The sequence below is a fragment of the Pseudonocardia sp. ICBG1293 genome (assembly GCF_020131355.1).
Lineage (GTDB): Bacteria > Actinomycetota > Actinomycetes > Mycobacteriales > Pseudonocardiaceae > Pseudonocardia.
Genome location: NZ_JAHLEL010000007.1, coordinates 1 through 56795 on the forward strand (window position 1 = coordinate 1; position 56795 = coordinate 56795).

The window sequence follows — 56795 nt, forward strand, 5'->3', positions numbered from 1 at the left end:
CGTCGCACCAGGAAGGCCGCCGTGGTGAGTGATTCCCGGGTCCGTCCCCCCTCTCGACCAGAGCGGGGACCCGCGAGTCTCACCCGCCCACCCACACCGGGCTCTCCGAGGAGCCGGGGGTGCTGGAGCAGGCCACCGCGCTGGACTCCGCGCAGCGCGCCGGGCAGGCCTCCGCCGCTGCGGCCGTCGCCGCCGAGGCCGACGACCATCCCGACGGCCCGGAGGGCGGGGACGGCGCACCGCCGGACCTCACCGCCGCCGCGTTCTTCGACTGCGACAACACGATGATGGTCGGCGCGTCGATCTTCCACTTCGCCCGCGGCCTGGCCGCGCGCAAGTTCTTCACCACCTCCGACATGGCCGGTTTCGCCTGGCAGCAGATCAAGTTCCGGGTGGGCGGCGCGGGAGGACAAGGGCGGCATCGCCGGGCACCGTGACACCGCGCTGTCGTTCGTCGCGGGCCGTCCGGTCGACGAGGTCGTCGCGCTCGGCGAGGAGATCTACGACGAGCTGATGTCGGACCGGATCTGGGCCGGCACCCGCGCCCTGGCCCAGATGCACCTCGACGCCGGCCAGCGGGTCTGGCTGGTCACCGCGACGCCGATCGAGCTGGCACGCATCATCGCCCGCCGGCTCGGGCTGACCGGGGCGCTGGGGACCGTCGCGGAGTCCGTCGACGGGCTCTACACCGGGCGGCTGGTCGGCGAGATCCTGCACGGCCCCGCGAAGGCGCACGCGGTGCGTGCGCTGGCCGCCGCCGAGGGGTTGGACCTGCGCCGCTGCACCGCCTACTCGGACTCGGTGAACGACGTCCCGATGCTCTCGGCCGTCGGCACCGCGGTCGCGGTGAACCCGGACTCCGAGCTGCGCGACGTCGCGAAGGCCCGCAACTGGCAGATCCGCGACTTCCGGACCGGCCGCAAGGCCGCCCGGATCGGGGTGCCGTCGGTGCTCGGGGCGGGCGCCGTCGCCGGTGCGGTGGCGGCCGGGATGGCCTACCGCAAGCGCTGACCGGTGCCGGCGTCCGCCGGCGGCGGCCCGGCGGACCCGGTGCGTGACCTGCTCTCCCGCGCCCACCACGCGGGCGGGCCGTCCCGGTCAGCCCAGGAACACGTTGCGCCGCTGGGACAGCAGCCAGTACAGCGTGTGCTGGATGGTCTCGCGGACCTGGTCGGTCAGGTTGAACACAAGCATCGGGTCGTCGGCGTCGGCCGGGGTGTGGTCGTCGGTCCGGATCGGCTCACCGAACTCGATGTACCACTTCGACGGCAGCGGGATCAGCCCCGCCGGGCCGAGCAGCGGGAAGGTCGGGGTGACCGGGAAGTACGGCGCCCCGAACAGCCGCGCCAGTGGCGCCAGGTCGCCGATCTTCGGGTAGATCTCCTCGGCGCCGACGATCGAGCACGGGATGATCGGCACCCCGGTGCGCAGGGCGGCCGAGACGAACCCGCCACGGCCGAAGCGCTGCAGCTTGTAGCGGTCCCGGAACGGCTTGCCGATGCCCTTGAAGCCCTCGGGGAACACGCCGACGAGCTCGCCGGAGGTCATCAGCCGCTCGGCATCGGGATTGCAGGCCAGGGTCGCGCCCGCCTTGCGGGCCAGCGAGCCGGAGACCGGCATGGTGAACATGAGGTCGGCGCCGAGCAGCCGCAGGTGCCGGTGCGAGGGGTGGTCGTCGTGCACGGCGACGGTCGTCATCACCGCGTCCAGCGGCAGCGTGCCGGAGTGGTTGGCGACGATCAGCGCGCCACCGGTCTCCGGGATGTGGTGGGTGCCGATGGTCTCGACCCGGAACCAGCGCTTGTAGAGCGGGCGCAGCGCGGGCAGCACCATCGCGTCGGTGAGCTCGCGGTCGAAGCCGAACTCGTCGACCGGGTAGTCGCCCGCGAGACGGCGACGCAGGAACTCCAGGACCTGCTCCAGCGCGGCCTCCCAGGCCGGCCCCTCGGCGTCGTCGGGTTCGGGTGCCGCGGCGACCGGCGCCGGACGCGGCTCGTCGGTCCTGGCGGGCCGGGCGGGCCCCCGGTTGCCCCGGATCGGGATCACCCGTGCCTCGGCCATGCCGTTCCCCTCCGTCGTCACCACCGCGGCCGCCCGACCGTGGTCGCTCGTGTGCCCGCACGCCGTCGTCCCGCCCCGTCACCGCAGCGACCGGGCCAGACCGAGACGCCCCGTTCCAGCGAGGCGATCCGCTCCGGGCCGAGCACCGGGGCCAGCGCCTTGCCCCGGACGAAGTCGTCGAACGCCTGCGTGGTCGTCCACCGCGGCACGAAGCCGAACTCGTCGATCAACCGGGTGAGGTCCACGACCCGGCCGAAGTTGAGGAAGCGCATCTGTTCCGGGGAGAAGTCGACGACCCGCGCGCCCCGCAGCACCCGGCTGACCGGGCCGACCGCACCGCTCGGGACCGGGACGGCGATCTTGCCGGCGCGCCGGATGGCCTGCGACAGCATCAGCACCCCGTGCGCGGCGACGTTGAACACACCCGGCAGCTCGTGGGTCGCGGCCCGCTCGAGCACGGCGAGGCCGTCCTCCTCGTGCAACAGCTGGATCCGCGCGTCGTAGCCCAGCACGGTGGGGACGACCGGCAGCGCGAAGTAGCGCGACAGCACGGTGTCCATCCGCGGGCCGATGAAGTTGGCGAACCGCAGCACCGTGGTCGTGACGTCCGGGCGGCGACGGCTGAACCCGCGCAGATAGCCCTCGATCTCCGCGGCGTCCTTGGCGTAGCCACCCGACGGCAGGTCCTTGGCCCCGGTGGCCTCGTCGAACACGGCCGGGTCGCGGGAGCTGGAGCCGTAGACCGCCGTCGTCGACTTGAGCACGACCCGACGCACACTCGTCGCCTTCTGGCACGCGGCGAGGAGCTGCATCGTGCCGATAACGTTCATCTCCTTCATCGTCGCCCGCCCGCCCGCGGAGGCGGGGCTGGCCGAGAGCGACGCGTGCACGACGGTGTCGACGCCCCCCGAGGAGATGACCTTCGCGATGAGCGGGTTGCGGATGTCGGCGCGCACGAACTCGGCGCGACCCATCCGCTTCAGCAGGTCCCGGGGCGGGGGGACGGTGTCCACGCCCAGCACCCGGTCGATGGCCGGGTCGGCCGCCAGCCGGGCCGCGAGGTGCCCGCCGAGGAAGCCGCTGACCCCGGTGACCAGCACGACGTTCGGGGTCGGCCGGTCCATGGGCGCTCCGTTCACCGGGTGCTGACGTCGGGACGTGCCGATCGTAGTCCGGCCCCGCCACACCGGGTGGGCACGCGGACACGTGAGGTGCGCGACGCGCCCTCCCGGGACGCGCGGCGCCACAACGACACCCGGCCGCGCACCCGCTCGGAGCGGGGGCGCGGCCGGTGCGCGAGTCACTTGCCGAGCTTGCGGCGCTGCACCCGGGTCTTGCGCAGCAGCTTGCGGTGCTTCTTCTTCTTCGACATCCGCTTGCGGCGCTTCTTGATGACCGAGCCCATGTGGGTGCTCCTCCTGTGTCGACGCAGATCGTCAGCGACCGCTCCACCGGGTGACCTCGGAGTGGGCCGCCCGCACGATCCGTGCACGCTGGCACGAGGCGCGGGCCGGGCGACGCCCGCCGGAGCGGGACGACGACGCGATGCGACCGGTGGGGGTCGGCAGCCGGTTCACCATTCTACCCGGGTGTACGGGCCGTCACCCCACGGGGGATCAGCCCGCGTCGAAGTAGGCGTTGCGCAGGTAGTCCTCGACCGCGCGCTGGGGCACGCGGAACGAGCGGCCGACCCGCGCCGCGGGCAGCTCACCGGAGTGGACGAGCCGGTACACCGTCATCTTCGAGACCCGCATCATCGACGCGACCTCGGCCACCGTCAGGAACTGGACCTGGGACGACCGCAGGGGCTCGGGACGTTCCGCCGCCATGGGGCACCGCCTTCCTCCCCCGAGACGGGTTCCCCGGTTCGCCCGGTGGTGGGGGATGCAGATGCATTCTAGCGGGGCTGATGTGACGATCGGTCCGCCGGAGGGGGGCCCGATCGTGCCACGGCGCGGCGCGTCCGGGTGACTTTGCGTCACACGATGCGCTGAACGAGGTACGACGGCCGGATCAGGCGCGACCGAGCGCGACCGATCGGTCGTGCGCGGCGGTGACCGCGTCGGCCAGGGCCGCGCGCAGGCCGTGCCGCTCCAGCTCGCGCAGTCCGGCGGCGGTGGTGCCGGCGGGCGAGGTGACGTTCTCCCGCAGCAGCGCGGGGTGCTCGCCGGTCTCGCGCAGCATCCGGGCCGCGCCGAGCGCGGTCTGCACGGTCAGCTCGGTCGCGTCCGGGCGGGTCAGGCCGAGGCCGACCCCTGCCTCGATCATCGCCTCGGCGACGAGGAAGAAGTACGCGGGCCCGGAGCCGGAGAGCGCGGTCGCGGCGTCCTGCTTCGCCTCGTCCAGGCGCAGCACCGCACCGACGGTGGACAGCAGCGCCTCGGTCTCGTCGAGGTGCGCGGCCGTCGCGTGCGCGCCCGGGGAGATCGCGCACATCGCCGCGCCGAGCAGCATCGGGGTGTTCGGCATGACCCGCACGACCGGCGTGCCCCCGGGCAGGGCGCCCTCGAACAGCGAGGTCGGCAGGCCCGCGCACAGCGACACGACGAGCGCGCCCGGCTCCAGCACCCCGGCGACCTCGCCGAGCAGCGTGACGACGTCCTGCGGCTTGACCGCGACGACGACCGTCCCGGCCCCGCGCACCGCCTCGGCGACCGGGGCCGCGGTGACGCCCAGCGAGGCGCTCAGCTCCTGGGCCCGGGCCGGGTACCGCTCCGCGACCACCAGGTCCTCGGCGTCCCGCCCGGCCGCCAGCAGCCCGCCGAGCAGTGCCTCGCCGATCCGTCCCCCACCCAGTACCGCGATCCTCGTCATGGGGCCAGGGTAGGAACCCCTCAGCGGGCCAGCGGGGCCAGGGCGAGCTGGCGGGCCTGGCAGACCGTGCGTCCCCGCGCGTCGACGACGGTCACGTCCTCGTCGAACTGGCCGCTCGACACCGCGCGGGACCGGGACTCGACCCGCAGCCAGCCCGGGGCGGGCCGGGCCCGCAGCAGGGCGGTGAGCTGCACCGTCGGCGCCCAGCCGAACGCCCCGCCCAGGTTGAACACGCTCGGGGGCAGGATGTCGCCGGACAGCAGCGCGAACAGCGCGTCCGGCTCCTCACCGCGCGGGCGGGCCCAGCCCGCCATCTCCGGCGGGCCGGTCTCGCCGCGCAGGAACGGCAGCGCGCCGCGCGGGTAGCGCAGCTCGCAGGCGGCGGCGAGCCCGCGCGCCCCGCCCTCGGCCGACGCCGGGTCGAGTGCGTCCGGGTCGGGTTCGGCGGCGAGCGCGGAGCCGTCGTCCAGGCGCGGGGCATCGGACGGCAGCACGCCCGCGGTGATCGTGGAGTGCAGCATGAGCCTGCCCTCCTGGTGCAGCCGCACCGCGACCGAGGACACCGTCCGACCGATCTTGAGCGGATCGGTCGTGATCTCGACCGGGCCCAGGTCGGGGGCGCGCAGGAAGTCCGCGGAACGCCAGCGGATCGGGCGCGGGTGCGTCGTCGGCGGCGAGCCGGGCCAGCCCGGCCTTGGCCATGAGCACCATCAGCAGACCGCCGAAGGCCTTGTCCCCGATCGCCCAGGTCCCGTCGAGCCGGGCGCGGAACCGGCCGTCCCCGAGGTCGGACAGGACGTGCGAGTCGGCGAAGGGCCGGGCCGTCGTGCTGCTCATACGGGCATGTTACCCACGGGTAGGGATGGCCGCGGACATCGTCGGTGTGAGGTGCAGCCGGGCGAACAGCAGCGACTCGGCGAGCAGCCCGGTGCGCTCCTGCCGGGTCCGGCAGCGCCGGGTCGACACCTCCAGCACGACCGTGCCGCCGGTCGCGGCGAACCGGGAGTCGGCCAGGCGCTGGCACACCTCGGCACACGGCTGCGCGCCGCGCCCGGGGACGAGGTGCTCGTCGCGTGGGGCGCCGGAGCCGTCGGTGAGGTGCAGGTGGGTCAGCCGGTCCCCCATCCGCTCGGCGAGGTCGAGCGCGTCGACGCCGGCGGCGGCGGTGTGCGACAGGTCCAGGGTATAGGCGCCGAACCCGATCTCCGTCGGGTCGTGGCCCAGCGCGTAGGGCACGGTGCTGATCGCGCCGCGGGTCACCGGGAACATGTTCTCCACCGGCAGCGTCACGTCGTGGACCTCGTGGGCCCGGGCGACCTCGTCGGCGAAGACGCCCGCGTAGCGGCGCTGCCAGCGGAAGGGCGGGTGCACCACCACGGTCCGGGCGCCCAGCCGGGCGGCCACCTCCACGGTGCGGCGCAGCCGGTGCACCGGGTCGGCGCCCCAGACCCGCTGGGTGACCGCGAGGCAGGGCGCGTGCACCGCGAGGATCGGCACCCCGTGGCGGTGGGCGAGCCGCTCCACCGCGCGCGGGTCCTGGCTGACCGGGTCGGTCCAGATCATGAGCTCGACGCCGTCGTAGCCCAGCTCACCGGCGATCTCGAACCCGGCGGCGACGCCCTCGGGGTAGACCGAGGCCGTGGACAGCGCGACGGGCGCCACCCGGGCACGGGCGACGGCGGACGGGCGCGACGGCGTCACGAATCGTGATGTCGTCGGACCGTCGCTCATCGTTACCGGTCCAACAACACCAGCAGAGCCGGGGACACGGTCAGCAGCAGACCGACCAGCGACCACACCGAACAGCGTGGTCTTCAGGTCGTCCTGACGCAGCAGGGCCCGCACACCGAGCACGAGGCCGATGGTGATGGCGACGGCGGTGAAGATCGCGACGATCGGCAGCGACGTCCACAGGAAGCGGAACAGCACCCAGATCGCCGCACCGGCGACGGCACCACCGATCCACTGGGCGATGACGACGGCCCAGGCCTGGCCGGTCCCGGCCCCACCGGCCGACGCGTCGTCGTCCAGGCCCGCGGGCGGCTGCGCACCGCTGTCGGCGACGGCCGCGCGGCGCCCGAAGCGACGGCGCGGGGCGTCGTCCTCCTCGACCGCGCCCGCGGCGAGCTCGCCGTGGTCCTCGTAGTCCTCGTAGTCCGGGTGGTCCTCGTGGTCGTCCTGCGGGTGCTCCGGGGCGAGCACGCCGGTCCGTCCGCCGTCGGGTGAACCGGGCCCGTGGTCCTGGCGCGGACCGGCACCGTGGCCGCGGTCCCGGTCGTCGTGGCCGGAGTCGCCGTAACCCCGGTCGTCGTAGCCCCGGTCGCCATAGCCGCGGTCGTCGTAGCCGCCGTCGTCGTAACCCCGGTCGTCGTAGCCACGGTCGTCGTAGCCCTGCCCGTCGCCGTGGTCCGGCCGGTCGGCGTAGCCCTGCCGGGCGTGGCCACGGTCGTCGTAGTCGTCGACGAACGGGTCGTAGGCGCCGGTCGGCGGCCCGGCGTCCGCCGGTCCCCGGACGCCCGGACGGTCCGTCCCGGTCGTCGTCGAGCGGCGGGGCGCCGAACTGGGTGGGCGGGCCGCCGTCGTCGTCCGCCGCGGGGGCCGGACGGCGGGCACCGAGCCGGCTGGTGGGGATCTCGTCGGGGCGGTCGTCGGCGGCACCGGGCGGGGGCCCGTAGGGCCCTGCCGGACGCGGCACGTCGCCGCGGGGGCCCCAGTCCTGGGTGGCGGGCCGTCGTCGTGGGGGCGGCCGTTCGGCGGGCGCACGGGCGCCGGCGCGACCGGTCCGGGGCCGGCGTTCCACGGGCCGGGGGGCGGGCCCTGGGGGCTGCGGGGCGGCGCGCCGTTCGGGGGCCGCCGAAGGCGGTGGCACCGTGCGGCGCGCCGCCGTCCGGGCCGCTGCCGTGCGGGCGGCCGCCGTTCGCGGGGCCGCCCTGGGGGGCGCGGCCGTTCGGAGCGTTGCCGTTCGGAGCGTTGCCGTTCGGGACGAACGGCTCCGGTGCCCGCTCCGACGGGTCGGGGCGGCGGGCCGGCGGGAACGAGGGGTGCTCGGCGGGAGGCGGCCCGTCGCCACCGCGCGGGGCGAACCCGCCCGCGCCCTCGGGCGGGCGGACACGGTCTGCGGCCGCCGGGCGGCGCGGCGGGGCCGCCACGTCGGTCCGGACCGGTGCCGCGGACGACGGGGCGCCGGAGCCCTCGTCGTCCTCCGCGGCGCGACGACGGCGGCGTCGTCCGGGCTGCTGGCCGCCGTTGGCGGCCAGGAGCTCCGCGACCGTCCGCTGGCGAGGCTCTCCGCTGTCCACACTCATCACGACCACCGTGCCCTGTGCGTTGTCAAGGGTCCAAGCCCGCCCGGGGATGTCTGCGCCGAGCGGTCGTCCCCGTTCGTCCCATCGAGCATGTCGAAGCGCCGGAGGATCACTCCCTCGCGCAGCGCCCACGGACAGATCTCGAGCTCGGTCACGCCGAGGCCGTCCATCGCGGCCTGTGCCACGACCGCCCCGGCGACGAGCTGGTGCGCCCGGCTGGCGCTCACGCCGTCGAGCTCGGCGAGGTCGGGGCCCGACATCCGGGTGATGAACGCCGACAGCTGGCGCAGGCCCTGCGCGGTGAGCGTGCGGCGGGCACCCGGCCCGGCGCTGGACGGGGCGGCACCGGCGAGCCGGGCCAGCGTCCGGAAGGTCTTGGAGGTGCCGACGGCCCGGTCCGGCCGGCCCGCGGCACGCAGCCGCCCCGCGACCGGGGCGATCTCGTCGCGGACCCGCTCGGTGAGCGCGGCGACCTCCGCGCGGGACGGAGGGTCGGAGGTGAACGCCTCGCGGGTCAGCCGGCCCGCGCCCAGCGGCACCGACGCGGCGACGTCGGGGGTCTCGTCGCGGCCCACCGCCAGCTCCAGCGAGCCGCCGCCGATGTCGAGCACCAGCAGCCGGCCGGCCGACCAGCCGCACCAGCGGCGGACGGCGAGGAAGGTCCAGCGGGCCTCGTCCTCGCCGGGGAGCACCTCCAGCGCCACCCCGGTCTCGCGCTGCACCCGGGCCAGCACCTCGGCGGAGTTCGTCGCGTCGCGCAGCGCGGACGTGGCGAACGCGAGGAGGTCGTCGCAGCCGGCGGCCCGGCCGTGTCGCGGGCCCGGTGCACGCTCTCCAGCAGGGCCTTCACCCCGTCGCGGCCCAGCGCACCCTTGCGGTCCAGGTGCTCGGCCAGGCGCAGCTGGTCCTTCTCCGACGACATCGGCCTCGGGTGGGCGCCCCGGTGGGCGTCCACCACCAGCAGGTGAACGGTGTTGGACCCCACGTCGAGGACTGCCAGGCGCACCCGGTCAGGTTACCGAGCCGTTATCGACGGCCGGGCAACCCCTTGCTCAGACGTCGAACTTGTAGCCGAGCCCGCGCACGGTGACCAGGTGCTTGGGCGTCGAGGGGTCCCCCTCGACCTTGGACCGCAGCCGCTTGACGTGCACGTCGAGCGTCTTGGTGTCGCCGACGTAGTCCGCTCCCCACACCCGGTCGATCAGCTGGGCGCGGGTGAGCACCCGCCCGACGTTGCGCAGCAGGTACTCCCAGCAGGTCGAACTCCTTGAGCGGGAGCGCGACCTCGTCGCCGTTCACCGACACGACGTGTCGTTCGACGTCCATCCGCACCGGGCCCGCCTCCAGGACACCGGTGCCGCTCTCGGTCTCGCCGCCGGCCTCCCCACCGCGGCGCAGCACCGCGCGGACCCTGGCGATGAGCTCGCGCGCCGAGTAGGGCTTGGTGACGTAGTCGTCGGCACCGAGCTCCAGCCCGACGACCTTGTCGATCTCGCTGTCGCGGGCGGTCACCATGATCACCGGCACCGCGGAGGCGGGACGCAGGCCGCAGAGTGCGCTTGCAGACGTCGGTGCCGCTGCAGCCGGGCAGCATCAGGTCCAGCAGCACGATGTCGGCGCCGTTGCGGTCGAACTCGCTCAGCGCGTCGTTGCCGTTGGCCGCGACGGCCGTGGTGAACCCCTCCTTGCGCAGCATGAACGCGAGCGGGTCGGCGAAGGACTCCTCGTCCTCGACGATCAGCACCCTGGTCATCTCATCCTCCGGTTCCGGCGGTCTGGGGGGAGCTGCCGGCGGCAGCCGCACCGTGCGGGGCGCCCGCCGATGCCCATCCGGGCGGGCAGACGCATGGTGAAGGTCGATCCGGTGCCGGGACGGCTCCACAGCCGCACCTCGCCACCGTGGTTGGCGCAGACGTGCTTGACGATCGCCAGGCCGAGACCGGTGCCGCCGGTGGCCCGCGAACGGGCCGGGTCGACCCGGAAGAAGCGCTCGAAGACGCGCTGCTGGTGCTCGGGGGCGATGCCGATCCCCCGGTCGGTGACCGCGATCTCGACCGAGCCGTCGACCGCCCGGCGGCTCACCGACACCGACGAGTCCGCCGCGGAGTAGGCGATCGCGTTCTCCAGCAGGTTCGTCAGGGCAGTGACGAGCAGCGTGCGGTCGCCGTCGACGACCAGACCCGACGTCTCGTCGGCGGTGATCTCGACGGCGTGCGACTCGGCGGAGGTGCGGCTGCGGGCCAGCGCCTCGGACACCACCTCGTCGACGTCGACCGCGGCGAGCGCCGGCAACCGTTCGGCGCCGGTGAGCCGGGACAGCGCGATCAGCTCCGAGACCAGGTTCCCCATCCGGGTGGCCTCGCGCAGCAGCTTGTCGCCGAACCGCCGGACCTCGCGGACGGCGTCCGGGTCGGGGTCGGCGCCGTCGGACGGCTCCAGGCCGTCGAGGCTGTCGAGCAGGGCCTCGGCGAGCAGCGCGACCGCACCGACCGGGGTCTTGAGCTCGTGGGAGACGTTCGCGACGAAGTCCCGCCGGGTCGCCTCCAGCCGGGGCCACCTCGGAGGTGTCGACGGCCTCGACCAGCGCGAACCCGTCGCCGAGGGAACGGATCCGGGCCTGCACCGCGACCGGGCCGCGGGGTGTGCGGTCCAGGCGGCGAGAGGTCGACGGTGTAGTCACCCGAGGCCAGGCGCCGGTCCCCGCCCCCTGGGCCGCCGCCGGCAGGCGGCCAGTGCGCGCGGGTCGAGCCGTTCGCCGCTGACGGCACCGAGGCCGACGGCCCGCGGGTTGTACAACAGCACCTCGCCCCCGGCCCCGACGACGGCGAGCCCGGAGCTCGACTGGCGGAACGTGCGGTGCAGCAGCTCGCCGAGGGTGGGTCCGTCGGCGGCCACGGGATCCGCCGGGGGGCGGCCGGTGCCGGGGCTGGGTCGGCCGTGCGACGGCCGTCGCGCCAGTGCCGCCCCGGCGGTGAGACCGAGGAGCAGGGCGAGGGCCGAGATCAGCCACGCGAGCGTGGTCACGGGTGCATGGTAGGCAGCCGGGGGTACCTGCTGACCAGCGCCGGACACCGGATGGTGACGCCCGCGACCCCTTCGCGCGACACTGTTCCGACCCCGTTCACCGTGGGTTCAACGAACCCCGTCCGGACCCCTCGTGTGCACGAACGGGCCCCTCGCACGAAAGGTTCGTACGAGGGGCCCGTTCGTGCGGACCGGGGCGTGCCGAGCGCAGGGGCGTGCCGGGCGCAGGGGCGTGCCGAGTGCGGGGGCGTGCGTGGACCGGGTGCCGGGCCGAGTGCGTGCCGGGAGAGGGGTGGGCGCGGTCAGCGACCCTGGTTCGCGACCCCGGCGATGGCCTCCTGCGCCGCGGTGGGGTCGAGGTAGCGCCCGCCCGGGTTCGTCGGCGCCAGGTCGTCGTCGAGGTCGTAGACGAGCGGGATGCCGGTGGGGATGTTGAGGCCGGCGATGTCGGCGTCGGAGATCCCGTCGAGGTACTTCACCAGCGCACGCAGCGAGTTGCCGTGCGCGGCCAGCAGCACGACCTTCCCGTCGCGCAGGTCCGGCACCACGGCCTCGGTCCAGTACGGCAGGAACCGGTCGACGACGTCGGCCAGGCACTCGGTCAGCGGGGCGTCGACACCGGCGTAGCGCGGGTCGGCGTCCTGGGAGAACTCCGAGCCCTTCTCGATGGGCGGCGGCGGGGTGTCGTAGGAGCGGCGCCAGAGCATGAACTGCTCCTCGCCGTACTGCTCCAGGGTCTGCTTCTTGTCCTTGCCCTGCAGCGCGCCGTAGTGCCGCTCGTTGAGGCGCCAGTCGCGCTTGACCGGGATCCAGTGCCGGTCGGCGGCGTCGAGGGCGATGTTCGCGGTGGAGATCGCCCGGCGCAGCAGCGAGGTGTGCACGACGTCCGGGGCGACGCCCGCCTCGGCCAGCAGCTCGCCGCCCCGGCGGGCCTCCGCCTCGCCCTGGGTGGAGAGCGGGACGTCCACCCAGCCGGTGAACAGGTTCTTCGCGTTCCAGTCGCTCTGACCGTGACGCAGCAGTACGAGGGTCGGCATGGCGGACAGCCTGCCACCTACCCGCGGGAAAGGTCGGTGAGCACGGCCCCGAACGTGTCGACCAGCACGTCGATCTCGTCGCGGGTGACGACCAGCGGCGGGGACAGCCGCACGGTGACGCCGTGGGTCTCCTTCGCCAGCACCCCGCGCCGGGCCAGCGCGACGCACACGTCGCGGCCGGTGCCGATCCGCGGGTCGACGTCGACGCCGAACCACAGCCCCACCCCGCGCACGGCGGTGACCCCGGTCAGTTCGCGCAGCCGCGTACCCAGGTGCGCACCGAGCTCGCGGGCCCGGGCCTGGAACTCCCCCGTCGCCAGCAGCGCGCACACCGCGGACCCGACGGCGGCGGCGAGCGGGTTGCCACCGAAGGTGGAGCCGTGCTCACCGGGGCGCAGCACCCCGAGCACGTCGCGCCGCCCGACGACGGCGCTGACCGGCACGATCCCACCGCCGAGCGCCTTGCCCAGGGTGTAGAGATCGGCGCGCACCCCGGACAGGTCGGTGCACAGCGTCGCCCCGGCGCGACCGAGCCCGGACTGGATCTCGTCGCAGACCAGCAGCACGCCACGCCGGGCGGTGAGCTCGCGGACCGCGCGCAGGTAGCCGGGCGGTGGCACGAGGACCCCGGCCTCGCCCTGCACCGGTTCGAGCAGTACCGCGACGGTGTCGTCGGTGAGCGCGGCGGCCAGGGCGTCGGCGTCGCCGTAGGGGACGCGGTCGAAGCCGGGGGTGAACGGGCCGAAGTCGTCGCGGGCCACCGGGTCGTCGGAGAAGGAGACGACCGTCGTCGTGCGGCCGTGGAAGTTCCCCCCGGCGACCACGATCCGCGCCGCCCCCGGCGCCACGCCCTTCACCCGGTAGCCCCAGGCGCGGGCGAGCTTCACCGCGGACTCGACGGCCTCCGCGCCGGTGTTCATCGGCAGCACGGCCTCGGTGCCGGTCAGCGTGGCGAGATCACGCTGGAACGCGGGCAGCCGGTCGTTGTGGAACGCCCGTGCGGTGAGCGTGAGCCTGTCGAGCTGGGCGTGCGCGGCCGCGGTGAGCGCCGGGTGCCGGTGCCCGAAGTTGAGCGCGGAGTAGCCGGCGAGCGCGTCGAGGTAGCGGCCGCCGTCGACGTCGGTGACCCAGGCGCCGTCGCCGCGGGACAGCACCACCGGCAGCGGTGCGTAGTTCGCCGCGCCGAACGCCTCGGCGAGCGCGATCTGCGGGTCGGTGCCCGGGACCACGGCGGTCACGACCGCAGCTCCAGCGTGGCGCACTTGATCCCGCCACCACCGCGGCGCAGCTCGGAGGTGTCGACGCCGACGGTGCCGAAGCCGCGCTCGGCGAGGTCGGCGGCGAACTTCTCCGCCTGCGGTGCGTGGACGACGGTGCGCCCGTCGGAGAAGCAGTTCAGGCCCAGCACCGACGCGTCGTCGTCGGACACGATCACCGCGTCCGGGAAGCGGAAGCGCAGCACCTCCTGGGAGGCGTCGTCGAACGCGGACGGCAGGTAGGCGACCGCGCCCGGCCCGCCCGCCGGGTCGAGCACCGCGAACGCCGTGTCGAGGTGGTAGTAGCGCGGGTCGACCAGCTGCAGGGACACGACCTCGCGGCCGAACACCTGCGCGGCCTCGGCGTGCGCGCGGGGGTCGGTGCGGAACCCGGTGCCCGCGTAGACGGTGTCGCCGACGAGCAGCAGGTCGCCCTCGCCCTCGTTGACGTGGAGGGCCTCGTGCACGGCGAGCCCGGCGGCGCGGAACCACGCGCCGTAGGCGGGCCCCTCGGCGGCACGCTCGGTGTGGCGGAACCGGGCGGTCAGCGCCGTCCCGTCGATCACGGTGCCGCCGTTGGCGGCGAAGACCATGTCCGGGTAGCCCGGCAGCGGGTCGACGAGCCGGACGTCGAAGCCCAGGTCGCGGTAGACCGCGTGCAGGGTCTCCCACTGGGCCAGCGCGACCCGGGTGTCGGTCGCCTGCTCCGGACGCATCCAGGGGTTGATCCGGTAGCTCACCGTGAAGTGCTCGGGGCGGCACATCAGCACAGAGGTCATGGGCCACAGCATGGCGCGCCGGGCCCGAGCGTTTCCCGGATTCCTGCACCCGATCCGCGCGTCTGCACCCCGTTCTACGCCGGTTCCGGGTGTCGCGCACTAGCATCCGGCGCCGTGGACGGGATCGACGCGATCGACCGCAGACTGCTGGACCTCCTCCGGGTCGACGGGCGCGCCGGCTGGGCCGATCTGGGCGCGCGGGTGGGCCTGTCGGCGTCGGCCGTGCGGCGCCGGGTGGACCGGCTGACCGCCCGGGGCGTGGTGCAGGGCTTCACCGTGCAGGTGGACCCCGACGCCGAGCAGACACCGGGGGTGGAGGCCTACGTCGAGCTGTTCTGCCGGGGCACGGTCGCCCCGGCCGAGCTGCAGCGGATGCTCTCGGCGGTCCCCGAGGTCGTCACGGCCGGAACGGTGACCGGTGAGGCGGACGCGCTGGTCCTGCTGCGCTCGCGCGACGTGCGCTCACTGGAGGACGCTCTGGAACGGCTCCGGCTGGCGGCCAACGTCGACCACACCCGCTCGGCCGTCGTCCTGACCTGGCTGGTGACTCGTTGAACTCTCACGCAGCGCCGGGTACCGTACTCGATTGAGAATTCAACCAAAGGAGTCGTCGTGCCCGTCCAGCGTCTCAACCACGCCGTCCTCTACGTCCGTGACGTCGCGCGCAGCGTCGAGTTCTACCGGGAGACCCTCGGCCTCCGCACCGTCGTCGAGATCCCCGGCGGTCGCGGCGCGTTCCTGCAGGCCGAGGGGTCGACCAACGACCACGACCTCGCGCTGTTCGGGATCGGCGCGCAGGCCGGCGCCTCCCGGGCGGGCCGCGGCACCGTCGGGCTCTACCACCTGGCGTGGGAGATCGACACGCTCGGCGAGCTCGCCCGGATCGGGGAGCGGCTGCAGGCCGCCGGTGCGCTGGTCGGCGCCTCGGACCACGGCACCACCAAGGCGCTCTACGCGAAGGACCCCGACGGCCTGGAGTTCGAGGTGTGCTGGCTGGTCCCGGCGGCGCTGGTCGACGGCGAGGACCACGACATGCGGATCGAACCGCTCGACATCGCGGCCGAGATCGCCCGCTACGGCGCGGACACCCGCGGCGGGGTCGGCGTCTCGATCCCGGCCTGAGCCCGGGTCAGCCCGGCTCGTTGAGGTCCACCCGGTAGCCCGAGCGGGACGAGAACTGGGCGGTGACCGAGAACCGGTCGCCGCGCACCAGGGTGTGCCGCCACTCCACGGGCCGCCCGGCGGACAGGCCGAGCCGCTCGATCGACAGGGCGGCGACGCCCTCGTCGATCCCGAGCAGCTCCCGCTCACCGCGGCCGGGCAGCACGGCGCGGATGTTCTCCATGCCGCCGTCGACGCGGATCCCGCAGCGGCGCCGGTACTCGGGATAGATGCCGGTGTGGGTGAAGTCGACGTCGAGCAGCGGCGCGGCCAGCTCCTCGGGCAGCCACACCCGGTCGACGGCGAGCGGCTCGGCGTCGGCCAGACGCAGCCGCTCCAGGTGCACCAGCGGGGTGGACTCCTCCAGCCCCAACCGGGCCGCGACCACGCCGTCGGCGCGGACCTCGAAGGTCCGCACCACGCTGCGCTGGGTGCGCCCGGCGGACTCGACGGCCACGTAGAGCGAGTAGGGCTCGTCGAGCGGCTGCTCGATCTCCGATCGCACGGTGGGACGGGCGACCCGCCCCCGCCCCGCGACGACGGCGCCGTCCTCCCGCAGCCGGCGCAGCGCCTCGCGCACGGTGTGCCTGCTGACGGCGTAGTCGGCGGCCAGCGTGAACTCGCCGGGCAGGGCCTCGTCGAACTCGCCGTCGGACAGCCGCCGCCGCAGGTCCGCCAGCAGCTGCTGCCACAGCGGCATCGCCCCGTTGCGGACCAGTGCTCGCGCCGTCATCGCCCCACCCCCTCTCGCGCGTGCTCACCGTAGGCGAGCACCGTGGGGTCACCGCACGGCGGCCCGCCCGCGACGCCGGGTGAGCAGCACGCCGACCAGCACGACCCCGGCCGCGATGAGCCCGGTCATCCCCAGCTCGAAGCGCGACCCCTCGCGGACGGCCATGAAGACGAGCACCACCGGGATCACGACGATCACCACCCAGGTGAGCCCCGGGTAGGCCCACATCCGCACCGGCATCGGGACGCCCTCGCGGTCCAGCACCCGGCGCATCCGCAGCTGGGAGACCGCGATGACCAGGTAGACCAGCAGCGCGATCGCGCCGGAGGTCGCGAGCAGCGCGGCGAAGACCTCCTCCGGGAAGGCGTAGTTCGCGACCACCGCGACGAACCCGACGAGCGTGGACCCGAGCACCGCGAACCGCGGCACCCCCTGGGAGGTGGTCCGGTTGACCAGGTCCGGGGCCTGCCCGCGACGGCCGAGCGAGAACAACATCCGGGACGCCGTGTACAGCGCCGAGTTCAGGCAGCTGGCGACCGCGACGAGCACCACGACGTCGACGATCAGCTTGGCCGACGGCACCCCCAGCACCTCCAGCGCCGCCTGGTAGGAGCCGACCTCGGGCAACCGCGGGTCGTTCCACGGCACGATCGCGACGACCAGCAGGATCGAGGCCAGGTAGAACACCGCGATCCGCCAGATCACCGAGCGGGTGGCCCGGCCGATGCCGCGGGCCGGGTCACCGGACTCCGCCGCCGCGATCGTGACGATCTCGGTGCCCATGAAGCTGAACATCGTCACCAGCACCGCGGCGACCACCGCGCCCGGCCCGTTCGGCAGGAAGCCACCCTCGGACACCAGCCGGGACAGCCCCGACACCGACGAGTCGTCACCGACGAACCCGGGCAGCAGGCCGAGCACCGCGAGCACGCCGACCACGATGAACGCGATGATCGCGATCACCTTCAGCAGCGCGAACCAGAACTCGAACTCGCCGTAGTTGGCGACGGAGAACAGGTTGGTCACCGTCAGCAGCACGGTGACGGCCAGCGCCCAGCCCCACTGCGGGATCCCGGGCAGCCAGGAGTTGAGGATGACCGCCGCAGCGGTGGCCTCCACCGGGATGACCAGCACCCAGAACCACCAGTAGAGCCAGCCGACGGTGAATCCGGCCCACGGCCCGATCGCCCGGTCGGCGTAGGTCGAGAAGGACCCGGAGTCGGGCTGTGCAGCGGCCATCTCGCCGAGCATCCGCATCACCAGCACGACCAGCGTGCCCGCGAACAGGTACGCCAGCAGCACCGCGGGCCCCGCGGTGGCGATGGCACTGCCCGAACCGATGAACAGCCCGGCGCCGATCACCCCGGCGATGCTGATCATGGTCACGTGCCGGTCGCGCAGCCCGGCCTTGAGCTCGCCGCCCGCGTCGACCCGGTTCTCGGTGTCGGTCACGGTGCCCCCTTCGTGGATGTGTGCACCGGCGGTGACCGATACGTTGCGCAATGATCACGTCTCGGTCCCCCGTTGTCACTCCCCCGGGGCACGACGGCCCGCGAGGCCATCCGTACTGCCCGGGCTGTCGGTCTGCCTGCCGTTCGGTGGGACGTCGCCGGTGGCGGTGTGGGGTCGGGTGGTGTCCGCACCCGCGCGCGGCCGACGTCCCCGACCGGTACGCCTAGCCTGGGCGGCATGGGATTCAGCGCGCAGCTGCGCGAGTCGACGTCGGCCGTCTGGGACGCGGCGGTCGGGCACCGCTTCGTCGACGAGCTGTGGGCCGGTGCGCTGGAGCGCGGCGTGCTGCGGCACTACCTGGAACAGGACCTGCAGTTCGTCGACTCGTTCCTCGCGCTGCTCGGCGCTGCCGTCGCGACGGCCGACCGGCCCGGCCCCCGGGTCCGGCTGGCCCGCCAGCTCGGGCTGGTCGCGGGCCCGGAGAACGACTACTTCGAGCGGTCGCTCGGCGAGCTCGGGGGGAACACCCGGCCGGAACGGGCCGCGCCGACCGTCGGGTTCGTCGACCTGATGGGCGAGGCCCGCGACGCCGGGTACGCCGAGGCGCTGGCGGTGCTGGTCGTCGCCGAGTGGCTCTACCTCGACTGGGCGACCCGGCCGGGTGCCACCGCCCCCGACGACCGGATCTCGCGCGAGTGGATCGAGCTGCACCGTGGCGTCGAGTTCGAGGAGTGGGTCGCGTTCCTGCGCGACGAGCTCGACCGCGCCGCCGAACGTCTCGACCCCGCCCACCGGGAGCGGGTGGCGGCACTGTTCGTGCGCGCGGTGGACCTGGAGCTGGCGTTCTTCGACGCCGCCTACCCCGGCTGAACCCGCACGACGGCCTTCACGACCTGGGCCCTGGCGACGACGACGCCCTCGCAGGACGCCGTCACCGAGGTGAACGCGGACCGCCCGGTGCGCCGGTCGAGCGTTCCGCGGAACGCGACCTCCCGTCCCCGCGGGGCCTGGGCGGGCAGCGTGACCGAGGTCGAGACCGACACCGCGTGCTCGGCCTCGGTGAGGTGCGGCAGGACGGCCAGCAGCGCGGCCACCTCCAGACCCACGGCCAGCGCACCGGCGTGCGCGCCGCCGGCACCCCCGTCGGCGAGCTCGTCGACGGTGAACGCGGTCCCGGCGGCGGGGTCGGCGTCGTCGAGGAGGCGGGCGCCGAGCGCGGCCTGGAGCGGGACGGCGAGGACGAGCGCGGCCCGACGGGCCAGGGCCGGTCCGGCCAGCAGTGGTGCGGTCACCGGGCCGAGTGTGCGCGCCGGGGGTGGCCGGACGCCGACGTCCGGGTGACGATCCGGGGTCCCCGGCTGCGAGGATCGCCGGCATGGGGGATGACCGACGGGCCGTCGTGGTGGGCGCCGGGATCGCGGGCCTGAGCTGCGCGGTGCGGCTGCGGGAGCGGGGCTGGTCGGTCCGGGTGCTGGCCGACGCGCCGGTGGAGGCGTCGACGTCGCACCTGGCCGCGGCCGTGTGGTTCCCGACCCGGGCCGGCCCCCGGGACAAGGTCCTGGACTGGGGCCGGCGCACCTTCACCGAGCTGGCCCGGCAGGCCGCCGACGGCGTCCCCGGCGTCGTGATGCGGGAGTCGCTGACCCTCTACCGGGCCGAGCCGGAGCCGCAGTGGTGGGCCGACGCGGTCGGTGACGTCCGCCCGGCCCGTCCCGGCGAGCTGCCGCCCGGCTACGCCCACGGGCTGCGGTTCGCGGTGCCGCTGGTCGAGATGCCCGTGCACCTGCCCTGGCTGGCGGCCGAGGCCGGCCGCCGCGGGATCACCCTGGAACGTCGCCGCGTGCGCTCGCTCGACGAGGCGGGCGCCGGGGCCGACCTGGTCGTGCACTGTTCCGGGATGGGCGCACGCACCCTGGCCGGGGACACCACGGTGACCCCGGTCCGCGGGCGGATCGTGCGCGTCACCAACCCCGGGCTCACGATGTCGGTCCGCGACGAGGCACATCCCGGCGGCCGGGCGTACGCGCACCCCCGCGCGCACGACTGCATCCTCGGCGGCACCCTCGACGAGGGGGTCTGGGACACCACGCCGGACCCGGTGGCGGGCGAGGCGATCCTGCGGCGCTGCCGCGACATCGTCCCCGCCCTGCGCGACGCCGAGGTCCTGGAGCACCTCGCGGGCCTGCGGCCGGCCCGTCCCGAGGTGCGGCTGGAGGCCGAGCCCGCGACCGCGGACCGGCCGCGGGTGATCCACGACTACGGGCACGGCGGCTCCGGCATCACCCTGTCCTGGGGCTGCACCGACGACGTGGCGGACCTCGCCGACGCCGCCTGACCGGGTCAGGACATCCGCGGCTGCCCGTTCGAGGCGGACAGCCCGCCGTCGACCGGCAGGTTCACCCCGGTGACGAACCGCGCGTCGGGCCCGGCGAGGAACGCGATCACGTCGGCGACCTCGGCGGGATCGCCGCCGCGGCCCATCGGGATGCGGTCGGCGAAGCGGGCCATCAGGTCCTCGTCACCGGTCATCCCCTCGGTCATCTCGGTGTGGGTGAGCGACGGGCTGACCGCGTTGACCCGGACCCCCTCGCCCCCGTGGTCGAGCGCCATCGCCCGGGTGAGGTTGACGACGGCGCCCTTCGCCGAGTTGTAGGCGACGTTGGCCCAGTCACCGCCCAGCCCGGACACCGAGGTCACGTTGACGATCGAGCCGCGGGTCGCGCGCAGGTGCGCCACCGCGGCGCGGGAGGCGAAGAAGACCCCGTCGACGTCGACGGCGTGCACGAACCGCCACTGCTCGGTCGAGGTCTGCTCCGCGGTGCCCGGGCGGGCGACGGCGGCGTTGTTGACGAGCGTGTCCAGCCGGCCGAACCCGGACGCGACCTCGTCCACGAGACGGGTGATCGCGTCCTCGTCGGCGGAGTCGGCGACCCGCACGTGCATCCGGTCCGCGGCCGCCGGGTCGGACCCGGCCACCACGTCGTCGAGCTTCTCCTTCGTCCGCCCGGTCAGCACGACCGTGGCCCCGTCCGCCGCGAACCGCCGCGCGGTGGCGGCGCCGATGCCCGAGCCCGCTCCGGTGACGATCGCGACCGTGCCGTCCTTCGTTCCCATGCCGGGCGGGTACCCGTACGGGCTCACACGATGCAGAAGTCGTTGCCCTCCGGGTCGGCCATCCACAGGTGGTCCACATGTGGAGAACCCGGGGACAGGTGCTCCTCGACGACCCGCGCACCCAGCCCGCACAGCCGCCGGGCCTCCGCGCCCAGCCGCTCGCCGCGCAGCTCGGCCGGCAGGTGCCGGCCCCCGGAGACCTGCAGGTCCAGGTGCAGCCGGTTCTTCACGGTGCGCGGCTCGTCGACCCGCAGGAACGAGATCCGTGGACCCGCGCCGTCCGGGTCGCTGATCGCGGCGACGTCGCCCCGCTCGGCGACGGGCACCTCGTGGTGGATCATCCACGCCTCCCAGGTCGCGAACCCGGTCGGCGGCGGGGCCGGGACGTACCCGAGCGCGGCGCTCCAGAACTCCGCGAGCAGGCGTGCGTCGGCACAGTCGACGGTGATCGTCCAGGGGGTCGCCATGGGCCGAGGCTACGGCCGGGCACCGACCGCGGGGAGCGAGCAGGTGCGCCGGGACCGGGCCGATCCCGGGGCCGACCGCGGACGTCCGCCCGGAGTGTTGCCGTACGTCCGGTTCGTGACGCAGTATGTTCGCCATGCCTAACTCTCGGACGATGCCGAGGCGAACACTCGGCGTCGCCCTGCTGGTCGTGGCGGTCCTCACCGGCGGCTGCACCGTCGCCGACCCCGGCCCCGGCGCGGACGACGACCCGCGCCCCCTGGTCCTCACCACGTTCACCGTGCTCGCCGACATGACCCGCGAGGTCGCCGGCGACCGGGTCCGGGTCGAGTCCGTGACCAGGCCCGGAGCCGAGATCCACGACTACGAGCCGGTGCCCGGTGACCTCGTGCGGGGCGAGGGCGCCGACCTCGTGCTGGACAACGGCCTCGGACTGGAGCGGTGGTTCGAGCGGTTCGTCGACCGGACCGGGGCGCGCTCGGCGACGCTGAGCGACGGTGTCGCCGTCATCCCGATCGCCGAGGGCGGGTACCGCGACCGGCCCAACCCGCACGCGTGGATGTCACCGCGTGCCGGGGTGCGCTACGTCGAGAACATCCGCGACGCGCTGACCGGCCTCGACCCGGCCGGACGTGAGATCTACGCCGCGAACGCCGCGGATTACGCCGAGCGCATCCGGGCCGTCGGCGACGACCTCCGCGCGCGCCTCGCGGGCCTGCCCGAGGATCAGCGGGCCCTGGTGACCTGCGAGGGCGCGTTCTCCTACCTGGCCCGCGACGCCGGGCTGCGCGAGGCGTGGCTGTGGCCGGTGAACAGCGACGCCGAGGGCACCCCGCAGCAGATCGCCGCGACCGTCGCCTTCGTCCGCGACAACGCGGTGCCCGCGGTGTTCTGCGAGAGCACCGTGAACGACTCCGCACAGCGCCAGGTCGCCGCCGAGACCGGCGCCCGGTTCGCCGGACCGCTGTTCGTCGACTCGCTGTCCGAGGCGGGCGGGCCCGTCCCGACCTATCTGGACCTGCTCCGCCACGACGCGCAGATCGTCGTCGAGGGCCTCACCGGGGACCGCCCGTGAGCGCGGTGCTCGAGGTCCGGGGGCTGTCGGTCCGCTACGGCGAGGTCACCGCACTCGACGGCGTCGACCTGGAGCTCGGCACCGGCACCGTCTGCGGGCTGCTCGGCACCAACGGGTCGGGCAAGTCGTCGCTGTTCCGCAGCGTGATCGGGTTGGTCCGGCCGGCCGCGGGGACGGTACGGCTGCACGGCCGGGACCCGGCCGTCGCCCGCCGGTCCGCGACCGTCGCCTACATGCCGCAGGCCGAGGCGGTCGACCCGGACTTCCCGATCCTGGCCCGTGACGTCGTGCTGACCGGGCGCTACGCCGGGATGGGGCTCCTGCGCCGGGCGCGCCGCCGCGACCGGGACGCCGTCGACGCCGCGCTCGACCGGGTCGGGATGACCGACCTGGCCGGTCGCCAGATCGGCCGGCTCTCCGACGGGCAGCGCAAGCGGGTGTTCCTCGCCAGGGCGATCGCCCAGGACGCGCCGCTGCTGTTGCTCGACGAGCCGTTCGCCGGCGTCGACCAGGCCACGAGCGAGGCCATGACCCGGGTGCTGCACGCCCTGCGCGACGACGGCCGCACGGTGCTGATCTCGACCCACGACATCGGCGGCGTCGACCGGCTCTGCGACCGTGCGGTGCTGCTGGCGACCCGGCTGCTCGCCGACGGGCCGCCGGCCGAGGTCCTCACCCCGCAGGTCCTCGGCCGGGTCCTCGGCGTCGGCGCCCCGGGGCGGGAGGCGTCGTGACCGCGTTCCTGCTGGAGCCGCTCCAGTTCGGGTTCCTGCAGCGCGCGCTGCTCGCCGCGGTCGTCGCCGGGACCGTCGGCGCGCTGCTGTCCTGCTGGCTGACCCTGGTCGGCTGGTCGCTGATGGGCGACGCCGTGTCGCACGCGGTGCTGCCCGGTGTGGTGCTCGCCTACATCGTCGGCATCCCCTTCGGGGTCGGTGCCTTCGTGTTCGGCGCCGGCGCGGTCGGGCTGATCGGTGTGGTGCGCCGCACGTCACGGGTCAAGGAGGACGCGGCCATCGGGGTGGTGTTCACGGTGCTCTTCGCGCTCGGTCTGGTCCTGCTGTCCCGCACCCCCAGCGACACCGACCTGATGCACATCCTGTTCGGCAACCTGCTCGGCCTGTCCACCGGCGACCTGGTCCAGATCGTCGTGCTCGGGGCGGTGACCGTCGCCGTCGTGCTGCTGCGCCACCGCGACCTGACCCTCGTCGCGTTCGACCGGGTGCACGCGCACGCCATCGGCATCGACCCGCGACGGGTGGAGGCGCTGCTGCTCGGCCTGCTGGCGCTGGCGGTCGTGGTGGCCCTGCAGGCGGTCGGGATCGTGCTGGTCGTGGCGGTGCTGGTCGTGCCGGGCGCGACGGCGTACCTGCTCACCGACCGGATGGAGACGATGCTGGTGGTGGCGGTGCTCGTCGCCGTCGGTGCGGGCGTCGCCGGGGTGTACGCGAGCTACTGGGCCGACGTGTCCACCGGCGGATCGGTCGTCCTGGGGCTGGGGGTGGCGTTCACGCTGGCCTACCTGTTCGGCCCGCGGCACGGGGTCCTCGCCCGTGCCGTCCGGGCGCGGCGCCCGGCCGCCACGCCCTCCTGACCGGTGCGGGACGGGTGCCCCGCCGCTACCGGTCGGCAGTGCCGGTGTCGGTTCCGCCGCGGCTCCGGGACCGCCGGCCCTCGGGGCTGGCGAGCCACAGCGCGACGTCGGTGAGCTTGAGGTTGGTCTCCTGCGAGGTCCGGACGAGCATCTGGAAGGCGTCCTCGTCGTCGAGGTCGAACCGCTCGATGAGGATGCCCTTGGCGCGACCGATCAGGTCCCGCGAGCCGAGGGCCTTCTCCATGTGGGCCGCGTGCGTCGCCCCGTAGAGCCGCAGCGTCGACTGCGCACCGAACAGCCCGGCCAGGGTGCGGGCGTTGTCGTCGAAGGCGTGTGGCTCGTGGGAGTAGAGGTTCAGCGCCGCCCGGACGTCCCCCTCGGTGGTCAGGTGGGTGGAGACCATCGACCGGTAGCCGTGGGCGACCGCCGCCGGCGCGAACCGGGGCCACCGCTCGCTGTCCGCGGCCCCGGCGAGGTCGGTCGCCGACACGATGCCGTCGTCCGGCGGCGACTCGACGGCGGTGACGCAGGGCCCCTCGCCCAGCTCCCCCTGGAGGTCGTCGAGCAGCCCGATCGCGGTCGTCGTGGGCACCCGCGATCCGACACGGGTGGCCTCGGCCATGGAGACCCCGCCGGCGTCGGCTCCGGGGACGGTCGCGACGGCCGCCTCGACGATTTCCCCGAGGGTCAGCTCGACGGCGCGCAGTGACCGCCGGGAGGCCAGATCGGTCGCGCTCCTGCGCAGGGCCTGGACGAGCTGGTCGGTGTGGTCCGGGAACATCGGTACAACCACCTGTTCCGTGCGAGGACGGTACGGGGTCGGCAGCAGGAGGCCCCTGTGCCGGGCGGCAGAGCCGGTGAGGCATGCGCTGCGCTCTACCCTCGCCGCATCGGGCCGGGACGCACATGGAACAGAGCGGATACCGGGACGCATGGCAGCGACGTCCTGCGCCCCGTATCGGACGAGGCCGAGCGTTCGACCTCGCCGACACCGTAACGTCTCCTGCTGCCCGGGGCCGGGTCGAACACGGCAGTGGACGGCACCGTGGCCGCCACGGAATCGACGGGGCCGGCGGGCACCCGGTCCGGGCCCGCCGGCGCCCCGGCAGGGTGTGCCCCCGCGGCCGGTCGCCGCTGCACCGGAGGCGCTACCGGTCGTCCCGGGAGGTCGGCGGCTCCTCGGCGGGATCCGGTGCGACGCCGGTGGCCGCAGCCGTGGCGGCCCACAACAACCGAGCCGACACGGGGTCCACCGCCGCCGCCGTCCGACGGGCGGGACCGGCCGGTCCACGGGACTCGAACACTCGGGTGGGACCCAGGTAGTCGGCGCCGTGCACCGGTCCGAGGGCGGCGGCCAGCTGGGGCCCGATCCCGGCGGACACCGGCTGCGAGGTGATGCGGTCCGGGAGTCTCAACAGGCGCGACCGCCATGTCCCACCCCGCGCCACGGCGTTGTCCAGCAGCGCCGATCTCGTCAGCCCCGGGTGCGCGGCGACCGACAGCACCGGATCCCCGGCCCGCCGCAGCCTGCGGTCGAGCTCCGCGGTGAACAACAGGTTCGCCAGCTTCGACGCCCCGTACGCCGCGGTGGGCGAGTACCGGCGGCGATCCCAGTGCAGATCGTCCAGGTCGAGTCCGCCGACACGGTGCGCCAGACTGGAGGTGGTCACCACCCGCGAGGGCCGCCCGGAGGTACCGGCGGCCCGCAAGGACGGCATCAGCAGCCAGGTCAGCGCGGCAGGACCGAGGTGATTGGTGCCGAGCTGGAGCTCGAACCCGTCGGCCGTCCGCTCGTGCGGACCCAACGAGACCGCCGCATTGTTGATCAGTACGTCGACGTGGTCATCGGTGCGGTCACGCACCTCGGCGGCCGCTGCGCGGACCGAGTCCAGGTTCGCGAGGTCGAGCAGTACCAGCTCGGCCGATCCCGGGCCCGCGGCGCGCACCCGTTCGAGCACCGCGGCCCCGCGGTCGGGGTCCCGCGCGGTCATCACGACCCGGGCTCCGGCCCGCACCAGCTCCTCGGACAGGGCGAGACCGAGACCGGAGGTCGTTCCGGTGACGACCACCGTGCGGCCGGCGGCACCGGACAGGAGGTCGGTGGACGAGGACGCAGGAGCGGCCGGACGACGTCTCGACGACGTCCGCCCGAGGACGGGGCCGGACGCGGACCCACCGTGGGACACCATCACGACGCTGCCGTCCCGGAGCTCATCGCGCTCGTCATGATGCCGAAGTTGCCGGTCATCCACAGCGGCGTCAGCCTCACCCCGGCGATCCGCCAGCCGTCCGCGGTCCGCTCGAACCTGTTCGTGTAGTAGCCGTGAACCACCAGGTCGCTGTCCCCCGTCGGGTTGGGCCGATGATGGCTCGCCAGCACGGAGGCCACGCAGGTGGCCCGGTGCTCGCCGTCGAACGTGATCACGTGGTTGGCGATCAGGTGCTGGGTGGCGGCGAACGACTCCATCCGGGGCGCGGTGGCCGCCACCCACTCGCCGGCCGGCAGCCGCACCGCGGGCCGGCCGAAGCCGTCGCTGAAGTCGATCTCGACCTCCGCGGTGAAACAGCTGCGGAACAGGTCCCAGTCACGGGAGTCGGTCCCGGTGGCGTAGCGCGTCTGGACCTCGACGATCGCGGCCCGGTCGAGCAGGCGTCGCACCGCCGGGGTGTCGTCCACAGATTCACATGACAGCGTCATATGAACTACTCTGACCTTCTCGCCTGACACTGTCAACTAGAATGGCGGACATGGTCAGCCGATCCGAGACAGCCGCAGCGACCCGGCGCTCACTGGTCCGCGCCGCGTCGGAGCTACTGGACGACGGCGGGCCCGAAGCGGTGACCCTGCGGGCGGTCGGCGCCAGGGCCGGAGTGTCCCGCGGCGCTCCGTACGGGCACTTCCCCGGCAAGGAGCACCTGCTCACCCAGCTGGCCGTCGACGCGTGGAGCTCGCTGGCCGACGAGGTGGACCGACTGCTCGCCGACGACGACCTCCCCGCGGGCGTCCGGCTCGAGAGCGCGGTACTGACGCTGGTCCGGCTCTGCCGCCGGCGACCGCACCTCTACATGTTGATGTTCAGCACCCCGGCGGACACCCCGGCAGCCGAGGCGGCCGCCGGCCGCGTGGAGGACCTGTTCCTCACGGTGGTGACCGACGTGGTCGGCCGCTCGGCCGCTCCCCGCTACGCGGCGCTGCTGATGTCGAGCGCCCACGGGATCGCGACACTGGAGCGGAGCGGACACCTGCTCAAGGACAGCTGGCAGATCGACGTGGACGGTCTCGTGCGGATGCTGGTCGACCTGATCCCGCCACGGGTCGACACCTGACCCGCGCCGCATCCGGGGACGACGGCGGTCCGACCGGCCGGTGACCAGCGACTCCGGCACCACCGTGCACACCCACCGACGGCGGGTGACCCCGCCGAGGGGTCGCACCGCCCGTCCGGATGGGTGGACAGCACTGCCGCCCGTCCGCTCCGACGGCGAGGTCCACGGCGGCGGGCCGCCTCGAGCCCGATCCGGAACTCAGGTCCCGAGCCGCTCCGCCGGCGTCTCCCCGCGAGGCGGGTAGGCCTCACGCATGCGGTGCAGCGTGCCCGTCACGACGGCGCGGACGTCCGGCTCCTGCAGCGAGGCCGAGGTCAGGGCCGAACCGAACGAGAAGCCTTCGACCAGGGTGAGCAACAGGAGCGCTTCGCGGTGCAGTGCCTCCTCGTCGATCAGGCGGTCGGCGAGGGCCTCGCGCAGGAGCGAGCGGATCACCTCCGCGGCCGCGACCGAGGTCGTGGCGACCTCGGTCGCGAACTGCGGGTCCGTGCGCGCCATGACGCGGTACTCGACGAGTGCGACGTTCTCCTTGCGCTCCTGCCCGCTGGTCGGCGCGACGAGGACGACCAGATCGGAGAGCCGGGTCGCCGGATCGCCGGAGAGCCCCGGGCTGCGGTGCTCGGCACGTCGGAGCAGGACGCCCAGCGTGAACGACATGACCTCCCGCAGGTTGTCGCCGAAATAGTGCCGGATGCTCCCGATGGCCAGACCGGACCGTGCAGAGATCCGCGCCAGGGTCACCGAGCGGAGGCCGTGGTCGGCAATCTCGTCGATCACGGCGTCGGCGACCTGCGCACGCCGGGCATCCGGGTCCACGCGTTTGGGCATGGCTGCACCGTATATCCCCGTTATGGCACAACCATGCTATATTTCTAGCATGTTCATGCTAGAAACCGGATCGGCCGGTCCACGACGACTGCGGCGGTCCGCCTCCCGCCTCGCCGTGGCGATGGCACTCACCCCCCTCCTCCTGGTCGGCTGCACCACGACGGCCCCGCCGGAGCCCGGCGGGCAGGCGGACATCGACGCCTACCTGACGCAGGAACTCGACTGGGGCGGCTGCGCGGACACCGCGACGAACGCGGTGGACGCAGAGCTCTTCGCGAACCCGGCACTCCAGTGCGCGTCGGTCGAGGTTCCGCTCGACTACGACGCGCCGGCGGGCGAGAGGGCACGGATCGCCCTCACACGTCTGCCCGCCCGTGGCGAGGCCGAGGGGTCGCTGCTGATCAACCCGGGCGGCCCGGGAGGATCCGGCACCAGCTTCGTGGCGTCCTTCGTGCCCCAGTGGCAGGAAGGACCCGTCAACGAGCGGTTCGACATCGTCGGCTTCGACCCGCGCGGGATCGGGGCGTCGACGCCGACGATCGACTGCTACACCGACGAGGAGTACGACGCGGGCGGTGTTCCCCGGTTCGGCGCCGTGTTCGACATCACCGGCGCCGAGCAGGCGGCCGGTCACGCGCAGCGCTGCATCGACGGCTCCGGCGGCGTCGAGAACCTCGCCAACGCCGGATCGACGAACGTCGTACGGGACATGGACGTCATGCGGGAGGTGCTCGGCGACGACCGGTTGACCTTCCTCGGCTACAGCTACGGCTCCGAGCTCGGCGCCATGTACCTCGCGGCCCATCCCGACAAGGTCCGGGCCGTCGTACTCGACAGCGCCGTCGGACCCGACTGGACACCGACCGAGCTCCGCCTCGCCCAGTTCACCGCCTCCCAGGCCCGCTTCGACGAGCTCGCCGCACTCTGCGCCGAGTCACCCGGCTGCGTCCTCGGGCCCGACCCCGCAGCGGCGAACGACCGCCTGCACGAGATCGTCGCGCCGCTGGTCGAGACACCGGCACCCACCGCCGACGGCAGGGACGTGAGCGTCTGGGACGCCTACCTCGGGATCACCGCGGGCCTGGCCGCGGAGGCCCACTGGCCCACGCTGATCTCCGCCCTGACCGCGCTCGACGCGGGGCGGGCCGACGAGATGCTCGCCCTGCGCGACAGCTTCTACAGCCGCACCCCCGACGGCGTCTACACCACCGACATCGACACGAACATCGCCGTGCGCTGCATGGACTGGCCCCGCCTGACGCCGGAGGAGCAGACCGCGCACGCACGCGAGGTCGCGGAGGTCGCGCCGATGTTCGATGTCGACGTGCTGACGGGCGGGACCTTCCACAGCGAGTGCGAGAGCTGGCCGGCGCCACCGACCCGCGACGACCCGTGGCTGCCCGCCGAGGTCGAGGGCCTTCCCGAGACGCTCGTCGTGGGGGTCACCGGTGATCCGGCGACGCCGTACGAGGGCAGCGTCTCCATGGCACGAACCCTCGACGCGAGCCTGCTCACCGTCGACGGCAAGCAGCACGGCGCCTACATCCTCGGTGGCAGCACGTGCGTCGACGATGCGGTCGATGCCTACCTCCTCGACCTCGAGACCCCTCCGGCCGACGCCCGATGCAGCCTCTGACCCGCCCGGGGCCACCCGACCGCCGGGCGGCGGCCGATGCCCGTTCCCGCAGACAGGAGGAGGCGCCGATGAGGCTCCGACCCGTCCGGCTCCACCAGGCACTGACCCGGACCGTCCACACGATCACGCTGCCGGAGCCCGGCGGCCGGGCCGTCTGGGCCGTCGAGACCCGCACCACCGAGGACCACCGGGCCCGGCTCTACCGGGACGGGCAGCGCGTCAGCACGGCCGAGATGCCCGCCGGCTTCACGGTCCCCGGAGGGAGGATCGAGGTCGACGCCGGGTTGTACGGCGTCACCCGGGTCCACCTCGTCCGCCCCGACGGGCAGGAACGCAGGCTCGCCCCGGCGCCGGGGACCCTGGAGTACGGGCGGGCGGTCCTGACCCGGGACCACCCACGCCTGAGCCGGGGCATCGCCGTCACCGCCGTGATGATCCTGCTGGTCAACCTCGTCCTGGCCGCACCGACATGGCTCGAGATGGTCACCTCGGTACCGGAGGTGGCAGCCCGGTTCGGGACGTTCACCTCACCGGTGCTCCTGCCCGGCTGGCTGCTCGCGACCCTCACGGTCGCCGGTGTCGTCGCCGCCATGGAACGAGCGATCACCTGGCGGCACCACCGCGTCGTCGACGCCGAGACCATCTGGACCTCGCTCTAGTCCGCCTCCGCCGGACCGGGTCCCCGTCACCGGACGCCACCGTTCCGGACCGAACCACTGCCCGAGGAGACACCCATGTCCACCGGCACCCCACCCCACCCCACCCCACCGCACCAGCAAACCCTCCGGCATCCCCCCGACCCTGGACGGGAGTCACACCGACGTCCTGGTGATCGGCGCGGGGATCTCGGGCATCGGCGCCGCACACCGGATGCGGACGGACTTCCCGGATCTCGGGTTCGTCGTCCTGGAGGCCCAGGACGACCGGGGCGGCACGTGGTGGACCCACCGCTTCCCCGGGGTCCGGTCCGACAGCGACCTGTTCACCTACGGCTACCGGCACAAACCCTGGCACGGACCGGCCATCGCCAGCGGCGATGCGATCCTCGGCTACCTCGACGAGGTCATCGCCGAGGACGGTCTGGCCCCGCACATCCACTACCACCACCGGGTCACGGCGCTGGAATGGTCGTCCGAGGACGACCGGTGGACGGCCCGGGTCACCCGCACCGACACCGGCCGGCACCTGCAGATCACCGCCGACTTCCTCTGGATGTGCCAGGGCTTCTACGACCACGACACCCCGCACATCCCGCACTGGCCGGGCCGTCGGCACTTCGAGGGCACGGTGGTGCACCCGCAGCACTGGCCGCGCGACCTCGACCCGACCGGCAGCCGCGTGCTCGTCGTCGGATCCGGCTCCACCGCGGCGACGATCGTCCCCGCGCTGGCCCGGCAGGCAGAACACGTGACGATGCTGCAGCGCTCCCCGTCGTACTGGCTGCCCGCACCGACGGTGCACGAACTCGCGACCCTGCTGGAACCCCTGGCACTGCCTGCCGAGTGGACGCACGAGATCATGCGCCGGGCCTACACCCAGCAGCTCGACCTGCTGGCCGATACCAGCCGGACCGACCCGGACTCGATGCACGAGTTCCTGATCGACACGATCCGGCCGTTGCTCCCCGACGACATCGATGTCGCGACGCACTTCACGCCGAGGTATCGGCCGTGGCAGCAGCGGATCGCCATCACCCCGGACGGCGAGTTCTTCACAGCGCTCCGGGAGGGCACCGCCTCCGTCGTCACCGACACGATCAGCGAGTTCACCGCCGAGGGCGTGCGCGTCCGTTCCGGCGAGATCGTCCCGGCCGACATCGTCGTCACCGCGACCGGGTTCGACCTGGCGGTCTTCGCCGGCATCCCGTTCACCGTCGACGGCGAACCGGTCGACTTCAGCACCCGCGTCACGTGGCGGGGACTGATGGTCAGCGGGATCCCGAACATGGCATTCACGTTCGGCTACTTCCGGCACAGCTGGACGCTGCGCGTCGACCTGGTCAACGACGTCGTCGCCCGCATCTTCGACCGGATGCAGGACCGGGGCACCGGCGTCGTCACCCCGACGCTGCGCCCGCAGGACGCGGACATGCCGTTGCTGCCCTGGATGCCGGAGGAGAACTTCAACGCCGGTTACGTACGCCGGTCGCAGCACGCGATGTTCCGGCAGGGCGACCGCGAGCCGTGGACCCACATGCACGAGTACTCCCACGACCGGACCGCGCTCCCGGCGGCCGACCTCGACGACGGTCTGCAGTACCGCTGACCCGGTCCACCGCCGGCTCCCGTCCCGACCCCGGGAGCGGCTGCGCGGTCCTGCGGCCTCGACCCCACCCGGATGGAAGGGCACATGACCTCGAACGATCCACCCGCCTCCGGGGCGCCTGACGACACCCGGGAGCTCGTCGCCGAGCTACGTTCCGCCGTCCGCACCGGCTCGGTGCACACCGCGGGCGCGGAGTTCACCCGGGCCACGACGCTGTTCAACTCCGCCGCTGAGACCGTCCCGCACGTCGTCGTCCGGTGTGTGAGCACGGCCGATGCACAGGCCGCGGTACGCGCCGCCCGCGGGCACGACGTCCCGATGTCGGTACGCGGCGGTGGTCACGACTTCTGGGGGCGTGGGATCCGGGCCGGTGGGCTCGTCCTCGACCTCTCCGGCATGCGGACCGTGGATGTCGACGCCGAGGCCGGGCACGCCGTCGTGGGGGGAGGTGCGCTGTCCTCCGATGTCGTGTCGGCCGCCGAACGGGTCGGGCTCACCGCCGTCACGGGCACCTCGGGAGCGGTCGGGATGATCGGGGTGACCCTCGGCGGTGGCTACGGCCCGCTGATCGGCCGGTTCGGGCTCGCGGCGGACAACCTGCTCGGTGCCGACGTCGTGCTCGCCGACGGCTCTCTCGTGCGGGCCGACGCCGAGCACCACCCGGACCTGCTCTGGGCGCTGCGCGGTGGCGGCGGCAACTTCGGAGTGGTCACCTCGGCGACGATCCGGCTGCACCCGGTACCGACGGTGGTGGCGGGCACCATCCTCTATCCCGCCACGCACACCTCTCGCCTGCTGTCCGACCTCGGCGCGATCCTGCACGGAGGACCCGACGAGCTGTCGGTCGACGTCGGGTTCCTCCCAAGTCCGGCCGGGGACCCCGTGGTCTACGTCGCCCCGACCTGGTCCGGCGACATCGGGCGGGGGGACGCCGAGAGCGGTCCGGTCCGCGCGCTGGCCCGTCTCGCGAGGCCGATGGCAGCCGAGATCGGTCCCGTGGCCCGCTCCGCGACCCTCGCGGCCACCGACGCGATGTTCCCCGTCGGCCGGCGGGGTGCGATCCGCACCCGGACCGTGCCCGACCTCTCCGAGCAGGTCGGCGCCCGCCTCCGGCACGGCGCCGGCACGTTCACCTCCGGGTTCTCGGCGGTCCTGGCGCACGACTTCCACGGGGCCGCCGCACGCCGGGATCTCGGCGCGACGGCGTTCGGGATACGCCGCCCCCACCGGATGATCGAGCTCATCGCATTGTGGGAGGGCGACCGCCGCGACGACGCTCGACACCTGGACTGGGTCGACGCGGTACACGAGGCACTGGCCCCGCACTCCCTGCCGGGGGGCTACGTCAACTTCCTCGGCTCCGAGCACGGAGGCCAGGTCGCCGAGGCCTACGGGACGAACGCACGACGACTTCTCTCGATCAAGTCGGAGCTCGATCCGGACTCGGTGTTCACCGCGACACCCCTGCCCGAACGCACCGACGCGTCCGCCCGGTGACGGTGGGAGCCCACCGGCTCGCACCACCCACCGAGGTCGGCCGGCAGGACGGCGACCGCCTCACACGGATGAGCGATCGACCGTCCACCCGATGGCTCGCACACGTGCACGAGGGGGCACGTGTGCGAGCCACCGCTGTGCAGACCCCGGTCGGGGCTCCACCGACGGCGCGGAGCCACCGCCACGTGACGGGCAACGGTTCGGCCACGGCGGCAGGTGTCGGAGGTCGGACTCCTCCGGGCGGTGACCCGGTCGCGGTGGACCGGGAGCCACGATCCCGGCGGGCTGCCGGGATCGGGCGGGAGTCACCGACGACGGCGCAGTGCCGGATCGAGCAGGGCGGGCGGTGTGTCGTTCTTCTCGCCGGAGGCCAGGTCGAGACCCGGAGCGACGATGCCGTCGATCGCGTCCAACACGTGGGCGGGCAGGACGGTGTCGGCCGCGGCGAGCTGGCTGGTCAGGTGCTCGACGGTGCGCGGTCCGATCAGCGCGGCGGTGACCGCGGGGTGCGCGGTGACGAACCCGAGCGCGAGCTGGATCAAGCTCAGCCCGGCCGCCTCGGCGACCGGGACGAGTTTCTCGACGGCGTCCAGACGGGCCCGGTTGTGCGGCAGCGAGACGTCGAATCGGGCCGCCATGAACTGCGAGCGATGGGTGGCGAGCTCGCGGCCCTCACGGACGGCACCGGACAGCCACCCCGACGACAGCGGGCTCCAGACCGTGACGCCCATGCCGTACTGCTCGACGACCGGGAGGACGTCCCGCTCGACACCGCGCTGCAGGATCGAGTAGCTCGGCTCCTCGACGGTGTAGCGGCCGAGACGGTGTTCGCGAGCGGCCCACTGCGCCTCGACGATGCGGTGGGCGGGGTAGGTCGAGGACCCGAAGTAGCGGATCTTGCCTGCGCGCTGCAGGTCGGTCAGCGCCGACAGAGTCTCCTCGTCGCCGGTGGTCGGGTCCCAGCGATGCACCTTGAACACGTCGACGTGGTCGACGTCGAGGCGGCGCAGGCTGTCCTCGAGCGCGGTGACCAGCCATCGGCGCGACGCCCCCTGCCTCAGGCCGCTCCGGTCCATCGGCAGCCCGGCCTTCGTGGCGAGCACGACGTCGTCACGTCGCCCGGCCAGCGCCCTGCCCAGCATCTCCTCGGCCTGCCCGGCCGAGTAGAAGTCGGCGGTGTCGACCAGATTCACCCCGGCGTCCAGCGCCGCGCCGACGATGGCCTCGACGTCGTCCTGGGTGGTCCGGCCCAACCGGCCGAAGTTCATCGTCCCGAGTGCCAGCGTGCTGACCGACAGGCCAGTGGTTCCGAGCGTGCGGTACTGCATGGTTCGTCCTGTTCGTGCCGCGCAGGCGGCGGTCTCTGCGGTGGGAGGGTCGAGGTCCCGTCGACACGGAACACCGTTCCGTATATTACGGAACGCTGTTCCGTTTCCGCAAGCCGTCGGCGCGGTGGTCCCCGACGGCCGGGCCGACGACGTCCGTGGAACGAGCGGCCACGACGGGTACGGGCTCGTCGTCACCCCGGCCCTCCGGCGCGACGCAGCCTGCTCCCGGGGAGCGACGGAGCATCCACTCCGGCTCGCGAAAAACACCTGGGATCCGCATGACCGCACGTCAGAATGTGCTCATGCCGAATCCACGCACAGTAGGACGACTGACCGGGTGGGCCTGCATCGTGATCGGAGGACTCCAGCTGATCGGAGGGGTCCGCGCGGAACCGGGCATGGCCACCGATCCCACCGTCGACTCGCACGTCCGGTTCATGGGGCCCGTCTTCGCGGGCTACGGGGTCGCCTGGCTCGACGCCGCGGCCGCCGACCGTCCGGACCTCCGTCGGATGCGGCTGCTGGCCGGACTCATGTTCCTGGGTGGCCTCGGACGGCTGACCACCCGAGCGACGCTGGGGCGCCCGCACCCGTTCCACGACGTGCTGCTCGCCGTGGAGGTCGCCGCGCCGGTGGTCGTGGAGGTGGCTGCACGCAGTCGTCCGGCCGATCGGTAGCCGCTGCTGAGCTTCCCGCGACGGCGTTGCGACTGGCGGCCGGGGACCGGGGACGGCGATCCTTCGCGACGTCCCCGAACCGGTCACCGACCATCGCGGACATCGCGGACGTGGTCGTAGACGTCTCCGGGCTGCCCGGCACGCACCCGCACCGACGACGGGACGGCGATGTCCCTGCATCGCCGCAGGTCACGGCGCCGTCCCCGGTGGCTGTGCGAGTCAGGCCCCCTGGTTCTCCCGGGTCACAGATCCTTGCGCACGGTCGTGGGCCTCGACGGCGCGTCCCGACGGACCGGCAACGACGTCGTTGCTCAGGGGCTCGTCCGCCGCGCCCGTTCCGTACAGGTTCCGTAGCTACCGCTCAGCGGAGTCACGGGCCGCTCGACCAGGTCGGTTCGACGCCCGCCGCCCTCAACTCGGCAAGGACCTCATCACGATCCTCCCGGACCTGACGCCGATCGGCCGCGGTGAGCCGGAACCAGGCCAGCTCGGTGACCGCCTGCCCGGCCATGTCCTCGCGGACTCCGAGAAGCCGCCCTACTGCCGCTCGCGCCTCGTACTTGTCCGCAGACGCCGCGATGACCGCCGAGACCTCCGCATACCGGTCCTGGGCCCTTGCGACAGCGTCGAGGATCTTCCACCGCTGCTTCGCCATCTCGATCTGGTGCGCCTGATCGACCGGGTCCATGACGCCGGCATCGCACTCGTGTCCACGCGCTCCGATGTGCTGGTGGCTCCTCCCGGCGCGGCCTCGTCCCTGCCGAGCCGGCGCGCCGTGAGGAGGTCACCGGCCCTGCCGCACTCCCCCGATCTCCGAGCGATGTCGGGTTCGGGCGGACCCCGAGGTCCTGGGCTTCCACCCCACGCATCGGGATGATGGCTGCATGGTTCGGTCGCATGTAGTCACCGGCGCCGGCCGTGGGGTCGGGCGCGCCATCGCCGAGAAGCTGTTGGCCGACGGCGACGCCGTTGTCATCCTGGAACGCGACCCGGCCGGTGCGACATGGCCCGAAGCCCACCCGGCCGGCCCCCCGGATCGCTGTCGCGACTGGCAGCGCCGACGATCCGACGACCACCGATCATGCCGCTGACCTCGCCCAGGAGATGGGCGAGCTGACGGGCTGGGTCAACAACGCTGCGATCTTCCGCGACGCCGATCTCCACACCACGGCCCCCGAGGACCTGGTCGCGCTCATCAGCGCCAACCTCGCCCCGGTGCTGGTGGGCTCGGCGACTGCAGTACGTCGCTTCCGGGAGCGGGAGACCGCCGGCTCGATCGTGAACGTATCGAGCCACCAGGCTCAGCGCGCTGTACGAGGTGCCCTCCCTTACGCCACTGCCAAAGCAGCGATCGAGGGCTTCACCCGCGCGGCTGCCGTCGACTACGGGGCTGACCGGATCCGGGTCAACGCCGTTGCCCTCGGCTCCGTCTCGACGGACCGATACGAGGAGTTGCTCGGCCGTCAGGACCCGGCTACCGCCGCCTCGACGCGTCGACAGATGGCCGAGATCCATCCGCTGGGGCGTGTCGGCCGCGCCGACGAGGTCGCAGACACCGTCGCCTACCTGTTGTCGCCTGCGGCCAGCTTCATCAGCGGCGTGATCCTGCCCGTCGACGGCGGACGAGCTGCCCGTGGTCAGGACCCGGAAGCACGCTGACGACTCATCTCACGGCGTTGTGGGCCGATGCCCGCACCATCCGGTCTGGTGCTGTTCACCGTCTACGCCACGTGCCGCGCCGGTCGACAGGACACCGACAACGACCGGATCTCCGGGCTGCTCGAATCATGAACCGGACCATCGTGCACCGTGGGGACAAGAGCTCACGATCGTGCCGCATCTGCTCCCTGAACACCCCCCGGGTCACCCGGCACGACCCCGCACCCCCACCGACGACGAGACGGCGCCGTCCCCGCATCGCTGCAGGTCACGGCGCCGTCCCGGTGGTCGTGCGGGTCAGGCCTTCTCGGTCTCCCGGGCCCGCAGGTCCTTGCGCAGGATCTTGCCCGAGGCCGACTTCGGGATCTGGTCGATGAACTCGACCACGCGCACCTTCTTGTGCGGCGCGACCTTCTCCGCGACGAAGGCCTTCACGTCCTCCTCGGTCAGGTCCTCACCCGAGGCCTGCTTGACCACGAACGCCTTCGGGACCTCCTCGCCGTCGGCGTCCTTGACCCCGATGACCGCGGTGTCGGCGATCTTGTCGTGGGTCAGCAGCAGTGCCTCCAGCTCGGCGGGCGGCACCTGGTAGCCCTTGTACTTGATGAGCTCCTTGACCCGGTCGACGATCGAGTAGACGCCCTCGTCGTCGACGACGGCGATGTCCCCGGTGTGCAGGTACCCGTCGGCGTCCTTGGTGGCGTCGGTCGCGTCGGCGTTGTTCAGGTACCCGACCATCACGTTCGGGCCCTTCACCCACAGCTCGCCGCGCTCCCCGACGACGACCTCCTGGCCGGACTCCGGGTCGACCAGCTTGCACTCGATGTTCGGCAGCGCGAAGCCGGAGGAGTTGAGGTCGAGGTCCCCGCGGTCGTCGGGCATGCAGTGGCTGACCGGGGACAGCTCGGTCATGCCGTAGCCCTGCAGCACGGTGCAGTCCAGCCGCTTGGCGACGGCGCGGCCGAGCTCGCCGTCCAGCGGGGCGGCACCGGAGAAGATCGTCTTCACGCAGGACAGGTCGAACTTGTCGATGATCGGGTGCTTCGCCAGCGCGACGGCGACCGGCGGCGCGATGTAGAGCCGGTCGACCTGGAGGTCCTGGGTGATGGTCAGGAACTGCTCGAGGTCGAACTTCGGCATGGTGACGACGGTGGCGCGCGCGTGCAGACCCTGGTTCATCATCACGGTCATGCCGTAGATGTGGAAGAACGGCAGGAAGGCCATGATCTTGGTCTGGCTGGTCACGTCGCCCATGACCTGGATCTGGAGCAGGTTCGACACCAGGTTGCGGTGGGTCAGCACGACGCCCTTGGCCAGACCGGTGGTGCCCGAGGAGTAGGGCAGCACCGCGGTGTCGGTGGCGGTGGTCGTCAGCTCGGGCGCCGGGGCCCCGGAGCCCACCAGGTCGCGCAGCGAGTCGTGGCCCTCGGTGGCGTCGATGGTGAGCACGACGTCCTCGGACAGCCCCGCCTCCTTCGCCCCGGCCACGGCACGGTCGAGGAACGGCGAGACGGTGATGACCATCTTGGCGCCGGAGTCCTTGAGCTGGTGGGCCAGCTCGCCCCCGGTGTACATCGAGTTCGCGCTGGTGACGACGGCGTTGGCCCGCAGGATGCCGTGGAACAACGCGGCCCACTGCGGCAGGTTCGGCGCGAACAGCGCAACGACGTCGCCGGTCCCGATGCCGCGCGCCGCGAGGCCGCCGGCGATCTTCTCGACCAGACCGTGGAACTCGGTGTAAGTCAGCTGGTCACCGGTGGTGCCGTCGACGATCGCCGGCGCGTCCGCCCGGTCGCCGAACCCCTCGGCGAACAGGAACTCGGTGAGCGAGACGTCGGGGATCTCGACGTCCGGGTACGGGCTGCGCAACGACAAGGTTCGCTCCTTCGCGAGGACCTGCGGGGACGGACGGCGCGGGGGTCCGGCCGGGTTCGGCGCCATGCTAGGCGCACGGCACACATGCCGTCGTCGTGACGTGGTGAAAAGTTACCCGCGGGTCACTGGAACAGGTGCTCGAAGGCGGCCAGGTTCGCGGTGGACTCGCCGTTCTCGCGGCGCCAGGCGTACTCGCGGCGGATGGAGGAGGCGAAGCCGAGCTCCAGGAAGGTGTTGAAGTCGCCGTCGGCGGCCTCGAGCACGGAGCCGAGCACCCGGTCGAGCTCGTCGGCGGTCACGGCATGGTGGGCCAGCCGCCCGACCAGGTGGATGTCGCCGACCCGGTCCAGGCAGTAGTGCACGCCGTAGAGCTTGGCGTTGCGCAGCAGCATGAACCGGTAGACGCCCTCGTGGTTCTCGTCGGGTCTGCGGCACACGAACGCCTGCACGGCCAGGGTCTGCTCGCGCAGGATCAGCCAGGTCTGGGTCTGGAGCCGGGCCTCGCCGGGCAGGGTGACCAGCCACTGTCCGGGTCCACGGTGGACGTGGTCGGCACCGGAGTCCGCCAGCGCGGCCCCGATCCACTGCTCCAGGTCGCTCATACGTCCCTCCGTCGCCGCGTCGCGAACTCGGTGCGGGCCTCGTCGTAGGCGCCCAGCAGGGCGTCGGTGGTGCGGTCCCAGGAGAACCGCTGCGCGTGCGTGGCCGCGGTCCGCCCCATCCGCTCGCGCCGCCCGGGGTCGAGCGCGAGCTCGCCGAGCGCGTCGGCCCAGTCGGAGATGTCGTGCCCGGTGACGAGCAGCCCGGACCGGCCCTCGGCGACCGCGACCGGCAGCCCGCCCACCCGGGTCGCCACCACCGGCGTGCCGCAGGCCTGGGCCTCCAGCGCGACCAGCCCGAACGACTCGTTGTGGCTCGGGACCGCGACGACGCCGGCCGCCCGGTAGACGGTCACCAGCTCGTCGCCGGCCCGCGGCGGGAGGAACCGGACGAGGTCGGTGATGCCCAGCTCGGCGGCCAGCTCGTGCAGCGACGTCGGCTCGGCCAACCCCGACCCGGACGGCCCACCCGCGACGAGCACGACCAGCCGTGCGCGCAGCTCGGGAGCCCGTGCGACCAGCTCGGCGGCGGCACGCAGCAGCACGTCGGGGGCCTTGAGCCGCTGGATGCGCCCGACGAACGCCAGCACCACCGCCCCGGCGGGCAGCCCCAGGGCGGCGCGGGCCGCCGCCCGGTCACCGGGCCGGAACCGGTCGGTGTCCACCCCCGGCGGGATGGTGACGGTGCGGTGCGGGTCGGCGTCGTAGAGGTCGAGCAGCTGCTTGGACTCGATCTCGGTGTTCGCCACCAGCCGGTCGGCCTCGGCGACGACCTGGTCCTCGCCGATCACCCGCACCCGCGGTTCGGGGGTGTCCCCGGCGGCGAGCGCCGCGTTCTTGACCCTGGCCAGGGTGTGCGCGGAGTGCACCAGCGGCACCCCCCAGCGGTCCCGGGCCAGCCACCCGACCTGCCCGGAGAGCCAGTAGTGCGAGTGCACGACGTCGTACCAGCCCGGGTCGTGCCGGGCCTCGGCCCGCAGCACCCCGGCGGTGAAGGCGCACAGCTGGCTCGGCAGGTCGTCCTTGCCCAGTCCCTCGAACGGGCCCGCGGCGACGAACCGGACGGTCGCGCCCGGCTCCAGCTCGACCGTCGGCGGCTGGTCCGACGAGGTGGCACGGGTGAAGATCTCCGCCTCGACGCCGCGGCGGGCCATCCGGATCGCCGTCTGTGCGACGTAGACGTTCATCCCGCCGGCGTCGCCGGTGCCGGGCTGCTCGGTCGGGGAGGTGTGCACCGACAGCACCGCGACCCGTCGGGGCAGTCGCTCGCTCACCCGAGCATCCTGACACGGCGCCGGAACGACAGCGCAGCCACCAGCGCCCGCAGCGGGTCCGTGGCGTGCCAGTCGTCGCCGCGGCCGGGCCAGGCCGGGACGCTCGCCGTCCCACCGCCGTCGAGGTCGACGACCAGCTCGGCGTGGCGGTGCAGCCGCCCCGGCGGCGGGGTCTCGCCCAGCGCGGCCAGCGCCAGGACCACCTCGGGATCGGCCGTCCACGGACCGGGGGTGCCGGTGCCGCGGACGGTCCCGGCGACCCGGTCCGAGGCCAGCGGCACGTCGAGCAGCTCCGCGAGGGCGGCGGGACCGTCCCCGCCGGGGACGGCCGGCAGCGCGTCCAGCGCCGGCAGCACCCACGGCGCGTCCAGGACCACCGCCCGGTCGGTCGGCGCGACCGCCCCGGCGACCGTCCGGACCCGGTCCGGCGGGTCGACGTCGTCGAGGTCCACCCGCCCGTCGGCGACGGCCGCGGCGAGTGCGGAGTAGGCGGCCGCGGCGACCTCACCGGTCACCGTGCGGGCCGGGTCGGCCAGCCGGTCGAGCAGCTCGGTGACCTCGTCCGGACCGTCGACGACGACCCGGTCCCGGACGCCGACGGCCGCGAGCACCGCGTCGTCGACGCCCGGCAGGGCCCGGACCTCGTCGTAGAGCCCGGTCAGCCCGGTCGCCGAGCGCAGCCGCCAGGTGCTCGGGAGCCGGCCGTCGAGGCGGACGTGGCGCGACAGCCACCAGGCGGTGTAGCCGGTCAGCACCGCGGCCCGGGTGTCGCGGTCGGCGGCGAGCAGGGCCAGCGCCGCGGGCCACCGGTCGTCGGCGACGAGGTCGAGGTCGCGGACGGCGGGCGGGGTGTCGCCGTCGTCGGGGTAGTGCTCACCGTCGTGCAGGACCTCCGGGTCGAACCCGGCGACCGTGAACCCGTCGAGCACCCCGGCGGCGACGAGCGCGGCGCGGGGGACGTCGGACCACTCCGGACCCAGCACGCCGACCGGGGCGGCCGGGTCGAGCAGGTCGCGCACGGCGGCGTCGGGCAGGACGAGCTCGTCGGCGCGGGCGGGGCGGCCGTCGTCGTCGGTGAGGGCCAGGGCACCGAACGGGGCCGGGCCCGACCGCGCACCGGCGCCGAGGCGCTCGTCCGGGGCGACGACGGGGCCGTCGAGCAGGGACAGGACTGCACGGGCCAGTGCCGTGGTGTCCAGGCCCGCCTCGGCGTCGTCGACGGACCGTTCGACGGCCGCGCGCAGCGCGGGCGCGGCGAGGAGGGTGTCGCGGTCGGCCTCGGCGGCGCCGAGGCGGCGCAGCAGGGGATGGACGGCGTCGGGGTGGGCGACGCGCAGCTCGGGGACCGCAGCGGCCGGGCCTGCCCCGTCGGCCAGCAGCACCGAGGCGGGCCCGGGCACCAGGCGGCCGTCGACGAGCGGGACGGGCAGCGCGCCCAGCTCGGCGGCCAGCCCGGGGACGGTGTCCACGGCGGGCGCGAGTGCCGCGTACAGGTCCCGCCACCGGCCCGGGTCCGCCTCGACGCCGGTGAGCCGCTCGGCCAGCGCGGCCGCGCCGACCCGTTCCACGCCGAGCCCGGGGGGCGGGACGGTCCCGGAGGACAGGAGCCGCGCGAAGGCCGGGTCGGTCGCGGCGAGCAGCTCGGGCAGCCCGTCGGCGGGCACGTCGAGCCACTCGGCCCGCTCCGGCGCGAGGAGGTCCTCCTCCCCCGTCGCGGCGGGGAGCCAGGCGGTGCCGGTCAGCGCCGCGGTGACCGCCTCGCGCAGGCGGCCGTCCAGGGGCGAGCGCGGGAAGCCCGGCTCCGGCACCAGGAGGGTGCGGTCGGCGGGGGCGACGCACCGGACGAGGGTGGCGTAGCCGGTCGCCGCGGCGTCGACGAGCACGTCGACGCCCGGGTCGTCGGCGCGGATCCGGCGGCGGTCCGGGTCCAGCGGGAACGGCGCGATCAGCCGGGCGGGCAGCGAGAGCTGCTCGGCGCTGCGGGTGGGGGCGTGCAGGACCTCGCCGCGGTCGGGCCCGAGCGGGGCGGGCCGGTCGCCGTGCAGCGGCAGCGCCCAGCGGACACCGGCGTCCCCGGTGACCAGCAGGTACCCGGCGTCGCCGACGCGCACCCGGCCGTCTCCGAGGTCGGTCCGGGCCACGGTCACCGCGCCCGCGGTGACCGACTCCAACCCGGGCAGCGCCAGCAACAGGTCCCCGGCGGCGCGGGCCAGCTCGTCGAGCAGGTCGTGCGGGTCGGTGCCGGGCCCGGGCCGGAGCCGGACCTCGGTGGCGAACCCAGGCGGCGGGGGCTCCTCCTCCGGCGCGGGCCAGGCCAGGCGCAGCACCGGGACCCGGGCGTCGCGGGCCAGCTCGGCCGCCGCGGCACCACCCAGTCGGGCCACCTCGACCGCGGTCCGGGCCGCGGAGAACGCGACGCCGCCGGCGGCGGTCACCAGGCGGGGCGCGGTGCACACGGCGAGGACCGCGGCGAACCCGACGCCGAACCGGCCGGTCGCGCCGCTCGCGTCCCGTTTGGCCGAGGCCCGCAGTGCGGCGAGCGCGGCGACCCCGTCGGCGTCCAGCGGGGCACCGGTGTTGGCCACCCGCAGCTCACCGTCCACCACGACGGCGCGGACCCGGCCGGGCAGCTCGGCGGCCAGCGCGGCGTCGGCGGCGTTCTGGAGCAGCTCGGCGACCCAGGTGTCGGCGTAGCCGCCGCGACGCAGGTCGTCCTCGGCGTTGACGTCCTCCCGGAACCGGGTCCGCGACGACGACCACGCCGCCAGGACCCCGGCCCGCAGCGCCGCCGTCCCGAACGGGTCGGTGCCGCCCGCGACGTCGGTACGGCTCAGGACCCGACCGGCTCGAGGTCGATGCCGTCGTCGTAGACCAGGGCCGAGACGTGGACCGGCGAGCCGGACGGCTCGGCGACCGAGGAGTGCGCGCCGCAGCCGAACCCGACGGCGACCACCTGGGCGTCGGCCGGGGAGGAGCCGTTCGCGCAGACCCCGAACACACCCTGCAGCGACCCGGCGAGCGGCACCAGGAACCCGCAGGTCCCGCAGGACGCCGGCGCGGACCGGGCGAGATCGGCGGCCGGGCCGCGCTCCCCGTCCTGCCAGCGCTCGGCGGCGGCGACCCGGCCCTCGAACGACAGCACCCGCTCGCGGCCGAGACCGACCTCGCGGGCCAGCGCGTCGACGGCCGGGTCCCCGGAGTCGACGTAGCCGGGCACCAGGCGCGGGTCGTCGGGCGGGGTGGGCAGGAGGTCGCCGGGCCGGAGGTCGCCGGGCTGCACGCGCTGGTCCCACGGCACCCAGTCCGGGGCGACGAGCGCGGTGGAGCCGGGCAGCAGCACCGACTCCGAGACCGTCACCGGACCGCTGCCGTCCGCGGCGGCGACGGTGACCGCCCAGCGCCAGCCGCGGTAGCCGGGCAGGTGCGCGGCGAAGGAGTGGGTGACCGAGCCGTCGTCCTCGACGGTCGTCCCCAGGTGCACACCGACCGCGGCCGCGGCCGCGGCCGCACCCAGCTCGTCGGCCGCCTCCTCGACGGCGGCGGCCCGTGCCTCGTCGACCGCCTCGGACAGGTGCGACGGCGCGGGGTCCTGCGGCGTGTCCGCCCGCTCGTCACCGGAGCCGCCGACCTCGACACCCACCTCACCAGTGCTCACCTCACCAGTGTGCCACCCGTGCCCGGGCATCCTGGGCGGGTGCCCGTCCGTCCGCTGCTGCGCCGCCCGTCCGTACCGGGTCTGCTCGTCCTGCTGCTCGCCGTGGCCGCCTGCGGGGCCGCCGCACCGGACACCGGGCTGCCCGCGCCGGGGGCGGTACCGGTGGTCCGGCCACAGGTCCTGGCCGAGGTCCCGCACGACCCGCGGGCGTTCACCCAGGGTCTGGAGCTGCGCGACGGCACCCTCTACGAGGGCACCGGGCAGGTCGGGGAGTCGCAGATCCGGGCGCTGGACCCGGCCACCGGTGCGGTGCGGGCGGCGAGCCCGCTGCCCCCGGCGTACTTCGGCGAGGGCATCACCGTCGTCGGGGACCGGATCTGGCAGCTGACCTGGCGCGACGGGGTGGCGGTCGAATGGGACCGGGCGACGCTGCGGCCGCGGCGCGAGGTGCCCGTCGACGGCGAGGGATGGGGGCTGTGCCTGCTGTCCGGTGCCGCGGGTGACCGGGTCGTGCGCTCCGACGGCACCGACCGCCTGGTCCTCCACGACCCGGCCGATCTGGCGGAGGTGGGCTCGGTGGCGGTCACCCTGGACGGCGCCCCGGTGACCCGGCTCAACGAGCTGGAGTGCGTCGGTGACCGGGTGTGGGCCAACGTCTGGCAGACCGACGACCTCGTGCGGATCGACCCGGCGACCGGTGCGGTCGACGCCGTCGTCGACGCGAGCGGTCTGCTGCCGGCCGGGCAGCGGGCCGGGGCCGACGTGCTGAACGGCATCGCCCACGTCGAGGGCGACGAGTACCTGCTCACCGGCAAGCTGTGGCCGACGACGTTCCGGGTGCGGCTGCCGGCGCCCCCGGCCTGACCCGCGCTGCGCCGGGCGGGTGACACCACCCGGCGGGACCGCCGGAACCGTCGGCACCCCCCTGCACAATGACGGCGTGGCACCGAACCCGTTCCGCAGCCGCCGCCGGGCGGCGGCCGGGTCGAGGCGTGGCCCGGACCCGCGCACCGCTCCGGTCACGACACCGGTCGCCTCGGACCCGGCGCTGCGCCGCGGGCGTCCCACCGGTGCCGCCACCGACGAGCTGCCCCGACCCGGGCCGGCCACGGTCCCCCGCAGGCTCACGGTCACCCGGGTCGCGGTGCACCGCACCCGCGAGCTGAGCGGGCGCGCGGTCGCGCTGTTCCGGCGCGCCGCGACCGCCGACGGCGCCGACCGGTCCGGGCTGACCGCACTGACCTACGCCACCATGCTGACCTACGCGCTCGACGCCGCGGTCGCCGTCGCGCTGGCGAACACCCTGTTCTTCGCGGCGGCGACGGCGGAGTCCACCGCGAACGTCGCCCTCTACCTGGCGATCACCGTCGCGCCGTTCGCGCTGGTCGCGCCCGTGATCGGCCCGGCGCTGGACCGGTTGCAGCGGGGCAGGCGGATCGCGATGGCGGTGTCCTGCGCCGGGCGCGCGGTGCTCGCCGTGGTGCTGGTGTTCCACCTCGACGACTGGCTGCTCTACCCGGCCGCGCTGGGGATCATGGTGCTGTCCAAGTCGTTCCTGGTGCTCAAGGCGGCCGTGACCCCGCGGGTGCTGCCGTCCACGATCACCCTGGCCACGACGAACTCCCGGCTCACCACGTTCGGCATGGCCGCGGGCGGCGTCGCCGGGGCCGTCGCGGGCGGGGCGGCACTGGCCGTCGGCGGGGCCGGGCCGCTCTGGTGGACCGCGGCCCTCGGCGTCGCGGGTGCGGTGCTCTGCCTGCGGATCCCCCGCCGGGTCGAGTCCACCGCGGGCGAGGTGACCGCGGCGGTGCCCGCCGCCCGCCCGGGCAAGCGCCGCTCCCGCGTCCCCGCCACCCGGGCGGTGCTCGTCGCGCTGTGGGGCACGAGCACGGTGCGGGTGCTGACCGGGTTCCTCACGCTGTTCGTCGCGTTCGTGGTGAAGGCCGGGGCCGAGCAGGCACCCGGCGGCGATCCCGCCGGTCAGCTCGTGGTGATCGGGACGGTCGGCGCGGCCGCGGGTGTGGGGCTGTTCGTCGGCAACGCGGTGGGGGCGCGCAGCCGCTTCTCCCGGGTCGAGCCGGTGGTGCTGGCCGCGGCCGCCGCGGTGGTGCTGGCCGCGGCGTCGGTGGCGGTGCTGCCGGGTGTGCCGACGGCGGTGGTCGCGGCCCTGGTCGCGTCCACGGCCAGCGCGCTGGCGAAGGTCTGCCTCGACGCGGTGGTGCAGCGTGACCTGCCCGAGTACGCCAGGGCCTCGGCGTTCGGGCGGTCGGAGACGGTGCTGCAGCTGGCCTGGGTGCTGGGCGGCGCGATCGGCGTCCTCGCCCCGCACGACACGTTCCGCACCGGGTTCCTGATCGTGACCGGGGTGGTGGCGGTGTTCGCGCTGCAGGCCGCGCTGGTGCGCCGCGGCACGTCGCTGGTGCCGGGGCTGGGCCCGCGCCCGGCCGCGGCCGGCTGAGGGCTCCCCGGCGCTCCGGAGCCGGATCCGTACGCTGGTCGGCGTGATCACCCGCCCCCGACCGCACCCCCACCGGTCCGCCGGTGTGCTCGCCGGGACCCTGGCCGCGGCCGCCCTCGTCCTCGCCGGGTGCGGTGGCACGGCACCGACGGTGACGTTCGACGTCGGCGGCACGTCGCTGACCGCGGCGCCCACCCAGTTCTGCGACACCGGCCTGCAGAACTGTCAGGACGACCCGAACGCCCGGGTCACCGCGCAGGTCCCGCCCGGGACGGAGGTCCGGATCACGGTGCCCGAGGAGGTGTCCTCCGCGCCCTGGCAGGTGGCCTACGCGTTCACCCGCGGCACCGACCCGACGCCGGTCCAGCAGCGCAGCGAGATCGCCGCACCGGGGACCCGCAGCGACTTCGCCCTCTCCCTGCCCGAGCCGGGCGACCGGCTCGTGACCGCGCAGGTGCAGGTGTTCGGGGCGCCGCCGTCGATCGACCCGGAGAGCACCGACATCCAGTTCCCGGTCCGCGCGACCTGGGTGCTGGTCGGCGAGCAGGGCTGAGCGGGCGCCGGTCCGGGTCTCAGCGGCCCGCGCCGAGCAGCCGGGCCAGCGTGGCATCGGACTCGGCCTGCGCGTCGCGGTCGTGGGTCGAGGAGAACACCAGCAGCTCGTCGGCCCCGGTGCGGGACACGAGGTCGTCGAGCCGGTCGGCGACGGTGTCGGGATCGCCGACCACCGAGTGGGCCAGGGCCCGGTCCATGGTCTCGCGCTGGCGGCGGGTCGTCGCACGGTGCGGGTCCGGCGGCTCCAGCGGCGGGAACTCGCCGGTGGTGCGCGCCGCCGCGTGCGCCCACGCCTCGGACAGCGCCAGTTCCGGGTCCCCGACGAGCACGTCCGCGGACACCACCAGGTGCGCCGCGTCCCCGGCCCGGTCGCGGTAGTCGGCCAGCGCCGCCCGGTCGTCGAGCACCGGCCCGCCGACCACGGCGGGCAGCCCCAGCTCCCCGGCCAGGCGCAGGCCCGCCCCGGTGGCCAGCAGGAACAGCGGGACGGCGTGCTCCAGCCGCGGCCGGGCGGTCACCGGACCGCTGCCGTCGAGGTAGGAACGGAGCTCGTCGAGGGCCGCGCGGAACGCGTCGTCGTCGGCCCCGGCGGCGCGCAGGGCACGACGGACCGGCTCGGTGAACCCGGGCGAGCGGCCGATCCCCAGGTCGATGCGGCCGGGGTGCAGCGCCTCGAGCAGCGCGACCTGCTCCGCGACGACGAGCGGCTGGTGGTTGGGCAGCATGATCCCGCCCGACCCGACCCGGATCCGCGACGTCGCCGCCCCCACCGCGGCCATCAGGACCGGCGGGCTGCCCGAGGCGATCCCGGGCACGGCGTGGTGCTCGGCCACCCAGAACCGGTGGTAGCCGAGCTGCTCGGCGCGCACGGCCCGCGCCACCGTCCCGCGGACCGCGGCCGCGTCCGGTTCCCCGGCCCGCGTCCGCGAGCGGTCCAGCATCGACAGGCGCACACCCGCCCCAACACCGCCCGTGCCCGCCGCCATTCCGCCGCGCCCACCGCGCACCGCGCACACGGAACGCCCGCGCGTGGCACCCCGCGACGCTCCGCGGCGCCCCACGCACGCGTCGCCGCGCACCACGCCGGGTCGCCACACCGCCCGGGGGGCCGGGGACGGGCGGGGCGAGAGGGTCAGCCGTCGAGGTCGCGGGCGACGGCCCGGACGACCTCGGCGGCGAGCTTGCAGGTCTTCCGGTCGGGGTAGCGGCCGTGCCGCAGCGCCGGCTGGATCTTGTTCTCCAGCAGGCCCATCATGTCCTCGATCAGTCCGTGCAGCTCCTCGGCGGGGCGGCGCGCGTTCTCCACCGCGGACGCCTGCTTCTCGACGATGCGCACGGACAGCGCCTGCGGCCCGCGGCGGCCCTCGGCCATCCCGAACTCGACCCGCTGGCCGGACTTGAGCGCCTCCACGCCGGACGGCAGCGCCGCCTTGCGCACGTAGACGTCCTCACCGCCGTCCTGGGAGAGGAACCCGAAGCCCTTCTCCGCGTCGTACCACTTCACCCTGCCGGTGGGCACCGTCGTCCTCGATTCCTGCTTGCTGTGTTGCTGCGTGCACGACAAACGCGCCCGGCCTCGCCGGACGCGCCGCCGCCCATGGATACGCCCCGACACCCGGTCGGGTCAGGCGTTTCGGACGCGGGCGGCATCCTCCAGATCGAGCAGCCCGACCGACTTCTCGCGCATCTCGACCTTGCGGACCTTGCCGGTGACCGTCATCGGGAACTCGTCGACGACCAGGACGTAGCGGGGGATCTTGTAGTGGGCGAGTCTGCCAGTGGCGAACTCGCGCAGTGTGTCGGCGGTCATCGCCGCGGCGCCGGGCCGCAGGATCACCCAGGCGCAGAGTTCCTCGCCGTAGCGCTCGTCGGGGACGCCGATGACCTGGGCGTCGACGACGTCGGGGTGGGTGTAGAGGAACTCCTCGATCTCGCGGGGGTAGACGTTCTCCCCGCCGCGGATGACCATGTCCTTGATCCGGCCGGTGATGTTGAGGTAGCCCTCGTCGTCCATCACGGCGAGGTCACCGGTGTGCATCCAGCGGGCGCGGTCGATGACCTCGGCGGTCTTCTCGGGCTGTTCCCAGTAGCCCAGCATCACCGAGTAGCCGCGGGTGCACAGCTCACCGGGCTCACCGCGGGGCAGGGTCCGGCCGGTCTCGGGGTCGACGACCTTGACCTCCAGGTGCGGGTGGACCCGTCCGACCGTGGACACCCGGCGCTCGACGGAGTCCTCGGCGCGGGTCTGGGTCGAGACCGGGCTGGTCTCGGTCATGCCGTAGGCGATGGTCACCTCGGTCATGCCCATCCGGTCCACGACCTGCTTCATCACCTCGACCGGGCACGGTGAGCCGGCCATGATCCCGGTCCGCAGGCTGGACAGGTCATAGGAGTCGAAGTCGGGGTCGTTGAGCTCGGCGATGAACATCGTCGGTACCCCGTAGAGGGAGGTGCAGCGTTCCTGCTGCACCGCGTGCAGGGTCGCCTTCGGGTCGAAGCCCTGGGCCGGGATGACCATCGTCGCGCCGCTGGTGGAGCAGGCCAGGTTGCCCATGACCATGCCGAAGCAGTGGTAGAAGGGCACCGGGATCGCGACCCGGTCGGCCTCGGTGTAGCCGCAGGTCGCGCCGACGTAGTAGCCGTTGTTGAGGATGTTGTGGTGCGACAGCGTCGCGCCCTTGGGGAACCCGGTCGTCCCGGAGGTGTACTGGATGTTGATCGGGTCGTCGGCGGTCAGCGACGCCTGGACCCGGGCCAGCTCGTCGCGGCGGGAGGCGTCCCCCGCGGCCAGTGCGTCCCACTCGGGGGAACCGGTGATCACCACGCGCTGCAGGTCGGGACAGTCCGCCCGGACCTCGGCGATCATCTTCTCGTAGTCGGAGGTCTTGAACGACGACGCCGACACCAGCGTGGAGATCCCGGCCTGGTTGAGCACGAACGCCAGCTCGTGGGTCCGGTAGGACGGGTTGATGTTGACCAGGACGACGCCGATCTTGGCCGTCGCGAACTGGGTCAGGGTCCACTCCGCGGTGTTCGGCGACCAGATCCCGACCCGGTCCCCGACGGTGAGACCGGCGGCGAGCAGCCCGGTGGCCAGGTCGTCGACGGCGCGCTGCAGCTCGCGGTAGGTCCAGCGGCGCCCGGTCTGCACCTCGACCAGTGCGTCGTTGTCGGGGACCCGGGCCACGGTGCGGTCCAGGTCGTCACCGATGGTGTCGCCGAGCAACGGGGTGTCCGAGGTCCCGGACGCGTACGACGGGACGGCGGGCGTTGCGGCGGGTGAGGTCACGACGTCGTACTCCTCGGGCGGTCCGGTGCTGGTCGTCACATCCTCGCCCGCCGACCGCGCCGTTGCCAACACCCGTCGGTCAGGACGAGGACAGCCGGCGCCGACCCGACTCGGCGACCTTCGCCGCCCCGCGCCGGGCCCCGTGGGCCGCGCGGCGCAGCGGCCGCGGCGACGGCTCGGGCCACGGCCCGACCGGTACGAGCACGCGCTCGGCCGGCGCGAACCCGGACGGGTAGCCGGGCACCCGCCAGGTCCCGGCCGGCGCGTCCGGCGGCAGCCACTCCGGACGCCACATGCCCAGGGCGAGGTCCAGGTCGGCGAGCCGGGGGGCGAGCTCGTCGGTCAGCTCGGTGCGCAGGTGTTCGGCCCACAGCCGGACCCGCAGGTCGCGCACCTGGTCGCCGGTGGTGACGAACGCCGTCGACAGCTCGGTGTCGGTGCCGCGCATCGACCGGGAGAAGAAGTTGGCCGACCCGATCGAGGCGAAGATGTCGTCGACCAGCGCGAGCTTGGTGTGGACGGTGAGGTCCTCGATCCGGTGCATGATCACGTTGCCGCGGTCGCCCGGGTCGAGCTGGTCGATCACCCCGCGCTGGACGTCACCGGTGACGCGGCGGCGGAACTTGTTCACCCCGGCGTCGACGGGGTCCTTGCGCCCCGAACAGACGAGCACGACCTTGACCCCGCGCGCGGCGGCGTCGCGCAGCAGTCCGTACAGCCGGAACGCCCGCCTCCCGCCCGGGACCTCGAAGAAGTACTGGTCCTCCAGGTAGACGTAGCGCCGGGCGCCGCGGATCGCCGCCGAGAGGGTGTGGAAGACCTCCTGCGCGCCGTCGCGCGGGAGCGCCGTCCAGTGCCGCCGGTAGAGCATCCCGAAGTGGTCGATCTTCCACGGCCGCAGCGAGCGCAGGACCTGGACCGCGGTCCCCGGGGCAGAGCGCGGCGGGGCGGGTGGCGACGGCGGCAGGTCGGCGGCGAACGGCTCGGGGTTCATCGGCTCCCAGTCGGTGGGCCCGACCATGAACCGGCGTGGCGGCAACGTGGCGGCCTCGGTCCACCGGGCGCGGTAGACCTCCCACACACGGGCGGCGCCGGGCCCGCGCAGTGCGGCGGCGCCGTCGTGCCAGCCCCAGCGCTCCTCACCGATGGACAGCCGGTCGTGCGGCTCGGCGTCGAACCGGTTCGCGGACAGGTCCAGCCCGCCGACGAACGCGGTCAGCTCGCCCCCCACGTGGGCTGCCACCACCTTCTGGTGGTGGCAGCCGATGCCCGATCCGGACCAGTCGAGCAGCACCCGCCCGGCCAGCTGGGGGCGGCGGCGCAGCTCCAGCGCGGCGAACGCGTTCGCGCGGAACGGCCCGATCGCCACCCCCGGCACCGAGCCGGAGAACACCGCCGCGGTGAGCAGCACGCGCACGTCGACGCCGGCGTCGACCAGCCGGGCGAAGCGGTCCGCGAGGGCCTCGTAGCCCTCCTCGTCCGGATCGAGGCCGTGCAGGTCCATGTCGGGTTCGAGGTTCAGCCCGGTGACCAGGACCGTGTCGCCGGGCCCCGCCCGGTCGAACAGGTCCCGCAGCCGGGCGAAGTAGTCGACGCCGTCGACGATGGGCTCCCACTCGGTGTCCTCGACGAACGTCGGGCACTCGGGGGTGGCCGGCGCGAGGTAACGACGGGTGAGGGACGCGAGGTCCGCGGGGGGCCGGCGGGACATGCGCCGGACGCTATCCGGCCCGCCGGGGGTCCCGCCTATCCTGCGGTCATGGCGCGCCCCGGCACCCTCGACCGGCTCTCCGCCGCGATCTCGGTGGCGGGCGCGGTGGTGGTCGGCGGATACTTCGTCGTGATCGGCGCACAGGCCCGTCAGCCGGCCCTGTTCGTGGCGGCCGCGGTGGCCGTCGTGGTGTTCGGGGTCCTGGCCCGGCGGTCGTGGCGGCTCGCGCAGCGGGCCGGGCACACGGCGGCGCCGGTTCCGGCGACGGCGGTCGTCGCACCGGGCGCGGGGGGTGCGACCTCGACGCTGCCGGACGCGGTGCGGGTCGTGCCCGTGCTGTCCGTCGAGGGACGTGAGCGGCTGGACCGGGTGCTGGACGTGCTGGTCGGGGCAGGGGTCCTGCCGGACGGGGTGGTCGACCCGGGCCTGCTCGCCGCGTCCGTCGCCGACCACGGCGAGCCGGTGACCAGCGGCACCGTGCTCGGTGCGCTCGACGGGGCGGGCCCGGACGGCTGGGACGCGCGCCTCGACCGCCACCCGGCCCAGGACGGCGTGCCCGCCCTGCCCGGCCCGGGCGGGCCGCGCCTCGCGTGGCTGTGGACCGACCGGACGGTGTGGGTCGCGGCCCCGGCCCAGGACCCGGCCGAGCTGAACGACCTGCTCGACCAGCCCGCGGACGAGCTGTGGGAGTGGGTCGACGAGGCGCGGGCCCGCGAGCGGGGGTGACCGCGGCGCGACCGGCGCTGCTCCCGGGCCCGCGGCGCGGCCCCGGGACCACGGGTCGCAGCCGCACCGCGACGACCGCGGAGTCGGCTGTGTGCAGCCGCCGTGATCACTATGCTCGACCGGGTGGCAGCGGACCCAGTGGTGATGTTCGGTTACAGCGCCGGTCTCGCGGCCCGACTGGACGCCTCGCTCGAGCCCGGTTCGGTGCTGGTGGTCGAGGAGCCCGACGTCGTGCACCGGCGGGACCTGCACCGGACGGTGACCGCGGTGTGCGTGGGGCGGATCGTGGAGTGCGAGTACCAGCTCGCCGGCCCGCTCGACACCGTCCTCGACACGCTGCCCCCGCCCCGCGCCGTCCTCACCGGGGTCGAGTACGGCGTGCGGGCCGCGGCGCGCGCGGCCGAGCGGTTCGGGCTGCCGGGGCAGGGCGCCGGCGCCGCGGAGCTGTTCACCGACAAGGCGCTGTTGCGTGCGGCGGCGGGACGGGCCGGGCTGCGCAACCCGCGCCACGTCGTGGCCCAGGACCCGGCCGCGGCCGCGGAGTTCGTGCGGACGGCCCCGCTGCCGTGCGTGGTGAAGCCGACTGCCCGGCACGCCAGCCTGGGGGTGCGCATCGTGCACGGGCCCGATGCGGCCGCCCAGGCCTGGGAGCAGGCGCGGGCCCCGGAGGAACCGCTGCTCGTCCCGGACCGCGGGATCACCTCGCAGGTGCTGGTCGAGGAGCTCGTGGTCGGCCGGGAGTTCAGCGTCGAGATGCTGGTCCGGGCAGGGGTACCGGTGTTCACCAACATCACGGCCAAGCACCTGCTCGCCGGTGACCACCCGGTCGACATGGGACACGACGTGCCGGCCGCGCTGTCGCCGCCCGAACAGGCGGCGCTCACCGGCGCGATGACCACCCTCATCCGCGCCACCGGCTACGGGACGGGGGTGCTGCACGGCGAGTGGATCGTCGACGCCGACCGGGTCCCGGTGCTGTTGGAGTGCGCGGCCCGCATGCCGGGGGACTCGTTGTGCGAGTTGATCGACCGGGCATGGGGGTTCGACGTCGCCGCCGCGTACCTGGAGCTGCTCACGGGGGGCATGCCCGCGGTGCCCGAACGGCCCGTGGGGGGTGCGGCGATCCGGTTCCTGGCGCCCGCCCCCGGCCGGGTCTCCGCGGTCCACGGCACCGACCGCGCCCGGGAGGTCCCGCACGTCATCGAGGTCGAGGTGGACGTCGTCGCCGGGGACCGCGTGCCGGAGCTGCACTCGTCGTGGGACCGCTGTGGGCACGTGGTGGCCGCGGCACCGACGCCGGCCGCGGCGGCCGCGGCGACGGCGGCCGCCGTCGCCGCGATCGGGATCGTCACCGAGCCGGGGCCCGGGTGAGGTTCAGCCCGGTCCCGCCGCGGGTGCGGTGATCGCGGCACGCGCGACGACACGGCCGACCAGCAGCGTCGTCAGGACCAGCACCCCGGCGCCCAGGGCGTAGGGCAGCGCGAGCGAGACCCGCGCGGCCAGCCCGCCCGCGACCGCCCCGATCGGGACGGCGCCGAGCGCGACCATGCGGAACGCCGCGACCACCCTGCCGAGCACGTCCGGTGGGGTGACCGCCTGCCGGACGGACTGGCCGAGCACGTTGTACACGGCGATGCACGCGCCGGCCAGTACGAGCGCCACCACCGCGATCGGCACCGTGGTGGCCACCGCGAACAGCAGCAGGGCTCCCGCCAGGACGACCAGCGCCCCGAGCAGCGCCGGACCGGGACGGACCGCCTGCGCGATCCGGGGGGCCGCCGCCGCCCCGCCGAGCCCGCCGAGCGCCAGTGGCGCGAAGAGCAGGCCGAAACCGACTGCGTCCAGCCCGAGCCGCTGGTCGGCGTAGACCACCAGCAGGCTCTCGACGGCGGCGAAGGAGATGTTGACCAGTGCCGTGGTGACGGTCAGGGTGCGCAGGAGCGAGTGGTGCAGGAGGAACCGCAGCCCCGACAGCAGCTCGGTGAACAGTCCGCCTCGCGCGCCGGTCGCGACGGGTGGCCCGGTCCGGCCGGCACCGCGCCGCAGCAGGGGCGCGAGCAGCAGGGCGCTCAGTGCGAAGCCTGCGGCGTTGCCGGTGAACGCCAGTGCCGCCCCCGCGGTGAACAGCAGCCCGCCCAACGGCGGCCCGACGAACTCGGCATTGACCGTCTGCACCATGACGATGCGCGAGTTGGCGCGTTCGAGCACCCCGGGCCCGGTGCCGGCCAGCTGGGGGACGCTGGCCTGGCTCCCCGTGTCGAACACCGTCTGGCACGCCCCGAGGGCGAGCCCCGCGACCACCAGCGCGGTGATCGTCAACGACGACGACGCCACCAGGGCCACGACCACCGCGACGACGACCACCCGTCCCACGTCGGCGGCCACCATCCCGGGGGTAGCGGTCCACCAGCACCCCGCTGGGCAGCCCGAACAGCGCCCAGGCGAGGAACGGGGCGGCCACGACGACCCCGATGACCGCCGGGTCGTCGGTGAGGGTGATCGCCACGAGCGGCAGCGCGGCCGCGTACATGCCGTTCCCGAGTGTGGAGACCGCCGTCGCGCCGAGCAGCCGCCGGAACGGCCACGGAGAGGCCGGAGCGGTCACCCGACGGGGTCCAGCGGCGTGCAGACGGCGTGCACGAAACCGGGATGGAACTCGACGACGTCGGCGGCCCAGCCCGCGGCGCGCAGCTGCGCGACCAGGTCGGCGACCTCGCGGAAGACCTTCACGATCCGGAAGGAGCGACCGTCGGCCAGCGTGCGGTGCACAGCCAGGTCGGGGACCTCGTCGTCGAACGTCTCGATCCGCCGCTCCACCCCGGTGACGTCGATGAACTGCACCGTCCCACCCGGCCGGACCGCGCCGCGCAGTGCCGCCCAGAACGGGCCGAAGCGCTCGTCCGGGACGTGCGCGAGCCAGTGGGCGAAGAAGACGTGGTCGTGGCGGCGGGCGGGACGCCAGTCGAACAGGTCGGCACGCTCGAAGCTGACGTTCGGCAGCTGCAGCCGCCCGGCCACCTCGATCATCTCGGGGGCGCCGTCCACCGCGGTGACGGTCTCGGCCAGCTCGCTGAGGTACCGGGTCCAGTACCCCGTCCCGCTGGCCAGCTCCAGCACGTCCCCACCGATCCCGCTGGAGCGCAGCCGCTGCAGTGCCGCGGGCAGCGCCGGCTGCATGTAGGGCGCGAACGTGTCCTCGTACTCGGTCGCCCGCTCGCGGTAGTAGGTCAGCTGTCCGGCGAGCAGGTCGGTGTGGTCGGTCATGGCACGCTCCTGGGTGGGGACGGTGGGCGGGACGGTCACGGCCTGCTCATCAGCGCGACGAGGGGCTTGGGCCGTAGCCCCATGCGGGTCTTGAACCGCTCGTTGAGCCGCCCGCACTCGGCCAGCTTCGCGCCGGAGGACCACAACAGCTCGAGCACCGCCCACCACAGCACCCAGTACGGGCTGAAGGTGAGATCGGGCCGGTCCCGGACGTAGCCGGCGGCCCAGTACTGCAGGCGGTCGTGCTCGCGGAAGCAGACACCCACACCGAGCGTCTCGCCGTCCTCGGCGACCACCTCGAGCAG

The 56795-nt window shown here is 74.2% G+C and carries 54 protein-coding genes and 4 pseudogenes (1 of these 58 running past the window's edge); 20 read left to right on the forward strand and 38 right to left on the reverse strand.

Translation table 11 applies throughout. From position 1 onward, the window contains the following. The first annotated feature begins 122 nt into the window (after positions 1–122). Positions 123–1011: pseudogene (locus KPF47_RS03445) on the forward strand (HAD family hydrolase). Between the two features lie 87 nt (positions 1012–1098). Here the strand turns inward: KPF47_RS03445 and KPF47_RS03450 are convergent. The 15 genes and pseudogenes from KPF47_RS03450 to ddaH form a co-directional block, all read right to left on the reverse strand. Further along, positions 1099–2061, reverse strand: coding sequence for a lysophospholipid acyltransferase family protein (locus KPF47_RS03450; RefSeq protein WP_224386846.1), 963 nt, complete (start codon positions 2059–2061; stop codon positions 1099–1101). Between the two features lie 17 nt (positions 2062–2078). Beyond that, positions 2079–3185 carry an NAD-dependent epimerase/dehydratase family protein gene (locus KPF47_RS03455; RefSeq protein WP_224386848.1) on the reverse strand — a complete coding sequence of 369 codons (1107 nt, stop codon included), beginning with the start codon at positions 3183–3185 and terminating at the stop codon, positions 2079–2081. A 176-nt stretch (positions 3186–3361) separates the two neighbouring features. Next, entirely contained in the window at positions 3362–3466 is a 105-nt protein-coding gene (locus KPF47_RS03460; RefSeq protein ID WP_224386850.1) for a 30S ribosomal protein bS22, read from the reverse strand. 211 nt (positions 3467–3677) lie between these two features. Beyond that, entirely contained in the window at positions 3678–3890 is a 213-nt protein-coding gene (locus KPF47_RS03465; protein WP_020625776.1) for a helix-turn-helix domain-containing protein, read from the reverse strand. A 184-nt stretch (positions 3891–4074) separates the two neighbouring features. Beyond that, positions 4075–4875 (reverse strand): pyrroline-5-carboxylate reductase, encoded by an 801-nt coding sequence (gene proC / locus KPF47_RS03470; RefSeq protein ID WP_224386852.1) that lies wholly within the window; start codon positions 4873–4875, stop codon positions 4075–4077. A gap of 20 nt (positions 4876–4895) precedes the next feature. Continuing rightward, positions 4896–5525, reverse strand: a complete 630-nt coding sequence (locus KPF47_RS03475; protein WP_224387276.1) for a thioesterase family protein — start codon at positions 5523–5525, stop codon at positions 4896–4898. Positions 5526–5721: 196 nt separating this feature from the next. Next, a complete protein-coding gene (locus KPF47_RS03480) occupies positions 5722–6606 on the reverse strand; it encodes a sugar phosphate isomerase/epimerase (RefSeq protein WP_255659058.1) in 885 nt (294 codons plus the stop codon). A 1573-nt stretch (positions 6607–8179) separates the two neighbouring features. After that, positions 8180–9186, reverse strand: a pseudogene (locus KPF47_RS03485) (hypothetical protein). A gap of 46 nt (positions 9187–9232) precedes the next feature. Further along, positions 9233–9933: pseudogene (locus tag KPF47_RS03490) on the reverse strand (winged helix-turn-helix domain-containing protein). Further along, a complete protein-coding gene (locus KPF47_RS03495; protein ID WP_374108789.1) occupies positions 9930–10529 on the reverse strand; it encodes a sensor histidine kinase in 600 nt (199 codons plus the stop codon). The pseudogene KPF47_RS03490 and the gene KPF47_RS03495 overlap by 4 nt, the downstream one beginning before the upstream one ends. Positions 10530–10544: 15 nt before the next feature. Beyond that, positions 10545–10727: pseudogene (locus KPF47_RS40730) on the reverse strand (histidine kinase dimerization/phospho-acceptor domain-containing protein); the annotation flags it as partial. Positions 10728–10856: 129 nt separating this feature from the next. Then, entirely contained in the window at positions 10857–11204 is a 348-nt protein-coding gene (locus KPF47_RS03500; protein WP_224386854.1) for a hypothetical protein, read from the reverse strand. Positions 11205–11506: 302 nt separating this feature from the next. Beyond that, positions 11507–12241 (reverse strand): phosphoglyceromutase, encoded by a 735-nt coding sequence (locus tag KPF47_RS03505; protein WP_224386856.1) that lies wholly within the window; start codon positions 12239–12241, stop codon positions 11507–11509. Between the two features lie 17 nt (positions 12242–12258). Continuing rightward, a complete protein-coding gene (gene rocD / locus KPF47_RS03510) occupies positions 12259–13479 on the reverse strand; it encodes an ornithine--oxo-acid transaminase (RefSeq protein ID WP_374108790.1) in 1221 nt (406 codons plus the stop codon). Beyond that, positions 13476–14276 (reverse strand): dimethylargininase, encoded by an 801-nt coding sequence (gene ddaH / locus KPF47_RS03515; protein ID WP_224386858.1) that lies wholly within the window; start codon positions 14274–14276, stop codon positions 13476–13478. The genes rocD and ddaH overlap by 4 nt, the downstream gene beginning before the upstream one ends. A gap of 114 nt (positions 14277–14390) precedes the next feature. On the opposite strand from ddaH, the gene KPF47_RS03520 reads away from it, so the two are divergent. Then, entirely contained in the window at positions 14391–14831 is a 441-nt protein-coding gene (locus tag KPF47_RS03520; RefSeq protein WP_308015303.1) for an Lrp/AsnC family transcriptional regulator, read from the forward strand. A gap of 57 nt (positions 14832–14888) precedes the next feature. Then, positions 14889–15398: a VOC family protein gene (locus tag KPF47_RS03525; protein ID WP_224386859.1), complete on the forward strand. Its 510-nt coding sequence runs from the start codon at positions 14889–14891 to the stop codon at positions 15396–15398. A gap of 7 nt (positions 15399–15405) precedes the next feature. Here KPF47_RS03525 and KPF47_RS03530 read toward each other — a convergent pair whose 3' ends face one another. Together KPF47_RS03530 and gabP are read right to left on the reverse strand one after the other, a co-directional pair. Beyond that, positions 15406–16170, reverse strand: a complete 765-nt coding sequence (locus KPF47_RS03530; protein WP_224386861.1) for a GntR family transcriptional regulator — start codon at positions 16168–16170, stop codon at positions 15406–15408. Positions 16171–16218: 48 nt separating this feature from the next. Further along, entirely contained in the window at positions 16219–17622 is a 1404-nt protein-coding gene (gene gabP / locus KPF47_RS03535; protein ID WP_224386863.1) for a GABA permease, read from the reverse strand. Between the two features lie 237 nt (positions 17623–17859). Here gabP and KPF47_RS03540 point away from each other — a divergent pair, with 237 nt between their 5' ends. Next, positions 17860–18492, forward strand: a complete 633-nt coding sequence (locus tag KPF47_RS03540; protein WP_224386865.1) for a TenA family protein — start codon at positions 17860–17862, stop codon at positions 18490–18492. Here the strand turns inward: KPF47_RS03540 and KPF47_RS03545 are convergent. Beyond that, on the reverse strand, positions 18480–18914 hold the full coding sequence (locus KPF47_RS03545; RefSeq protein ID WP_224386867.1) for a hypothetical protein: 435 nt from the start codon (positions 18912–18914) through the stop codon (positions 18480–18482). The genes KPF47_RS03540 and KPF47_RS03545 overlap by 13 nt on opposite strands. A gap of 83 nt (positions 18915–18997) precedes the next feature. On the opposite strand from KPF47_RS03545, the gene KPF47_RS03550 reads away from it, so the two are divergent. After that, entirely contained in the window at positions 18998–19957 is a 960-nt protein-coding gene (locus KPF47_RS03550; protein ID WP_224386869.1) for an FAD-dependent oxidoreductase, read from the forward strand. 5 nt (positions 19958–19962) lie between these two features. On the opposite strand, the gene KPF47_RS03555 is transcribed toward KPF47_RS03550, so the two are convergent. Both KPF47_RS03555 and KPF47_RS03560 read right to left on the reverse strand, forming a co-directional pair. Beyond that, positions 19963–20736, reverse strand: coding sequence for an SDR family NAD(P)-dependent oxidoreductase (locus tag KPF47_RS03555; RefSeq protein ID WP_224386871.1), 774 nt, complete (start codon positions 20734–20736; stop codon positions 19963–19965). A 23-nt stretch (positions 20737–20759) separates the two neighbouring features. Further along, entirely contained in the window at positions 20760–21203 is a 444-nt protein-coding gene (locus tag KPF47_RS03560) for a VOC family protein (RefSeq protein WP_224386873.1), read from the reverse strand. Positions 21204–21355: 152 nt separating this feature from the next. Here KPF47_RS03560 and KPF47_RS03565 point away from each other — a divergent pair, with 152 nt between their 5' ends. From KPF47_RS03565 to KPF47_RS03575, 3 genes are read left to right on the forward strand one after another with little or no spacing between them, the layout of a single operon-like run. Next, positions 21356–22276 (forward strand): metal ABC transporter substrate-binding protein, encoded by a 921-nt coding sequence (locus KPF47_RS03565; protein WP_224386875.1) that lies wholly within the window; start codon positions 21356–21358, stop codon positions 22274–22276. Beyond that, positions 22273–23010, forward strand: coding sequence for a metal ABC transporter ATP-binding protein (locus KPF47_RS03570; RefSeq protein WP_224386877.1), 738 nt, complete (start codon positions 22273–22275; stop codon positions 23008–23010). Before KPF47_RS03565 ends, KPF47_RS03570 begins: the two co-directional genes overlap by 4 nt. After that, positions 23007–23867 carry a metal ABC transporter permease gene (locus tag KPF47_RS03575; protein ID WP_224386880.1) on the forward strand — a complete coding sequence of 287 codons (861 nt, stop codon included), beginning with the start codon at positions 23007–23009 and terminating at the stop codon, positions 23865–23867. Before KPF47_RS03570 ends, KPF47_RS03575 begins: the two co-directional genes overlap by 4 nt. A gap of 25 nt (positions 23868–23892) precedes the next feature. Here the strand turns inward: KPF47_RS03575 and KPF47_RS03580 are convergent, their stop codons facing one another. From KPF47_RS03580 to KPF47_RS03590, 3 genes are all read right to left on the reverse strand, one after another. After that, entirely contained in the window at positions 23893–24648 is a 756-nt protein-coding gene (locus tag KPF47_RS03580) for a GAF and ANTAR domain-containing protein (protein ID WP_224386882.1), read from the reverse strand. 367 nt (positions 24649–25015) lie between these two features. Then, positions 25016–25936, reverse strand: a complete 921-nt coding sequence (locus KPF47_RS03585) for an SDR family NAD(P)-dependent oxidoreductase (protein ID WP_308015304.1) — start codon at positions 25934–25936, stop codon at positions 25016–25018. A gap of 119 nt (positions 25937–26055) precedes the next feature. Beyond that, positions 26056–26595, reverse strand: coding sequence for a nuclear transport factor 2 family protein (locus KPF47_RS03590; RefSeq protein WP_224386884.1), 540 nt, complete (start codon positions 26593–26595; stop codon positions 26056–26058). Positions 26596–26615: 20 nt separating this feature from the next. Here KPF47_RS03590 and KPF47_RS03595 point away from each other — a divergent pair, with 20 nt between their 5' ends. Then, on the forward strand, positions 26616–27194 hold the full coding sequence (locus KPF47_RS03595) for a TetR/AcrR family transcriptional regulator (RefSeq protein ID WP_224386886.1): 579 nt from the start codon (positions 26616–26618) through the stop codon (positions 27192–27194). Positions 27195–27392: 198 nt separating this feature from the next. Here the strand turns inward: KPF47_RS03595 and KPF47_RS03600 are convergent, their stop codons facing one another. Beyond that, positions 27393–28022 (reverse strand): TetR/AcrR family transcriptional regulator, encoded by a 630-nt coding sequence (locus tag KPF47_RS03600; RefSeq protein WP_224386888.1) that lies wholly within the window; start codon positions 28020–28022, stop codon positions 27393–27395. 121 nt (positions 28023–28143) lie between these two features. Between KPF47_RS03600 and KPF47_RS03605 the strand changes: the two genes are divergently transcribed. From KPF47_RS03605 to KPF47_RS03620, 4 genes are all read left to right on the forward strand, one after another. Beyond that, complete coding sequence (locus KPF47_RS03605) at positions 28144–29658, forward strand: alpha/beta hydrolase (RefSeq protein ID WP_224386890.1); 1515 nt, start codon at positions 28144–28146, stop codon at positions 29656–29658. 68 nt (positions 29659–29726) lie between these two features. Next, positions 29727–30317: a hypothetical protein gene (locus KPF47_RS03610; protein ID WP_224386892.1), complete on the forward strand. Its 591-nt coding sequence runs from the start codon at positions 29727–29729 to the stop codon at positions 30315–30317. A 169-nt stretch (positions 30318–30486) separates the two neighbouring features. Further along, positions 30487–31923: an NAD(P)/FAD-dependent oxidoreductase gene (locus KPF47_RS03615; RefSeq protein ID WP_224386894.1), complete on the forward strand. Its 1437-nt coding sequence runs from the start codon at positions 30487–30489 to the stop codon at positions 31921–31923. 84 nt (positions 31924–32007) lie between these two features. Further along, complete coding sequence (locus tag KPF47_RS03620; RefSeq protein ID WP_224386896.1) at positions 32008–33420, forward strand: FAD-binding oxidoreductase; 1413 nt, start codon at positions 32008–32010, stop codon at positions 33418–33420. Positions 33421–33725: 305 nt separating this feature from the next. On the opposite strand, the gene KPF47_RS03625 is transcribed toward KPF47_RS03620, so the two are convergent. Beyond that, positions 33726–34748 (reverse strand): aldo/keto reductase, encoded by a 1023-nt coding sequence (locus tag KPF47_RS03625; protein WP_224386898.1) that lies wholly within the window; start codon positions 34746–34748, stop codon positions 33726–33728. Between the two features lie 302 nt (positions 34749–35050). On the opposite strand from KPF47_RS03625, the gene KPF47_RS03630 reads away from it, so the two are divergent. Then, entirely contained in the window at positions 35051–35425 is a 375-nt protein-coding gene (locus KPF47_RS03630) for a DUF4345 domain-containing protein (RefSeq protein ID WP_224386900.1), read from the forward strand. A 370-nt stretch (positions 35426–35795) separates the two neighbouring features. On the opposite strand, the gene KPF47_RS03635 is transcribed toward KPF47_RS03630, so the two are convergent. Then, positions 35796–36113, reverse strand: coding sequence for a hypothetical protein (locus KPF47_RS03635; RefSeq protein ID WP_224386902.1), 318 nt, complete (start codon positions 36111–36113; stop codon positions 35796–35798). Positions 36114–36529: 416 nt separating this feature from the next. Here KPF47_RS03635 and KPF47_RS03640 point away from each other — a divergent pair, with 416 nt between their 5' ends. Next, a complete protein-coding gene (locus KPF47_RS03640; protein ID WP_255659050.1) occupies positions 36530–37084 on the forward strand; it encodes an SDR family NAD(P)-dependent oxidoreductase in 555 nt (184 codons plus the stop codon). A 297-nt stretch (positions 37085–37381) separates the two neighbouring features. Here KPF47_RS03640 and KPF47_RS03645 read toward each other — a convergent pair whose 3' ends face one another. The 5 genes from KPF47_RS03645 to KPF47_RS03665 all read right to left on the reverse strand — a co-directional run bounded on the left by KPF47_RS03645 (position 37382) and on the right by KPF47_RS03665 (position 44487). After that, a complete protein-coding gene (locus KPF47_RS03645; protein ID WP_224386906.1) occupies positions 37382–38959 on the reverse strand; it encodes an AMP-binding protein in 1578 nt (525 codons plus the stop codon). 122 nt (positions 38960–39081) lie between these two features. Then, on the reverse strand, positions 39082–39561 hold the full coding sequence (locus KPF47_RS03650; RefSeq protein WP_224386908.1) for a YbjN domain-containing protein: 480 nt from the start codon (positions 39559–39561) through the stop codon (positions 39082–39084). After that, complete coding sequence (gene mshA, locus KPF47_RS03655) at positions 39558–40832, reverse strand: D-inositol-3-phosphate glycosyltransferase (protein ID WP_224386910.1); 1275 nt, start codon at positions 40830–40832, stop codon at positions 39558–39560. The genes KPF47_RS03650 and mshA overlap by 4 nt, the downstream gene beginning before the upstream one ends. Then, on the reverse strand, positions 40829–43765 hold the full coding sequence (locus KPF47_RS03660; protein WP_374108795.1) for a sacsin N-terminal ATP-binding-like domain-containing protein: 2937 nt from the start codon (positions 43763–43765) through the stop codon (positions 40829–40831). The genes mshA and KPF47_RS03660 overlap by 4 nt, the downstream gene beginning before the upstream one ends. Beyond that, positions 43663–44487, reverse strand: coding sequence for a DUF3027 domain-containing protein (locus KPF47_RS03665; RefSeq protein ID WP_308015305.1), 825 nt, complete (start codon positions 44485–44487; stop codon positions 43663–43665). The genes KPF47_RS03660 and KPF47_RS03665 overlap by 103 nt, the downstream gene beginning before the upstream one ends. 39 nt (positions 44488–44526) lie before the next feature. Between KPF47_RS03665 and KPF47_RS03670 the strand changes: the two genes are divergently transcribed. The 3 genes from KPF47_RS03670 (at position 44527) to KPF47_RS03680 (ending at position 47498) form a co-directional block, all read left to right on the forward strand. After that, positions 44527–45351 (forward strand): glutaminyl-peptide cyclotransferase, encoded by an 825-nt coding sequence (locus KPF47_RS03670; RefSeq protein ID WP_224386914.1) that lies wholly within the window; start codon positions 44527–44529, stop codon positions 45349–45351. A gap of 76 nt (positions 45352–45427) precedes the next feature. Further along, a complete protein-coding gene (locus KPF47_RS03675; RefSeq protein WP_224386916.1) occupies positions 45428–46945 on the forward strand; it encodes an MFS transporter in 1518 nt (505 codons plus the stop codon). Positions 46946–46988: 43 nt separating this feature from the next. Then, on the forward strand, positions 46989–47498 hold the full coding sequence (locus tag KPF47_RS03680) for a DUF2771 family protein (protein WP_224386918.1): 510 nt from the start codon (positions 46989–46991) through the stop codon (positions 47496–47498). Between the two features lie 19 nt (positions 47499–47517). Here KPF47_RS03680 and KPF47_RS03685 read toward each other — a convergent pair whose 3' ends face one another. The 4 genes from KPF47_RS03685 to KPF47_RS03700 form a co-directional block, all read right to left on the reverse strand. After that, positions 47518–48453, reverse strand: coding sequence for an MsnO8 family LLM class oxidoreductase (locus KPF47_RS03685; protein WP_224386920.1), 936 nt, complete (start codon positions 48451–48453; stop codon positions 47518–47520). 179 nt (positions 48454–48632) lie between these two features. After that, entirely contained in the window at positions 48633–49019 is a 387-nt protein-coding gene (locus tag KPF47_RS03690) for a cold-shock protein (RefSeq protein WP_062398128.1), read from the reverse strand. 105 nt (positions 49020–49124) lie between these two features. Next, positions 49125–50789, reverse strand: a complete 1665-nt coding sequence (locus tag KPF47_RS03695; RefSeq protein WP_224386922.1) for an AMP-binding protein — start codon at positions 50787–50789, stop codon at positions 49125–49127. Between the two features lie 79 nt (positions 50790–50868). Further along, positions 50869–52500 (reverse strand): phosphatidylserine/phosphatidylglycerophosphate/cardiolipin synthase family protein, encoded by a 1632-nt coding sequence (locus tag KPF47_RS03700; protein ID WP_224386924.1) that lies wholly within the window; start codon positions 52498–52500, stop codon positions 50869–50871. A 48-nt stretch (positions 52501–52548) separates the two neighbouring features. Here KPF47_RS03700 and KPF47_RS03705 point away from each other — a divergent pair, with 48 nt between their 5' ends. Both KPF47_RS03705 and KPF47_RS03710 read left to right on the forward strand, forming a co-directional pair. Then, positions 52549–53226 carry a hypothetical protein gene (locus KPF47_RS03705; RefSeq protein ID WP_224386926.1) on the forward strand — a complete coding sequence of 226 codons (678 nt, stop codon included), beginning with the start codon at positions 52549–52551 and terminating at the stop codon, positions 53224–53226. 123 nt (positions 53227–53349) lie between these two features. Then, positions 53350–54597, forward strand: coding sequence for an ATP-grasp domain-containing protein (locus tag KPF47_RS03710; RefSeq protein WP_224386928.1), 1248 nt, complete (start codon positions 53350–53352; stop codon positions 54595–54597). 3 nt (positions 54598–54600) lie between these two features. On the opposite strand, the gene KPF47_RS03715 is transcribed toward KPF47_RS03710, so the two are convergent. The 3 genes from KPF47_RS03715 to KPF47_RS39855 all read right to left on the reverse strand — a co-directional run. Continuing rightward, positions 54601–55611 carry an MFS transporter gene (locus tag KPF47_RS03715; protein ID WP_224386929.1) on the reverse strand — a complete coding sequence of 337 codons (1011 nt, stop codon included), beginning with the start codon at positions 55609–55611 and terminating at the stop codon, positions 54601–54603. 216 nt (positions 55612–55827) lie between these two features. Then, positions 55828–56490, reverse strand: coding sequence for a trans-aconitate 2-methyltransferase (locus KPF47_RS03720; protein WP_224386931.1), 663 nt, complete (start codon positions 56488–56490; stop codon positions 55828–55830). 35 nt (positions 56491–56525) lie between these two features. Further along, positions 56526–56795: the 3' end of a GNAT family N-acetyltransferase gene (locus KPF47_RS39855; protein ID WP_224386933.1), read on the reverse strand. Its footprint extends 894 nt past the window's final position; the window shows 270 of its 1164 coding nt (coding positions 895–1164); the start codon falls outside the window, past its right edge; it ends in the stop codon at positions 56526–56528.

Coding starts and splice junctions, on each gene's coding strand:
- KPF47_RS03560 (WP_224386873.1), bottom strand. CDS start 21,203: ATGGCGACCCCCTGGACGATCACCGTCGACTGTGCCGACGCACGCCTG.
- KPF47_RS03620 (WP_224386896.1), top strand. CDS start 32,008: ATGACCTCGAACGATCCACCCGCCTCCGGGGCGCCTGACGACACCCGG.
- KPF47_RS03580 (WP_224386882.1), bottom strand. CDS start 24,648: ATGTTCCCGGACCACACCGACCAGCTCGTCCAGGCCCTGCGCAGGAGC.
- KPF47_RS03600 (WP_224386888.1), bottom strand. CDS start 28,022: ATGCCCAAACGCGTGGACCCGGATGCCCGGCGTGCGCAGGTCGCCGAC.
- KPF47_RS03455 (WP_224386848.1), bottom strand. CDS start 3,185: ATGGACCGGCCGACCCCGAACGTCGTGCTGGTCACCGGGGTCAGCGGC.
- KPF47_RS03465 (WP_020625776.1), bottom strand. CDS start 3,890: ATGGCGGCGGAACGTCCCGAGCCCCTGCGGTCGTCCCAGGTCCAGTTC.
- KPF47_RS03625 (WP_224386898.1), bottom strand. CDS start 34,748: ATGCAGTACCGCACGCTCGGAACCACTGGCCTGTCGGTCAGCACGCTG.
- KPF47_RS03550 (WP_224386869.1), top strand. CDS start 18,998: ATGGGGGATGACCGACGGGCCGTCGTGGTGGGCGCCGGGATCGCGGGC.
- KPF47_RS03610 (WP_224386892.1), top strand. CDS start 29,727: ATGAGGCTCCGACCCGTCCGGCTCCACCAGGCACTGACCCGGACCGTC.
- KPF47_RS03605 (WP_224386890.1), top strand. CDS start 28,144: ATGGCACTCACCCCCCTCCTCCTGGTCGGCTGCACCACGACGGCCCCG.
- KPF47_RS03480 (WP_255659058.1), bottom strand. CDS start 6,606: ATGAGCGACGGTCCGACGACATCACGATTCGTGACGCCGTCGCGCCCG.
- KPF47_RS03540 (WP_224386865.1), top strand. CDS start 17,860: ATGGGATTCAGCGCGCAGCTGCGCGAGTCGACGTCGGCCGTCTGGGAC.
- KPF47_RS03720 (WP_224386931.1), bottom strand. CDS start 56,490: ATGACCGACCACACCGACCTGCTCGCCGGACAGCTGACCTACTACCGC.
- ddaH (WP_224386858.1), bottom strand. CDS start 14,276: ATGACCTCTGTGCTGATGTGCCGCCCCGAGCACTTCACGGTGAGCTAC.
- KPF47_RS03495 (WP_374108789.1), bottom strand. CDS start 10,529: ATGGGGAACCTGGTCTCGGAGCTGATCGCGCTGTCCCGGCTCACCGGC.
- KPF47_RS03565 (WP_224386875.1), top strand. CDS start 21,356: ATGCCGAGGCGAACACTCGGCGTCGCCCTGCTGGTCGTGGCGGTCCTC.
- KPF47_RS03635 (WP_224386902.1), bottom strand. CDS start 36,113: ATGGACCCGGTCGATCAGGCGCACCAGATCGAGATGGCGAAGCAGCGG.
- KPF47_RS03460 (WP_224386850.1), bottom strand. CDS start 3,466: ATGGGCTCGGTCATCAAGAAGCGCCGCAAGCGGATGTCGAAGAAGAAG.
- KPF47_RS03705 (WP_224386926.1), top strand. CDS start 52,549: ATGGCGCGCCCCGGCACCCTCGACCGGCTCTCCGCCGCGATCTCGGTG.
- KPF47_RS03530 (WP_224386861.1), bottom strand. CDS start 16,170: ATGACGGCGCGAGCACTGGTCCGCAACGGGGCGATGCCGCTGTGGCAG.
- KPF47_RS03450 (WP_224386846.1), bottom strand. CDS start 2,061: ATGGCCGAGGCACGGGTGATCCCGATCCGGGGCAACCGGGGGCCCGCC.
- KPF47_RS03595 (WP_224386886.1), top strand. CDS start 26,616: ATGGTCAGCCGATCCGAGACAGCCGCAGCGACCCGGCGCTCACTGGTC.
- KPF47_RS03630 (WP_224386900.1), top strand. CDS start 35,051: ATGCCGAATCCACGCACAGTAGGACGACTGACCGGGTGGGCCTGCATC.
- KPF47_RS03555 (WP_224386871.1), bottom strand. CDS start 20,736: ATGGGAACGAAGGACGGCACGGTCGCGATCGTCACCGGAGCGGGCTCG.
- KPF47_RS03700 (WP_224386924.1), bottom strand. CDS start 52,500: ATGTCCCGCCGGCCCCCCGCGGACCTCGCGTCCCTCACCCGTCGTTAC.
- KPF47_RS03640 (WP_255659050.1), top strand. CDS start 36,530: ATGGGCGAGCTGACGGGCTGGGTCAACAACGCTGCGATCTTCCGCGAC.
- KPF47_RS03650 (WP_224386908.1), bottom strand. CDS start 39,561: ATGAGCGACCTGGAGCAGTGGATCGGGGCCGCGCTGGCGGACTCCGGT.
- proC (WP_224386852.1), bottom strand. CDS start 4,875: ATGACGAGGATCGCGGTACTGGGTGGGGGACGGATCGGCGAGGCACTG.
- KPF47_RS03505 (WP_224386856.1), bottom strand. CDS start 12,241: ATGCCGACCCTCGTACTGCTGCGTCACGGTCAGAGCGACTGGAACGCG.